This window comes from Streptomyces sp. AMJ-169 (assembly GCF_055597585.1).
The window spans coordinates 1-54,758 of the sequence record NZ_JBVLTJ010000018.1; the positions used below are offsets into that span (position 1 = coordinate 1).

56 protein-coding genes, 1 tRNA gene and 1 pseudogene (1 of these 58 running past the window's edge) are annotated in these 54,758 nt (G+C 70.6%); 22 read left to right on the forward strand and 36 right to left on the reverse strand.

Annotation, left to right across the window (positions count from 1 at the left end):
- Positions 1-468 precede the first annotated feature (468 nt).
- The 3 genes from ACYUD3_RS33345 to ACYUD3_RS33355 all read right to left on the reverse strand — a co-directional run bounded on the left by ACYUD3_RS33345 (position 469) and on the right by ACYUD3_RS33355 (position 2,367).
- Entirely contained in the window at positions 469-876 is a 408-nt protein-coding gene (locus ACYUD3_RS33345; protein WP_470978400.1) for a hypothetical protein, read from the reverse strand.
- Positions 877-1,177: 301 nt separating this feature from the next.
- The gene (gene rph / locus ACYUD3_RS33350) at positions 1,178-1,915 is read right to left on the reverse strand and encodes a ribonuclease PH (RefSeq protein ID WP_470978403.1); all 738 of its coding nucleotides are present in this window, start codon (positions 1,913-1,915) and stop codon (positions 1,178-1,180) included.
- Between the two features lie 218 nt (positions 1,916-2,133).
- Entirely contained in the window at positions 2,134-2,367 is a 234-nt protein-coding gene (locus tag ACYUD3_RS33355) for a PTS sugar transporter subunit IIB (protein WP_470978405.1), read from the reverse strand.
- Positions 2,368-2,493: 126 nt separating this feature from the next.
- On the opposite strand from ACYUD3_RS33355, the gene ACYUD3_RS33360 reads away from it, so the two are divergent.
- Positions 2,494-3,798, forward strand: a complete 1,305-nt coding sequence (locus tag ACYUD3_RS33360; protein ID WP_470978408.1) for a PTS transporter subunit EIIC — start codon at positions 2,494-2,496, stop codon at positions 3,796-3,798.
- 71 nt (positions 3,799-3,869) lie between these two features.
- On the opposite strand, the gene ACYUD3_RS33365 is transcribed toward ACYUD3_RS33360, so the two are convergent.
- Complete coding sequence (locus tag ACYUD3_RS33365) at positions 3,870-4,622, reverse strand: MBL fold metallo-hydrolase (RefSeq protein ID WP_470978411.1); 753 nt, start codon at positions 4,620-4,622, stop codon at positions 3,870-3,872.
- A gap of 344 nt (positions 4,623-4,966) precedes the next feature.
- On the opposite strand from ACYUD3_RS33365, the gene ACYUD3_RS33370 reads away from it, so the two are divergent.
- A complete protein-coding gene (locus ACYUD3_RS33370; protein ID WP_470978414.1) occupies positions 4,967-5,389 on the forward strand; it encodes a type II toxin-antitoxin system PemK/MazF family toxin in 423 nt (140 codons plus the stop codon).
- A 7-nt stretch (positions 5,390-5,396) separates the two neighbouring features.
- Here the strand turns inward: ACYUD3_RS33370 and ACYUD3_RS33375 are convergent, their stop codons facing one another.
- From ACYUD3_RS33375 to clpS, 8 genes are all read right to left on the reverse strand, one after another.
- Positions 5,397-6,347 carry a PLP-dependent cysteine synthase family protein gene (locus ACYUD3_RS33375; protein ID WP_470978417.1) on the reverse strand — a complete coding sequence of 317 codons (951 nt, stop codon included), beginning with the start codon at positions 6,345-6,347 and terminating at the stop codon, positions 5,397-5,399.
- 7 nt (positions 6,348-6,354) lie between these two features.
- Positions 6,355-6,633 (reverse strand): MoaD/ThiS family protein, encoded by a 279-nt coding sequence (locus ACYUD3_RS33380; protein WP_470978420.1) that lies wholly within the window; start codon positions 6,631-6,633, stop codon positions 6,355-6,357.
- A gap of 92 nt (positions 6,634-6,725) precedes the next feature.
- Positions 6,726-6,821, reverse strand: coding sequence for a putative leader peptide (locus ACYUD3_RS33385; RefSeq protein WP_470978423.1), 96 nt, complete (start codon positions 6,819-6,821; stop codon positions 6,726-6,728).
- An 84-nt stretch (positions 6,822-6,905) separates the two neighbouring features.
- On the reverse strand, positions 6,906-7,925 hold the full coding sequence (locus tag ACYUD3_RS33390) for a LacI family DNA-binding transcriptional regulator (protein WP_470978425.1): 1,020 nt from the start codon (positions 7,923-7,925) through the stop codon (positions 6,906-6,908).
- 39 nt (positions 7,926-7,964) lie between these two features.
- Positions 7,965-8,387 carry a M67 family metallopeptidase gene (locus ACYUD3_RS33395; protein WP_470978428.1) on the reverse strand — a complete coding sequence of 141 codons (423 nt, stop codon included), beginning with the start codon at positions 8,385-8,387 and terminating at the stop codon, positions 7,965-7,967.
- A 168-nt stretch (positions 8,388-8,555) separates the two neighbouring features.
- Positions 8,556-10,007, reverse strand: a complete 1,452-nt coding sequence (locus ACYUD3_RS33400; RefSeq protein ID WP_470978430.1) for an amino acid permease — start codon at positions 10,005-10,007, stop codon at positions 8,556-8,558.
- A 385-nt stretch (positions 10,008-10,392) separates the two neighbouring features.
- Positions 10,393-10,989, reverse strand: a complete 597-nt coding sequence (locus tag ACYUD3_RS33405; RefSeq protein ID WP_470978435.1) for a DUF2017 domain-containing protein — start codon at positions 10,987-10,989, stop codon at positions 10,393-10,395.
- 11 nt (positions 10,990-11,000) lie between these two features.
- Positions 11,001-11,375, reverse strand: coding sequence for an ATP-dependent Clp protease adapter ClpS (gene clpS / locus ACYUD3_RS33410; RefSeq protein ID WP_470978438.1), 375 nt, complete (start codon positions 11,373-11,375; stop codon positions 11,001-11,003).
- On the opposite strand from clpS, the gene ACYUD3_RS33415 reads away from it, so the two are divergent.
- Together ACYUD3_RS33415 and ACYUD3_RS33420 are read left to right on the forward strand one after the other, a co-directional pair.
- Entirely contained in the window at positions 11,374-12,720 is a 1,347-nt protein-coding gene (locus tag ACYUD3_RS33415; protein WP_470978440.1) for a nicotinate phosphoribosyltransferase, read from the forward strand. The genes clpS and ACYUD3_RS33415 overlap by 2 nt on opposite strands.
- Before the next feature lie 312 nt (positions 12,721-13,032).
- A complete protein-coding gene (locus ACYUD3_RS33420; protein WP_470978443.1) occupies positions 13,033-13,620 on the forward strand; it encodes a nicotinamidase in 588 nt (195 codons plus the stop codon).
- A 22-nt stretch (positions 13,621-13,642) separates the two neighbouring features.
- Here the strand turns inward: ACYUD3_RS33420 and ACYUD3_RS33425 are convergent, their stop codons facing one another.
- Positions 13,643-14,953, reverse strand: coding sequence for a hypothetical protein (locus ACYUD3_RS33425; RefSeq protein WP_470978727.1), 1,311 nt, complete (start codon positions 14,951-14,953; stop codon positions 13,643-13,645).
- A 169-nt stretch (positions 14,954-15,122) separates the two neighbouring features.
- Between ACYUD3_RS33425 and tgmA the strand changes: the two genes are divergently transcribed.
- The 3 genes from tgmA to tgmC are packed head-to-tail and all read left to right on the forward strand — an operon-like array spanning position 15,123 to position 17,510.
- Positions 15,123-15,389, forward strand: a complete 267-nt coding sequence (gene tgmA / locus ACYUD3_RS33430) for a putative ATP-grasp-modified RiPP (RefSeq protein WP_470978446.1) — start codon at positions 15,123-15,125, stop codon at positions 15,387-15,389.
- A gap of 1 nt (position 15,390) precedes the next feature.
- On the forward strand, positions 15,391-16,356 hold the full coding sequence (tgmB, locus tag ACYUD3_RS33435; protein WP_470978448.1) for an ATP-grasp ribosomal peptide maturase: 966 nt from the start codon (positions 15,391-15,393) through the stop codon (positions 16,354-16,356).
- On the forward strand, positions 16,353-17,510 hold the full coding sequence (tgmC, locus tag ACYUD3_RS33440; protein ID WP_470978451.1) for an ATP-grasp peptide maturase system methyltransferase: 1,158 nt from the start codon (positions 16,353-16,355) through the stop codon (positions 17,508-17,510). The genes tgmB and tgmC overlap by 4 nt, the downstream gene beginning before the upstream one ends.
- A 384-nt stretch (positions 17,511-17,894) precedes the next feature.
- On the opposite strand, the gene ACYUD3_RS33445 is transcribed toward tgmC, so the two are convergent.
- Positions 17,895-18,104, reverse strand: a complete 210-nt coding sequence (locus ACYUD3_RS33445) for a cold-shock protein (protein ID WP_470978454.1) — start codon at positions 18,102-18,104, stop codon at positions 17,895-17,897.
- Positions 18,105-18,539: 435 nt separating this feature from the next.
- Here ACYUD3_RS33445 and ACYUD3_RS33450 point away from each other — a divergent pair, with 435 nt between their 5' ends.
- The gene (locus tag ACYUD3_RS33450) at positions 18,540-19,685 is read left to right on the forward strand and encodes a methyltransferase domain-containing protein (RefSeq protein WP_470978456.1); all 1,146 of its coding nucleotides are present in this window, start codon (positions 18,540-18,542) and stop codon (positions 19,683-19,685) included.
- Between the two features lie 44 nt (positions 19,686-19,729).
- Here the strand turns inward: ACYUD3_RS33450 and ACYUD3_RS33455 are convergent, their stop codons facing one another.
- Together ACYUD3_RS33455 and ACYUD3_RS33460 are read right to left on the reverse strand one after the other, a co-directional pair.
- Positions 19,730-19,942, reverse strand: coding sequence for a DUF397 domain-containing protein (locus ACYUD3_RS33455; protein ID WP_470978458.1), 213 nt, complete (start codon positions 19,940-19,942; stop codon positions 19,730-19,732).
- A 3-nt stretch (positions 19,943-19,945) separates the two neighbouring features.
- Complete coding sequence (locus ACYUD3_RS33460; protein WP_470978460.1) at positions 19,946-20,827, reverse strand: helix-turn-helix domain-containing protein; 882 nt, start codon at positions 20,825-20,827, stop codon at positions 19,946-19,948.
- Between the two features lie 180 nt (positions 20,828-21,007).
- Between ACYUD3_RS33460 and ACYUD3_RS33465 the strand changes: the two genes are divergently transcribed.
- Positions 21,008-21,454 (forward strand): ATP-binding protein, encoded by a 447-nt coding sequence (locus ACYUD3_RS33465; protein WP_470978463.1) that lies wholly within the window; start codon positions 21,008-21,010, stop codon positions 21,452-21,454.
- A gap of 233 nt (positions 21,455-21,687) precedes the next feature.
- Complete coding sequence (locus tag ACYUD3_RS33470; RefSeq protein ID WP_470978465.1) at positions 21,688-21,948, forward strand: hypothetical protein; 261 nt, start codon at positions 21,688-21,690, stop codon at positions 21,946-21,948.
- A gap of 84 nt (positions 21,949-22,032) precedes the next feature.
- Here ACYUD3_RS33470 and ACYUD3_RS33475 read toward each other — a convergent pair whose 3' ends face one another.
- Entirely contained in the window at positions 22,033-22,407 is a 375-nt protein-coding gene (locus ACYUD3_RS33475; RefSeq protein ID WP_470978467.1) for a hypothetical protein, read from the reverse strand.
- A gap of 122 nt (positions 22,408-22,529) precedes the next feature.
- Positions 22,530-24,893 carry an immune inhibitor A domain-containing protein gene (locus ACYUD3_RS33480; RefSeq protein WP_470978470.1) on the reverse strand — a complete coding sequence of 788 codons (2,364 nt, stop codon included), beginning with the start codon at positions 24,891-24,893 and terminating at the stop codon, positions 22,530-22,532.
- A gap of 351 nt (positions 24,894-25,244) precedes the next feature.
- On the opposite strand from ACYUD3_RS33480, the gene ACYUD3_RS33485 reads away from it, so the two are divergent.
- On the forward strand, positions 25,245-25,490 hold the full coding sequence (locus ACYUD3_RS33485) for a hypothetical protein (protein WP_470978473.1): 246 nt from the start codon (positions 25,245-25,247) through the stop codon (positions 25,488-25,490).
- A gap of 123 nt (positions 25,491-25,613) precedes the next feature.
- On the opposite strand, the gene ACYUD3_RS33490 is transcribed toward ACYUD3_RS33485, so the two are convergent.
- Together ACYUD3_RS33490 and ACYUD3_RS33495 are read right to left on the reverse strand one after the other, a co-directional pair.
- On the reverse strand, positions 25,614-26,321 hold the full coding sequence (locus ACYUD3_RS33490) for an RDD family protein (RefSeq protein WP_470978475.1): 708 nt from the start codon (positions 26,319-26,321) through the stop codon (positions 25,614-25,616).
- 113 nt (positions 26,322-26,434) lie between these two features.
- Positions 26,435-28,000 carry an RDD family protein gene (locus ACYUD3_RS33495; RefSeq protein ID WP_470978477.1) on the reverse strand — a complete coding sequence of 522 codons (1,566 nt, stop codon included), beginning with the start codon at positions 27,998-28,000 and terminating at the stop codon, positions 26,435-26,437.
- A gap of 279 nt (positions 28,001-28,279) precedes the next feature.
- Here ACYUD3_RS33495 and ACYUD3_RS33500 point away from each other — a divergent pair, with 279 nt between their 5' ends.
- Positions 28,280-28,759, forward strand: a complete 480-nt coding sequence (locus ACYUD3_RS33500) for an SsgA family sporulation/cell division regulator (RefSeq protein WP_470978480.1) — start codon at positions 28,280-28,282, stop codon at positions 28,757-28,759.
- An 80-nt stretch (positions 28,760-28,839) separates the two neighbouring features.
- Here ACYUD3_RS33500 and ACYUD3_RS33505 read toward each other — a convergent pair whose 3' ends face one another.
- Complete coding sequence (locus tag ACYUD3_RS33505) at positions 28,840-30,216, reverse strand: FAD-binding oxidoreductase (RefSeq protein WP_470978482.1); 1,377 nt, start codon at positions 30,214-30,216, stop codon at positions 28,840-28,842.
- A 98-nt stretch (positions 30,217-30,314) separates the two neighbouring features.
- Between ACYUD3_RS33505 and ACYUD3_RS33510 the strand changes: the two genes are divergently transcribed.
- Positions 30,315-32,105: a tetratricopeptide repeat protein gene (locus ACYUD3_RS33510; RefSeq protein WP_470978485.1), complete on the forward strand. Its 1,791-nt coding sequence runs from the start codon at positions 30,315-30,317 to the stop codon at positions 32,103-32,105.
- A 64-nt stretch (positions 32,106-32,169) separates the two neighbouring features.
- Here the strand turns inward: ACYUD3_RS33510 and hppD are convergent, their stop codons facing one another.
- A complete protein-coding gene (gene hppD / locus ACYUD3_RS33515; protein ID WP_470978488.1) occupies positions 32,170-33,333 on the reverse strand; it encodes a 4-hydroxyphenylpyruvate dioxygenase in 1,164 nt (387 codons plus the stop codon).
- A gap of 122 nt (positions 33,334-33,455) precedes the next feature.
- Between hppD and ACYUD3_RS33520 the strand changes: the two genes are divergently transcribed.
- The 7 genes from ACYUD3_RS33520 (at position 33,456) to ACYUD3_RS33550 (ending at position 38,482) form a co-directional block, all read left to right on the forward strand.
- Complete coding sequence (locus ACYUD3_RS33520) at positions 33,456-33,926, forward strand: Lrp/AsnC family transcriptional regulator (protein WP_470978491.1); 471 nt, start codon at positions 33,456-33,458, stop codon at positions 33,924-33,926.
- 12 nt (positions 33,927-33,938) lie between these two features.
- Entirely contained in the window at positions 33,939-34,586 is a 648-nt protein-coding gene (locus ACYUD3_RS33525; protein WP_470978494.1) for an ABC transporter permease, read from the forward strand.
- Between the two features lie 16 nt (positions 34,587-34,602).
- Positions 34,603-35,808, forward strand: a complete 1,206-nt coding sequence (locus ACYUD3_RS33530; RefSeq protein ID WP_470978730.1) for a betaine/proline/choline family ABC transporter ATP-binding protein — start codon at positions 34,603-34,605, stop codon at positions 35,806-35,808.
- Entirely contained in the window at positions 35,805-36,635 is an 831-nt protein-coding gene (locus ACYUD3_RS33535) for an ABC transporter permease (protein WP_470978497.1), read from the forward strand. The genes ACYUD3_RS33530 and ACYUD3_RS33535 overlap by 4 nt, the downstream gene beginning before the upstream one ends.
- Positions 36,632-37,582, forward strand: a complete 951-nt coding sequence (locus ACYUD3_RS33540) for a glycine betaine ABC transporter substrate-binding protein (RefSeq protein WP_470978500.1) — start codon at positions 36,632-36,634, stop codon at positions 37,580-37,582. Before ACYUD3_RS33535 ends, ACYUD3_RS33540 begins: the two co-directional genes overlap by 4 nt.
- 109 nt (positions 37,583-37,691) lie before the next feature.
- Entirely contained in the window at positions 37,692-38,279 is a 588-nt protein-coding gene (locus tag ACYUD3_RS33545; protein WP_470978503.1) for an ArsR/SmtB family transcription factor, read from the forward strand.
- An 11-nt stretch (positions 38,280-38,290) separates the two neighbouring features.
- The gene (locus tag ACYUD3_RS33550; RefSeq protein ID WP_470978732.1) at positions 38,291-38,482 is read left to right on the forward strand and encodes a hypothetical protein; all 192 of its coding nucleotides are present in this window, start codon (positions 38,291-38,293) and stop codon (positions 38,480-38,482) included.
- Here the strand turns inward: ACYUD3_RS33550 and ACYUD3_RS33555 are convergent.
- The 5 genes from ACYUD3_RS33555 to ACYUD3_RS33575 form a co-directional block, all read right to left on the reverse strand.
- Positions 38,472-39,263 (reverse strand): S16 family serine protease, encoded by a 792-nt coding sequence (locus ACYUD3_RS33555; RefSeq protein ID WP_470978506.1) that lies wholly within the window; start codon positions 39,261-39,263, stop codon positions 38,472-38,474. The two genes, ACYUD3_RS33550 and ACYUD3_RS33555, sit on opposite strands and share 11 nt — an antisense overlap.
- A gap of 151 nt (positions 39,264-39,414) precedes the next feature.
- Entirely contained in the window at positions 39,415-40,059 is a 645-nt protein-coding gene (locus ACYUD3_RS33560; RefSeq protein ID WP_470978509.1) for an IclR family transcriptional regulator, read from the reverse strand.
- 221 nt (positions 40,060-40,280) lie between these two features.
- Positions 40,281-42,083, reverse strand: a complete 1,803-nt coding sequence (locus ACYUD3_RS33565) for a DEAD/DEAH box helicase (RefSeq protein WP_470978512.1) — start codon at positions 42,081-42,083, stop codon at positions 40,281-40,283.
- Positions 42,084-42,482: 399 nt separating this feature from the next.
- Positions 42,483-42,857: a type II toxin-antitoxin system death-on-curing family toxin gene (locus tag ACYUD3_RS33570; protein WP_470978515.1), complete on the reverse strand. Its 375-nt coding sequence runs from the start codon at positions 42,855-42,857 to the stop codon at positions 42,483-42,485.
- Complete coding sequence (locus ACYUD3_RS33575) at positions 42,854-43,072, reverse strand: hypothetical protein (RefSeq protein WP_470978519.1); 219 nt, start codon at positions 43,070-43,072, stop codon at positions 42,854-42,856. Before ACYUD3_RS33575 ends, ACYUD3_RS33570 begins: the two co-directional genes overlap by 4 nt.
- Before the next feature lie 389 nt (positions 43,073-43,461).
- On the opposite strand from ACYUD3_RS33575, the gene ACYUD3_RS33580 reads away from it, so the two are divergent.
- Positions 43,462-43,533, forward strand: a tRNA-Cys gene (locus ACYUD3_RS33580).
- Between the two features lie 98 nt (positions 43,534-43,631).
- On the opposite strand, the gene ACYUD3_RS33585 is transcribed toward ACYUD3_RS33580, so the two are convergent.
- From ACYUD3_RS33585 to ACYUD3_RS33615, 7 genes and pseudogenes are all read right to left on the reverse strand, one after another.
- Positions 43,632-44,432: an SUKH-4 family immunity protein gene (locus ACYUD3_RS33585; RefSeq protein WP_470978735.1), complete on the reverse strand. Its 801-nt coding sequence runs from the start codon at positions 44,430-44,432 to the stop codon at positions 43,632-43,634.
- A gap of 3 nt (positions 44,433-44,435) precedes the next feature.
- Positions 44,436-45,053 (reverse strand): annotated as a pseudogene (locus ACYUD3_RS33590) (SUKH-4 family immunity protein); the annotation flags it as partial.
- Positions 45,054-45,474: 421 nt separating this feature from the next.
- Positions 45,475-47,772, reverse strand: coding sequence for a xanthine dehydrogenase family protein molybdopterin-binding subunit (locus tag ACYUD3_RS33595; protein WP_470978522.1), 2,298 nt, complete (start codon positions 47,770-47,772; stop codon positions 45,475-45,477).
- Positions 47,769-49,388 carry a 2Fe-2S iron-sulfur cluster-binding protein gene (locus tag ACYUD3_RS33600; protein WP_470978525.1) on the reverse strand — a complete coding sequence of 540 codons (1,620 nt, stop codon included), beginning with the start codon at positions 49,386-49,388 and terminating at the stop codon, positions 47,769-47,771. The genes ACYUD3_RS33595 and ACYUD3_RS33600 overlap by 4 nt, the downstream gene beginning before the upstream one ends.
- Complete coding sequence (locus ACYUD3_RS33605; protein WP_470978528.1) at positions 49,385-50,278, reverse strand: FAD binding domain-containing protein; 894 nt, start codon at positions 50,276-50,278, stop codon at positions 49,385-49,387. The genes ACYUD3_RS33600 and ACYUD3_RS33605 overlap by 4 nt, the downstream gene beginning before the upstream one ends.
- Before the next feature lie 380 nt (positions 50,279-50,658).
- Complete coding sequence (locus ACYUD3_RS33610; protein WP_470978530.1) at positions 50,659-50,949, reverse strand: DUF3039 domain-containing protein; 291 nt, start codon at positions 50,947-50,949, stop codon at positions 50,659-50,661.
- 29 nt (positions 50,950-50,978) lie between these two features.
- A complete protein-coding gene (locus ACYUD3_RS33615; protein ID WP_470978533.1) occupies positions 50,979-51,557 on the reverse strand; it encodes a YqgE/AlgH family protein in 579 nt (192 codons plus the stop codon).
- 264 nt (positions 51,558-51,821) lie between these two features.
- Between ACYUD3_RS33615 and murA the strand changes: the two genes are divergently transcribed.
- A complete protein-coding gene (murA, locus tag ACYUD3_RS33620; protein ID WP_470978536.1) occupies positions 51,822-53,168 on the forward strand; it encodes a UDP-N-acetylglucosamine 1-carboxyvinyltransferase in 1,347 nt (448 codons plus the stop codon).
- A gap of 115 nt (positions 53,169-53,283) precedes the next feature.
- On the opposite strand, the gene ACYUD3_RS33625 is transcribed toward murA, so the two are convergent.
- Both ACYUD3_RS33625 and ACYUD3_RS33630 read right to left on the reverse strand, forming a co-directional pair.
- A complete protein-coding gene (locus ACYUD3_RS33625) occupies positions 53,284-53,565 on the reverse strand; it encodes an HU family DNA-binding protein (protein WP_005486790.1) in 282 nt (93 codons plus the stop codon).
- A gap of 344 nt (positions 53,566-53,909) precedes the next feature.
- Positions 53,910-54,758: the 3' portion of an NAD-dependent malic enzyme gene (locus tag ACYUD3_RS33630; RefSeq protein ID WP_470978540.1), read on the reverse strand. Its footprint extends 570 nt past the window's final position; the window shows 849 of its 1,419 coding nt (coding positions 571-1,419); the start codon falls outside the window, past its right edge — the gene reads right to left on this strand; the stop codon is at positions 53,910-53,912.

Genomic DNA, 54,758 nt, shown 5'->3' on the forward strand with positions numbered 1-54,758 from the left:
ACGGCACCGTCACCACCGCGGCCATCAAGCTATGGCTCCAGCCATGATCCGCCGGACAGAACCTAGGGGGCAGCCCTCACAGGGGCAACCCTGACGGGGACCAGCCCTAGGGGACGCGAGCCCTTAGGGGACGGCCCTGACAGGGACCGACCCTAGGGGGCAACCCTGACGGGGACCGGCCCTAGGGGGCGACCCTGACAGGGAGTGGCCCTCACAGGGACCGCCCCTAGGGGACGCGAACCCTTAAGGGGCAGCCCCGCTGGAACGCCGCCCTCCCCTTGCGCCGCCCCCCTCTTCAGCACCGCCCCCTTCGCCGCCCCCTCTTCAGCACCGCCCCCTTCGCCGCCCCCTCTTCAGCACCGCCCTCTTCCCAGCACCGCCCCCCTCAACACCGCCCCTCCAACACCGCCCCTCCAACACCGCCCCTCCAACACCGCCCCTCCAACACCGCCCCTCCAACACCGCCCCCTAAGGCGTACACACCTTCGTCAACTCCCCCGCCGCATCAGTGATCGGGCTCAGATCCGGCGCCGTATCCCCCTTGTCCACCGCCGCCCGCACATTCGTCACCGCCTCCCTCAGACTGTCGACCGCCTTGTTGACGTCCGCGTCGTCGGTCTTGTCGCCCAGGCTCCGGAGGTTCTTCTCGATGGTGTCGAGGGATTCGTCGATCTTCGTGGGATCGTCGGCGGCGCTGGACACCGCCTGCTGGAGGTCGGTGACACTGTCGGCCACGGTCTCGGCGGTCTGGACGCAGTCGAGCGCCTTGTTGACCGCGTCGCAGCCGGTCAGGGTGAACCCCGTGACGAGAGCCACCGCGAGAGTGGCGGCGGCGACGGCGGTACGACGGCCTCGGCGTCGACGGAACGCGGCCATGAACAGGGTCCTCCCTCAGTACCGGGCCCCCTCCCGGAAGCCCCAGTTGTCTCGAACTCCTCACCGAGAAGCCCCAGTTACCCCGGACCGCTCACCGAAAAGCCCCGGTTACCCCGGACCGCTCACCGAGAAGCCCCAGTTGTCTCGAACTCCTCACCGAAAAGCCCCAGTCACCCAGGACCCCTCGTCGAAAAGCCCTGGCGCCCCAGGACCCCTCACCGAAAAGCCCCCGTTGTACTGCCCAAGACGCGCCGAAAAGCGGCACGGTTGCTTCACCGTACCGCTTTTCTTGGGACTCTCTTTACCTTTCCAGGGTCCGCTCAAGTGCCGTGCGCTGCAAGGCCGCCAGGTCGGTGCAGCCGGAAACCGCCAGGTCCAGCAGGGAGTTGAGCTCGTCGCGGGCGAACGGCTCGGCCTCGGCGGTGCCTTGGACCTCGACGAAGCGGCCGTCCCCGGTGCAGACGACGTTCATGTCGGTCTCGGCGCGCACGTCCTCCTCGTAGCAGAGGTCGAGCAGCGGCACCCCGCCGACGATGCCGACGGAGACCGCGGAGACGGTCCCGGTCAGGGGCTGCCGGTTGGCCTTGACGATCTTCCTGCCCTGCGCCCAGGTGATCGCGTCGGCGAGGGCGACGTACGCGCCGGTGATGGCCGCCGTACGGGTGCCGCCGTCGGCCTGGAGGACGTCGCAGTCGAGGACGACCGTGTTCTCGCCGAGCGCCTTGTAGTCGATGACGGCGCGCAGCGAGCGGCCGATGAGGCGGCTGATCTCGTGCGTACGGCCGCCGATGCGGCCCCGGACGGACTCGCGGTCGCCGCGGGTGTTGGTGGCGCGGGGGAGCATGGAGTACTCGGCCGTGACCCAGCCCTCGCCGCTGCCCTTGCGCCAGCGGGGGACTCCTTCGGTGACGGAGGCGGTGCAGAAGACCTTCGTGTCGCCGAAGGAGACGAGGACGGAGCCCTCGGCGTGCTTGCTCCAGCCGCGTTCCAGGGTGACCGGGCGGAGCTGTTCGGGGGTGCGGCCGTCGATTCGAGACATGCGGACGAGCCTATCGGCACCGGAGGAAGGGGCTCCCCCCAGGCGGACACCCAGACCGGCGCCCAGACCGACACCCAGGCCGACACCCAGACCGACGCCCAGGCGAACACCCAGGCCGACACCCGGACCGGCATCCCGGCGAACGTCCCCGCCCGCACCCCCAGCCCCTGAAAGCACCGAGCCCCTCGAAAACCGGCGCCGCCCTCAGAAAACCGGCCCTACATCATGTCCTCGATCTCCGCCGCAATAGGATCCGCGTCCGTCCCGATCACCACCTGCACCGCCGTCCCCATCTTGACCACCCCATGCGCCCCCGCCGCCTTCAGCGCGGCCTCGTCGACCAGCGACGCGTCGACGACCTCCGTACGCAGCCGGGTGATGCAGCCCTCGACCTCCTCGATGTTCTCGATGCCTCCGAGCCCGGCGACGATCTTCTCTGCCTTGCTGGCCATGCGGTCTCCTCCTGCACAGTTGGCCCAACCTCGCGAGCGATCGCGCCGCGTGTCACGAAAAATGGCGACACAGCACCCCAATCGTCGAGAACTGGTCTACCTCACCTGACGGGCGGTCGCGAATCCATGAGCGAGTCCATGAGCGCCGGCGGCACGGTCGCCCCGACCCCCGGTCACACCCGCTGGGGCACCCTCTTCCAGGCCCTCCAGAAGATGGGCCGCAGTCTCCAGCTCCCCATCGCCGTGCTCCCGGCCGCCGGCATCCTCAACCGGCTGGGCCAGCCGGACGTGTTCGGGGCCGACGGGCTCGGCTGGACGAACGTGTCGAAGGTCATGGCCGGTGCGGGCGGCGCGCTGCTGGACGGTTCGCTGGGGCTGCCGCTGCTGTTCTGCGTGGGCGTCGCGATCGGCATGGCGAAGAAGTCGGACGGGTCGACGGCGCTGGCGGCGGTCGCCGGGTTCCTCGTCTACTACAACGTGCTGCACCAGTTCCCCATCGCGTGCGCGGGCGGCGCGAGGAAGGTCGCGGCCGGGTGCCAGGCGGCGGACGGGACGGTGACCGCGTTCAGCTACCAGAACCCCGGGGTGTTCGGCGGGATGGTGATGGGGCTGCTGGCGGCGTATCTGTGGATGCGGTTCCACCGGACGAGGCTCGTCGACTGGCTGGGGTTCTTCAACGGGCGGCGGCTGGTGCCGATCATCATGGCGTTCGTGGCGATCGCGTTCGCGGCGCTGTGTCTGTGGGTGTGGCCGCCGGTCGGGCGGGGTCTTGAGCACTTCTCCGACTGGCTGACCGGCGCCGGGGCCTGGGGCGCGGGGGTGTTCGGGGTCGCGAACCGGGCGCTGCTGGTGATCGGGCTGCATCAGTTCCTGAACGTGCCGATCTGGTTCCAGTTCGGGTCGTACACGAAGCCGGACGGGACGGTCGTGCACGGCGACATCAACATGTTCCTCCAAGGCGACCCGCACGCCGGGCAGTTCACCTCGGGGTTCTTCCCGATCATGATGTTCGCGCTGCCGGCTGCGGCGCTCGCCATCGCGCACACCGCAAGACCCCATCGCCGCAAGGAGGTCGGGGGTCTGATGCTGTCGGTGGCGCTGACCTCCTTCGTCACCGGCATCACCGAACCCATCGAGTACTCCTTCCTGTTCATCGCGCCGGCGCTGTACGCGGTGCACGCGGTGCTGACCGGTGTCTCGATGGCGGTGACGTGGGCGCTCGGGGTGCACGACGGGTTCAGTTTCTCGGCGGGGCTCATCGACTACGTCATCAACTGGAACCTGGCGACCCGCCCTTGGGCGATCGTCCCGATCGGCCTGTGCTTCGCCGTCGTCTACTACGTGATCTTCCGGTTCGCGATCACCCGCTTCGACCTGAAGACCCCGGGCCGCGAGCCGGAGGAACAGCACGAGGACGTCACCAAGGCCTGACCCCCCAGAAAGGCGAAGCGCCCGGGACCCTGAACCGTCCCGGGCGCCTCCGCCGAAAAGCACACACAGCCTCAGATCTCGTACGCCGCTCTCGGCGCCGCCAGATCGACCGGGCCGTCGTACACCGCGCGGGCGTCCGCCAGGTTGATCTGGGGGTCCGTCCACGGGGGGATGTGGGTGAGGACCAGGTGGCGGACGCCGGCCCTTGCCGCGGTCTCGCCGGCCTCGCGGCCGTTGAGGTGCAGGTCGGGGATGTTCTCCTTGCCGTGCGTGAAGGCGGCCTCGCACAGGAACAGGTCGGCGTCCTTGGCGAGTTCGTCGAGGACGGGGCTGACGCCCGTGTCCCCGGAGTAGGCGAGCGCGCTGCCGCCGTGCTCCACGCGGATGCCGTACGCCTCGACGGGGTGCGCGACGCGGTCGGTGTGGACCGTGAAGGGGCCGATGTCGAAGGTGGACGGCTTGACCGTGTGGAAGTCGAAGACCTCGCTCATCGAGGAGGCCGAGGGGGTGTCCGCGTACGCCGTGGTCAGGCGGTGTTCGGTGCCTTCGGGGCCGTAGACCGGGATGGGGGCGGGGCGTCCGCCGTCGTGCCGGTAGTAGCGGGCCACGAAGTACGCGCACATGTCGATGCAGTGGTCGGCGTGCAGATGGCTCAGGAAGATCGCGTCGAGGTCGTAGAGACCGCAGTGGCGCTGCAACTCGCCCAGGGCGCCGTTGCCCATGTCGAGAAGCAGCCGGAAGCCGTCGGCCTCGACGAGGTAGCTCGAACAGGCCGAATCCGCGGACGGGAACGACCCCGAGCAGCCGACGACGGTGAGCTTCATGATGCAGAAACCTCCGCTGGCTGGAACCGAGGGGACACCGGCGGGCGTCCGAGGCACCGAGGGGGACGGGTGCGCCCGGGGCCTGCCGGGTGGGACCGGCACCGCCGGGCCGCACAGGGCAGCTCGGGAGCGCCGCGTTTGCCGGGCCCGCGAGGGAGCGGGGAGCGGGCGTCGGGGGTCGTGCGGGTCCGTAGAGCGTAAGGCGCAAAACCCCCCTTCGGTCCTCCGCCAGGGGCCGTTGTGGGCGAACTCACCTGTGGTGTCACCGGTTCGGCTGGAAGTGGGGCGGGTGGGGATCACGAGAGGGCGCGCGGCGGGGGGCGCGCGCCGGTAACGTCGTCCCCATGGACACGTCCTGGTGGCTGGCGCTCGCGGCGGTGGTACTGCTCGCGCTGGTCGCCACGCTCGTCGACGGGTGGGGGCGGTCGGGGCGGCGGCGGTCCAAAGGGGTGGCGCGCAAGGCGGACGGCGGGGGCGGTCCGCGTCCTGCGGAGATCTGGTGGGCCGGCGATCACTCGGCCGGTGAACACCCTTGTCTGGTGCTGACGGTGCACGGGAGTTACATCACCGTCGCGCGGATCAGCGGGAAGTACCGGGACGAGCGGGCCGGGGTGATCCCGTTGCCGCCGGGGGCGGTGGGGGATTCGGGGGGCCGGCCGAGTTTCCTGGAGACCGACGAGTTGCGGCAGGTGCCGGTGGGTGAGTTCCGGCGGCGGGTCGGGGTGGTGGACCCGGTCCTGTGGGACCAGGTCCGTCACCTGCTCTAACGGATTCTCAGGCCCACAGCTGCCCCTGCACGGTGGCGATCGCCTCTTCGGTCGTCGCCGCCGTATAGACACCGGTGGAGAGGTACTTCCAGCCCCCGTCCGCCACGACAAAAACAATGTCCGCGGACTCGCCCGCCTGGACGGCCTTCCTGCCGACGCCGATCGCCGCGTGCAGGGCGGCGCCGGTGGAGATGCCCGCGAAGATGCCTTCCTGCTGGAGGAGTTCACGCGTGCGGGTGACGGCGTCGGCGGAACCGACGGAGTACCGGGTGGTGAGGACGGAGGCGTCGTACAGCTCGGGTACGAAGCCCTCGTCGAGGTTGCGCAGTCCGTACACGAGGTCGTCGTACCGGGGTTCGGCGGCGACGATTCGCACGTCGGGCTTGTGTTCGCGCAGGTAGCGGCCGACGCCCATCAGGGTGCCGGTGGTGCCGAGGCCGGCCACGAAGTGGGTGATCGAGGGGAGGTCGGCGAGGATCTCCGGGCCGGTCGTGGCGTAGTGGGCGCCCGCGTTGGCGGGGTTGCCGTACTGGTAGAGCATCACCCAGTCGGGGTGCTCGGCGGCGAGTTCCTTCGCGACGCGTACGGCGGTGTTGGAGCCGCCGGCCGCCGGGGAGGAGATGATCTCGGCGCCCCACATGCGGAGCAGGTCCCGGCGTTCCTGCGAGGTGTTCTCGGGCATCACGCAGACCATGCGGTAGCCCTTGAGCCTGGCCGCCATGGCGAGCGAGATGCCGGTGTTGCCGCTGGTGGGTTCGAGGATCGTGCAGCCGGGGGTGAGCCGGCCCTCCTTCTCCGCCTGCTCGACCATGTGCAGGGCGGGGCGGTCCTTCACCGAACCGGTCGGGTTGCGGTCCTCCAGCTTGGCCCAGACGCTGACCTCGGCGGACGGCGACAGCCGCGGCAGGCGCACCAGAGGGGTGTCGCCCACCGCGGCCAGCGGGGAGTCGTAGCGCATACCGGGATCAGGCCATGCCGCCGGCGACGGCCGGCAGGATCGTCACGGTGTCGCCGTCGGTCAGCTTCGTCTCGATGCCGTCCACGAAGCGGACGTCCTCGTCGTTGAGGTAGACGTTGACGAAGCGGCGCAGCTTGCCGTCGTCCACGATCCGGGCCTGGATGCCCGTGTGCCTGCTCTCCAGGTCGGTGAACAGCTCGGCGAGGGTCTCCCCGGCGCCCTCGACGGCCTTCTGGCCGTCGGTGTACTGGCGGAGGATGGTGGGGATGCGGACCTCGATGGCCATGGCTCAGGGCTCCTGTCGGAAGGTGGGCGGCGCGGGACGTGCGAGGGGGGCGCCGAGGCCCTGGGGGGCGTACGGCGCGGGCAGGGCCGGCGTCAACAGATGGCGGTGGCGCACCTGCACAGGTCGACGTGCAGCCGCGCCACGAGCAGCTCGCCCGGCGTCCTCGTGCTCACGTCGTTCACAACCATGGGCTCATCGTATCGATTCCCGTCCGCCCCCCGGGAAGACGTGACCACATGACGGACGGATCGGGACCGGCAGTTGAGACGGTCTCACGCCGACGCGCGCCGCACCAGCCGGGTCGGCACCACCACCGACTCCCCCGCCACCCCGTCGTACGCCTCCCGGCACAGCAGTTCGGCCATCAGCTTGCCCATGCCCTCGATGTCCTGGTGGACGGTGGTCAGGGGCGGGTCGGTGGTCTCGGAGAGTGGGACGAGGTCGTCGAAGCCGGCCACGGCGACGTCCTCGGGGACTCTCAGCCCCCGCTCGCGCAGGACGCCCAGGACTCCGGTCGCCATCAGGTCGGAGGCGACGAAGACGGCGTCGAGGTCGGGCCGGCGCGCCAGCAGCACCTCCATCGCGCGGGCCCCGCCCTCCCGGGTGTAGTCGGCGCGCTCGACGAGCCCCGGGTCCGCCCCGGGGAGGACCTCCCGGTACCCGGCGAGCCGGTCCTCGGCGGAGGGCTCCTGGTCGTAGGGCCCGGTGACGGTGGCGATCCGCCGCCGGCCGAGCCCGGCGAGATGGCGTACGGCGGCCCGGGCGCCGCCCCAGTTGTCGCAGTCGACGTGCGGGTACCCGGCGTCGTCGCCGCCGGTGCGCGGCCGGCCGCCGAAGACGGCGGGCAGGCCGGTGCGGCCGATGAGCGCGCCGAGCCGGTCGTCGCGGCGCAGCGAGAAGACGACCGCGCCGTCGACATGGCCGCCGCCGAGGTAGTCGGCGACGAGGGTGTGGTCGCCGGGGTCGTCGAGGAACAGCAGGACGGGCTGGGCGCCGTGGGCGGCGAGTTCACGCCGGATGCCGCGCAGCAGGAGGTCGAAGAAGGGGTCGAGGAAGAGCCGGTCGCCGGGCTGGGTGGCGACGACGGCGACGGCTCCGGTGCGCCGGGTGACGAGCTGGCGGGCGGCCTGGTTGGGCACGTACCCCAGCCGGGCGATGACCCCGCGGACCTGTTCGGCGACCTCGGCGCGGACCTTCGGCGCCCCGTTGAGCACTCTCGACACCGTGGACCGGGAGACTCCGGCCCCGCGGGCCACATCTTCGATCGTGGGGCGCCGTGTCTGCGTCAACACCGTCTCCGCAAAGGTGAGTTGGCCGTCTTTGTACGGTCCTCAGTATGCCGCGACGACGCTGACTTCCTCCTCCGTGACCGCGCCCTCGACGATGCGGAAGGAGCGGAACTGGAAGTCTCCGCCGCCGTCGGTGTCGGCGGTGGAGACGAGGACGTAGTGGGCGCCGGGCTCGTTGGCGTAGGAGATGTCGGTGCGGGAGGGGTAGGCCTCGGTCGCGGTGTGCGAGTGGTAGATGACCACCGGCTCCTCGTCGCGGTCGTCCAGCTCCCGGTACAACTTCAGCAGGTCGCCGGAGTCGAACTCGTAGAAGGTGGGCGACATCGCGGCGTTGAGCATGGGGACGAACCGCTCGGGCCGGTCCGTGCCGGCGGGTCCGGCGACGACGCCGCACGCCTCGTCCGGGTGGTCCTTGCGGGCGTGGGCGACGATCTGGTCGTGGAGGGCCTGGGTGATGGTCAGCATGGGCGCCAGGATAAGCAGAAGGCCCCCCGGTACCGAGGGGTCGGTACCAGGGGGCCCACATCGCGGACGCCCTGAGCGGCGGCCGGGGTTCAGGGATCCACGAACAGCTCCCTGAACCCGGCCGGGCGTCCCTTAGGGGATGGCTCTTGAGCCTTAAGGGATGGCTTCTCAGCCCTTAGGGGACACCCCGGACTCCCGCTTGCGGAACGCGGCGGCCTCGGGGTTGCGCCCCTTCAGCACCCAGTACGCGACCCCGAGGATCGCGGCCCACAGCGGCGCGCAGTACAGCGAGACGCGGGCGTCCTTGTCGATGCCCATGAGGACGATGACCATGAAGATGAACGCGAGCGCGAAGATGCTGGTGTACGGCGCTCCCGGCGCGCGGAACTCGCTCTGCGGGAGTTCGCCGCGGTCGGCCTTGGCGCGGTAGCGCAGCTGGCAGACCAGGATGACGATCCAGGCCCACATGCCGGAGATGGTGGCGAAGGAGACGACGTAGTCGAACGCCTTGCCGGGCCACTGGTAGTTGATCCAGACGCCGATCATCATCAGCGCGGCCGAGAACGACGTACCGGCGAGCGGGGTGCCGCTGCGGGTGAGCTTGGTGAAGAACTTCGGGCCCTGGCTGTTGAGGGCGAGGTCGCGCAGCATACGGCCGGTGGAGTACATACCGGAGTTGCAGGAGGAGAGCGCGGCCGTGAGGACGACGAAGTTGACGATGCCGGCGCCGGCGGCGAGGCCCATCTTCTCGAAGGCGGCGACGAACGGGCTGACGCCGGGCGCGAAGTTGGTCCACGGCACGACGGACAGGATCATGATGAGCGCGCCGACGTAGAAGACGGCGATGCGCCACGGCACGGTGTTGATGGCCTTCGGCAGGACCGTCTTGGGGTCCTTGGACTCACCGGCGGTGACACCGACCAGCTCGACGGCGAGGAACGCGAACATGACCATCTGGAGGGTCATGAGGGTGTTGCCGATGCCGTGCGGGAAGAAGCCGCCGTCGTCCCAGAGGTGGCTGACGGAGGCGGTGTCGCCGGCGTCGGAGAAACCGAGGGTGAGGATGCCGGCGCAGATCAGGATCATGCCGATGATGGCGGTGACCTTGACCATGGAGAACCAGAACTCCAGCTCACCGAAGAGCTTCACGGAGATCAGGTTGGCCCCGTACAGGATGACCGTGAAGATCAGGGCCGAGACCCATTGCGGGACGTCGAACCAGTACGTCATGTAGGCGGCCGCGGCGGTGACCTCGGTGATGCCGGTCACGACCCAGAACAGCCAGTACGTCCAGCCGGTGACGAAGCCCATGAACGGGCCGATGAACTCGCGCGCGTACTCGGAGAACGAGCCCGAGACGGGCCGGTACATCAGCAGTTCGCCGAGGGCGCGCATGATGAAGAAGATGACGACGCCGGCGATGGCGTACGCCAGGATGAGGCTCGGGCCCGCTTTCGAGATGCCCTTGCCGGCGCCGAGGAAGAGGCCGGTCCCGATGGCGCCGCCGATGGCGATCATCTGGATCTGCCGGGCCCCCAGCTCGCGCTGATACCCCTCGCCGCCCTCGGTCCGCCCGGCCTCGTTGCCTTCGCGGTGCTGGTCGACCTGCGCTGAGGTCATGTGTGGTGCGCCTTTCTCCATGCCGATCCGGGCCTGATGGTCGGCCTCGGATCGGGTCTCGATCCCCCCGGAACTACTGGAGCGAGCGGGCCGCGCGGGCCCGCTCATGCCTGGCCGGCGATCGGACCGGCTCGGTGGCGCACCCGGGGGACATGTGGATGGTGTTCCCCGGGCGATCGTGAAGATTTATCACGCCCGCAACAGAAAGACACCCCCTCAAAGTGACGCACGTCACAGGAAGAAGGGGGCAAAGGGGGAACTCGGCGATCAAGCAGGCTGGTCCGGTGACGTGATCGTTATCCGGATTTGAGCACGATCTGAGGGGGCCGGACGTTCCCGGAGCCCCCTCTTTCCGGACGGTCCGCGCATGAGCCCTTTCGGACGGTCAGCGCAGGAGTGTGCCGACCAGCGTCTCCTGGAGGCCGCCGAGCCAGAGGTAGGCCATGACCATCGGCTTGCGCGGGTCGTCGTCGGGGAGGCTGTAGAGCAGGTCGGTGTCGTTCTCGTCGGCGATGTCGAGGCGTGAACCGATCGCCAGGCGGAGGTCGTTGAGGGTGCTCAGCCACTGCCGGGACTCCTGCGGCGCCAGCGTGAGCACCGCGCCGCCGTCGCCGGCCGGGGTGAGGGCGTCGAGGGAGCGGATCACGGCGAGGGCGTTCCCGCGCTTGCCGGCCCGCAGGTCGTTCTCGGTGAAGCGGCGGAACTCGGCGGAGAACTCCCGCTGTTCGGCGGCCTGTTTCGGGGTCGCCTCGGGGTCGGTGTAGGCGTCGGGGAAGAGCCGGCGCAGCACGGGGTCGGACGGCGGCTCGGTGGGCCCCTCGGCGAACAGCTCGGCGAGCGGGTCCTGCGGGGCGTCCTCGGCGGGCCCTGGCCCGATCAGTTCGAGGAGCTGGACGGCCAGCGAGCGGATGATGGAGATCTCGACGTCGTCGAGGGCCACGGCGGCGCCGCCGGCGGGAAGGGGTTCGAAGTGTCCGGGCATCGGGGCTGAGGTTACTTCCGGTCCTGTTGAAGGGTGGCCCACAGGCCGTAGCCGTGCATCGCCTGGACGTCGCGCTCCATCTCCTCGCGGGTCCCGGACGAGACGACCGCGCGGCCCTTGTGATGGACGTCCATCATGAGCTTGGTGGCCTTGTCCTTGCTGTAGCCGAAGTACGTCTGGAAGACGTACGTCACATAGCTCATGAGGTTGACCGGGTCGTTGTGGACGATGGTGATCCAGGGGACGTCCGGCTCCGCCACGGCGAAGGCCTCTTCGGCCGCTTCGGTGCGTTCGATCTCTACGGGAGCGGGTGACGTCACAGCCCCATGCTGCCACGCGACCCTGAAATCGTCACACTGACGAGATGGGAGTACGATCGCGCTCATGAACCCTGCGGACCTTGGGCTGCCGGTCGACGTCCCGTCCACGGCGCTCTTCACGGACCAGTACGAGCTGACGATGCTGCGGGCCGCTCTCAAGGCGGGCACCGCCGGGCGGCGCAGCGTGTTCGAGGTCTTCACCCGCCGTCTGCCCGAGGGCCGCCGCTACGGCGTCGTCGCGGGCACCGGCCGGGTCCTGGACGCCGTCGAGAACTTCCGCTTCGACCCCGGCGTCATCGGCTTCCTGCGCGAGCGCGGCATCGTCGACGCGCGGACGCTGGACTGGCTGGCGGCGTACCGCTTCTCGGGTGACATCTGGGGCTATCCCGAGGGCGAGGTCTACTTCCCCGGCTCCCCCCTGATGCGGGTGGAGGGCACGTTCGCGGAGTGCGTGCTCCTGGAGACCGTCATCCTCTCGATCCTCAACCACGACTCCGCGATCGCGGCGGCGGCCTCCCGCATGTCCTCGGCGGCCGGGGAGCGCCCCCTGATCGAGATGGGCGCGCGCCGCACCCACGAGCTGGCGGCGGTGGCGGCGGCCCGCGCCGCGTACGTCGGCGGCTTCACGACCACCTCGGACCTAGCCGCCGGCTTCCGCTACGGCATCCCGACCGTCGGCACGAGCGCCCACGCCTTCACCTTGCTGCACGACAGCGAACGGGACGCGTTCCGGGCGCAGATCGACGCGCTGGGGGCGGGGACGTCGCTGCTGGTGGACACCTACGACGTGGCGGAGGCCGTGCGTACGGCGGTTGAGGTCGCGGGACCTGAACTCGGCGCGGTGCGCATCGACTCGGGGGACCTGCTGCTGGTGGCGCACCGGGTGCGGCAGCAGTTGGACGCGCTGGGCGCCCATGCGACGCGGATCATCGTGACGTCGGACCTCGACGAGTACGCGATCGCGTCGCTGGCGGCGGCGCCGGTGGACGCGTACGGGGTGGGGACGCAGCTCGTCACCGGCTCCGGGCACCCGACCTGCTCGATGGTGTACAAGCTGGTCGCGCGGGCGGAGTCGGGGGATCCGAAGGCGCCGCTGGTGCCGGTGGCGAAGCGGTCGTCCGGGGGGAAGACGTCGCTGGGGGGCCGGAAGTGGGCCGCGCGGCGGGTGGACGCGGAGGGGGTGGCCGAGGCGGAGGTGGTCGGGACGGGCCCGGTACCGGCCGAACTCGCCGATCGGCAGCTGTTGGTGGAGCTGGTCAAGGGGGGTGAGGTGGTGGCGCGGGAGCCGTTGGACGTGGTGCGGGACCGGCATATCGCGGTGCGGGAGGGGCTGCCGCTGTCGGCAACGCAGCTGTCCCGGGGGGAGCCGGTGCTGCCGACGGAGTATGTGTTGGGGAGGTCGGGTAGTTAGGCGGTTGTGCGGGCGGCGGGTCGGCGTTGGTAGGTCGGCGGGTTGGCGTCAGCAGGCTGGCGGGTCGGCGTCGGCAGGTCGGCGTCGGCGGTCCGGCGGGCTGGCGTCGGCGGGTCGGCGGGTCGGCGGGCTAGCGTCGGCAGTCGACGTCGGCGGGCTGGCGTCAGCAGATCGGCGTCAGCGGGCTGGCGTCGGCAGGTCGGCGTCGGCGGGTCGGCAAAATCGTCCGCTCGCTGACCGGTCCCCCTCCCCCACCGGCTCCGAAGTCTCTAGGCTCGTTCACTTCAACCCCACCGTCGAAGGACACCGCTCATGCGCCGCGCCTTGATCGTCGTAGATGTGCAGAACGACTTCTGCGAAGGGGGCAGCCTCGCGGTCGCCGGGGGCTCCGACGTCGCCGCCGCCATCACCGAGCTGATCGGCCAGACCGCCGGCTCCGGCTACCGCCACATCGTCGCCACCCGCGACCACCACATCGCCCCCGGCGGCCACTTCGCCGACAACCCCGACTACGTCCACTCCTGGCCGGCGCACTGCGTGGCGGGCACGGAGGGCGTCGGCTTCCACCCCAACTTCGCCCCGGCGGTGGCCTCCGGCGCGATCGACGCCGTCTTCGACAAGGGGTCGTACTCGGCGGCGTACAGCGGTTTCGAGGGGGCCGACGAGAACGGGGTCCCGCTGGCGCGGTGGCTGCGGGAGCGGGAGATCACCGAGGTGGACGTGGTGGGGATCGCCACGGATCACTGCGTGCGGGCGACCGCGCTGGACGCGGCGCGGGAGGGGTTCCGTACGCAGGTGCTGCTGGATCTGACGGCGGGGGTGGGGAAGGAGTCGACCGAGCGGGCGGTGGAGGAGATGCGGGGGGCGGGGGTGGAGCTGTCGGGGAAGCCGGTGGTCTAGCCTGCGGACGCTTGACGCGTGGTCAGGCGACGGCCTTCCGCCGGGCCAGTTGGCCTGCCCGCTCGTTCAGATCCCGGGCCTTCGGGTTGCCCAGATGCGGGCGCAGGCGACGGCGCATGATCGTGAAGTGCTCGTCGGCGCGGGCCGAGGACAAGGCCTCGTAATCGTCGAGGAAGGCGTTCCAGGTCTCGCACGCCGCCTCCAAGTGACCGGCTTCCAGCTGACGTTGGGCCAGCAGCCCGTTCGCGTGGGCACTGCCCTGTTTCTCGGTCGGGGGCCTGACCTTGTTGGACGCCTGCATGGCCGCGATCGAGCCGGGGACGTCGCCGAGGGCGTACAGGACGCTCGACACATGGAATTCGTACGCGGCCCGGTCGTAACCGCCGACCGCGTCCTTCCGGTTGTCGGCCTTCGAGAGGGAGTCCTCGGTCTCGCGCAGCCGGGTGAACGCGAGCCTCCGGTCCCCCACCAGGGCCGCCCCGTGGGCTTGTTGCCCACGCAGGAACGCCTGGAGCCGGGGGCCGGCCGACGGGGCGGCCTCGGCGGCGGAGTCGGCGAGTTCGAGAGCGTTGTTCGCGTGCTTCAGGTTGGCGGCCTGCAAGGCCATTCCCCGCAGGGTCCGGCAGTAAGTGACGTGGTCGTCCGCCGCTTTGGCCAGCCCGAGGGCCTGCCGGTAGTACCGCTGACCGAGCCCGTGCGCCTTCTCGTACATGGCCATCCACCCTGTGAGGTAGACCAGGTCCGAGGCGGCGGCCCGCATGTCCTTCCTAACCGCTTCCGAGCCGTCGGCCCGGAGGTAGGAGGCGACGGAGTTGACGATGAAGGCGGCGGCCATCGGACGGGCGTGCGCTCCGCCCAACTCGTCGAGTATGTCGGCGATACGGTCGGTCATACCGCGTACGACCGCCACCTCGCCGGGGCCGATCCGGACGGTCCGGCCCGCTGCCTGATGCTCCAGGCGGTCGAGGGTTTCATCGGCTTCGTCGAAGCGGGGTACCGCGAGGGTTGCCGAGTAGAGCGCGGTGGTGAGGACCGCGCGGCGCGATGGGTCCATGTCTGCCCTTCCGGTGTCGACGAGACCCTCAATGGTGTTGAGCGCGTACGCCGACACCACCTCGGTTCCGGCCAGGTTCGGCGCGGCGTCGAAACCGGCTTCCTCGAAGGTGACCGGTCGGCCGAGCCGACGGGCGAGCGCCTCAAGCACCGCCGGTCGCACGGCCTTCCTGGGGACGGCTCCGTTGAGCCAGTGGGCGACCGACGACTCGTCGTAGCGGAGGGTCAGGCCCTGCTCCGCTCCGATCCGGTTGACCGCCGCCGCGAACTGGCGGTGCATGAAGTCGCCTTCGTCCAGCAGTCTCGCCAGGTTCTCGTTCGGTCGGCCTTTGGGCACTGTCCAACACTCCCCGCACTAGCAATGTTCAGGTTTCCAGGTCCCAGAATGTCACCAACAGTACTGTTACGGCTACGAGTTGCTAGCCAGGCATCGATCTCGAAGGAGCAGTGTGCCCACTACCTCGATGGCGCCGTGGGGCGTACGCCGACTCTCGCTCTATCCGGACATCGTCCAAGTGCCCTACGTCCGGACAGAGTTGGACCCGGAGACCCAGACGACCCGCTACTTCGACGCGGACGGCAACCGTGTCGAGATGAACAAGCACGGCAGCGGAACGGCGACCGCCAACCAGACCTCGACATCGTCCGACAGCGGCGGCAACACCCCGCCCCCGCCCTCGGACCAGGACCTCACCGACGACAGCGACTCGGACTGACATGACCGACGCACCGGTTCTCGTCGTCACCGCGCTCGGTGACGTCACGGCAGATCTGGTGCTGGAAGAGCTCTACGGCCGGGGCATCCCGGCCGTACGGCTCGATCCCGCCACCGACTTCCCCCACACAGTCCGGATGAGCGCCCGGATCGGACAAGGTGCTCTCACCGGAGAGATCACCACCGCGACCCGGAATCTCGGCCTGTCGAACGTCCGCTCCGTCTACTGGCGCCGCCCGACTCCCTTCGACAAGCCGCAGCAAGCGGAGACTCCCGAGGGACGGTTCGCGATCGAGCAGTCGCGGCGCGGCTACGCGGGAGTCCTGCACGCACTCCCGGGGGCTCTGTACGTCAACCACCCCGCACGCAACCGCGACGCCGAGAACAAGGCGCTCCAGCTCGCCACCGCAGCCCGCTCGGGCTTCGCGCTCCCCGACACACTGATCACAGACGTCCCGGCGGACGCGGCGAAGTTCGCGGCCTTGCACGGGACGGTGATCTACAAACCCGTCCACCGAGTCCACCTCGCCTGCGAGGACGGCCGGAACAGAACCATCTGGGTGCGCGCTGTCCAGGCGGACGAGATCGACGACTCGATCGCCCTGTGCCCTCACCTCTTCCAGGCCTGCGTGCCCAAGGTCGCCGACATCCGCCTCGCCATGGTGGGAGACGAGGCGTTCGCGAGCCGTATCGACATCGCGGGCGACCACCTCGACTGGCGCCAGGACCAGACCCTGATCACCTGCTCCCCCATCCGCACACCTGGCCCCGTTCTCGACGCCGCGCGAGCCTTCCTCCACACGTTCGGGCTCTACTTCGGCGCTTTCGACTTCGCGCTCGACGCGGAGGGCCGATGGTGGTTCCTCGAATGCAACCCGAACGGGCAATGGGCGTTCGTGGACGAAGCAACGACCCGCGCCATCGCGAGCGCACTCGCCGGCATCCTCCGGAAGGGCAACACCGTATGACCCAGGAAACCTCGGCCGAGCTGCGCCGCCAACTCGTCGAACAGCTCGTCTCCGACGGCGAATTGCAAGACCCCGAGGTACGCCGAGCGGCCGGGACCGTCCCTCGCGAGGTGTTCCTCGGCAGCGCCGTCTACCAGCCGGGCAACTCCCCGAACGGCACGGTCTGGACGCCCGTCCGCCGCGCCGACGTCCCCGACGACGAATGGCTGCGCCTCACCTACCAGAACCAGACATGTATCACCCAGATTGACGGCGTACTCGCCGAGGACGCCTCCGGCCCCGTCCTGGGAAGCCCGACCTCCTCCTCGACCCTGCCTGGCCTCATTCTGTGGATGATCGAGCAGGCAGGTATCGCCCCCGGCAAACGCGTACTGATCATCGGCACCGGCACCGGCCTCTCCACCGCCTACATCAGCGAGATCACCGGCGAGAAGAACGTGACCTCGGTCGAGACCGACCCCGAGGTGGCGGAGCGCGCTCGCAAGGCACTCGAAAAAACCGGTCACGCCCCGACCCTCATCACAGCCGACGGCCTGCGCGGCCACCCCGAGGCGGCTCCGTACGACGTCATCATCGCGTTCTGTTCGATGAGGTACGTCCCGTACACGCTCCTGCGCCAACTCACCCCCGGCGGCACACTCCTCGTCACCCTCACCGGCTGGAGCTACGCGCACGGCCTCATCCGTCTCACGACCGACGAAACCGGCGGCGCGGAGGGCCGCTTCCTCCCCGGCTACACCTCGTTCATGATCGCCCGCACGCACGACCGCCCGCCGCATGGCGTGTTCGACGCACTGCCTGGCGACGAACGCCCGAGCCACATCGACCCCGCTCTCATCGACGACTGGACCGGCCGGTTCGTCGCCCAGCTCGCCGTACCTTCGGCGGAACGCCTGGGCGCGGGAGCCGGACAGACGCTCCTCGACATCGCCACCGGCTCACAGGCGAGGACCCGGGCCGCCGACAACGGCGAAGGCTGGACGGTGACCCAGCGCGGCCCGCTCAGCCTCTGGGACAGCGTCGAGGACGCGATCATCACCTGGCAGAACCACGGCTCCCCGCACCTCTCCGCATTCGGCCTGACCATCACCGGGAACGGCCAAAGGGTCTGGCTCGGCGAACCGGACGGGGCGAGTTGGGCGCTGCCGGTCTAGGGGCGGGGGCGCAGACCTGCCGGAAAGGGAGCGGCGACCGGAGGCTTCCCTTTCGGGGCGGTTGTCAAGCCTTGCGGGCGATGGGCATCCTCGGCGGGAGGTCGGGTGGGCTGGGCGGCTTCTGCCAACTGAGGTGCGTTTTCAGTGCCGTTGCAGCCCTGTAACGAGATTTCGGCCAAGGGACGGCGTTCTGTGCGGGCCCGGGTGCAGCAGGCGGCGCCCCCGGATCGGGGGGGCCGAGAAGGGCTGTGCGTGGAGGGCGCGTTGAGCTCGGGCGTCGTAGATCGGATGAGTCCGCAGACCCGAGGGCACGCAGAAGGGGGAGCCGCCGATTGTCGCGGGGCTCCCCCTTTTGTTCTGGGTGACGCAAGTTTTCCAGGTGGCTCAGGCGAGGGTGACGACGTTCTCGGCCTGGGGGCCCTTCTGGCCCTGGGTGACGTCGAACTCGACGCGCTGGTTCTCGTCGAGGCTGCGGAAGCCGTTGCTCTGGATCGCGGAGTAGTGGACGAAGACGTCGGCGCCACCGCCGTCCACGGCGATGAAGCCGAAGCCCTTCTCCGCGTTGAACCACTTGACGGTGCCCTGCTGCGCCATGGTCGGCCCTTCTGCCTGCTGATCGCTGTCACTGTGTGCCTGCCGATCATGCCCCTGCGTTCCGGTGCAGAAACCTGTCTGCGGGGGGTGGGGTTCGCCTTGTCCCGGCGCGGGAGGCGTCGGCGGCGGCGGCGCGGCCGTGCGGAATCGCGCAATCGGCATGTCCGGTGCCGTGCGCGGACCGTTGAGGTGGGCGGTGTGGTGAGCGGCGCGACGGACGGTGCGGTGAGCGGTCGTGCGGCGGGGGCCAACACCCCGTACGTATGCGGGTGTTCGGGTTCTCCGCATGTCGACTTGTCACCAACAGTACTGTCGCGGCTACGAGTTACGTCCGGATGCCGGGAATCGAGGTGTCCGGGCGGCTCGTCGGTATCGATCCCGGAGGAGCAACGTGCCCATCGCTGCGACGACGCCCCGGCGGAAGAGCGACACCGTATGACCCGGGAGACCGCCGCCGACCTGCGCCGCCGGCTCGTCGAACAGCTCGCCGCCAAGGGGGAGTTGAGGGATCCCGAGGTGCTGCGGGCCGCCGGGGCCGTACCGAGGGAGGTGTTTCTCGGCGGCGCGGTCTACCTCCCGGACGGGCCCCTCTGGACGCCCGCCCACCGCACCGAGGTCCCCGAGAGGGAGTGGCTGCGGCTCGCGTACCGGGACCGGACGTGGGTGACGCAGGTGGACGGCGTGCCGGCGGAGGATGCCGGCGGTCCCGTACCGGGGCGCCCGGCCTTCGCTCCGACTCCGCCGGGCACGGTCCTGCGGATGCTGGAGCAGGCCGGTGTCGCGGCCGGGAAGCGGGTGCTGGTGATCGGCACGGGGACCGGGCTTTCCACCGCGTACGTCTGTGAGGTGGCGGGCGAGAAGTACGTGACGTCGGTGGAGGCCGATCCCGGCGCGGCGGGGCGGGCGCGGGGGGCGCTCGACGAGGCGGGGTACGCGCCGGCGCTCATCGTCGGCGACGGTCTGTGCGGGTGTCCCGAGGGGGGTCCGTACGACGTCATCCTCGCGTTCTGCGCGGTGCGGTATGTGCCGTACGGGTTGCTGCGGCAGCTTGCGCGGGGTGGGGTGCTGTTGGTCGCGCTGTCGGGGTGGGGTGGGGCGTGCGGGCTGATTCGGCTGGGGGTCGATCGGAACGGGGTCGCGGAGGGGTACTTCCTGCCGGACAACTCCTCGTTCCCACTGGCCCGTTCACATGCCTGTCCGCCGCGGGGAGAGCCGCGTACGCTGCCCGCCGAGGAGCGCCCGAGCGAGATCGACCCCGCCCTCCTGGACGACCGAACCGGCCGCTTCGTCGCCCAGTTGGCGGCCCCTTCGGCGGAGCGGTCCGGCTCGGGCAGCGGTCAAGTCCTCCTGGACGCCGGCACCGGATCATCCGCGCGGACTCGGATAGTGGGCAACAGGGAGGGATGGTTGGTGAGCCAGCGGGGCCCGCTGCACCTGTGGGACACCGTGGAGGAGTCGGTCCTGACGTGGCAGGAGCATGGGTCGCCGGATCTGCATGAGTTCGGCTTGACGGTGACGGAGGACGGGCAGCGGGTTTGGCTGTGCGAACCGGATTGTGTGGGGTGGGAGTTGCCGGGTTAGGGGGAGCCTCTGGTTGGGGGCTCCCCCTTGGGGGCGGCAGGGTGTCAGAGGGCGGCTGACTTGAGGGCCGTGATCAGGGCGGTCACCTGACGCCGGGAGTGGAGGATGGCCGGGCCGTCGGGAGCTTTGCTGTCCCTGATCGCGATGACGCCGTTGTACTGGGCGAGTTCGACACAGTCGCCGTTGTGTCCGCTGGCTGAGGCCTTCCGCCACGTGACGTCTATCGTGGAAGCGTTCGCAATGCTGTGCTGCGACATCTCCTACCCATCCTTGCGGTAATCGTTGAAGTAACGCTCGATCACGTTCATCGACTCCGGGCCCCGGAGCGAGTCCGTCATCATCAGGCGCTTGAAAAGCCTGCTGTACTGCTGCACTTGTTCGGTCTCCTCCAGGAACCTGGTGCCGGTGAAGCCTTCCAGGTAGACGATGTCCGGCTCCCAGCGCTGCGGGAACGAGAGGATGACGAACGCGCCGAACAGGGCCGCATGAGAAGCCGACTCTTCCGGCAGCACATGGATATTGATCGTGCTGGGATAATCCTTGGCCATGTCCAGCAAGTGTTCAAGCTGCGCGGCCATCACCCCCGGTCCGCCGACCACATGCCGGAACACCGACTCCGAGATGACGCCCCAGAAGACCAAAGGGCGTGGCCGGTCGAACACCTCTCGCCGCCTGTCCCGGACTTCAAGCTGATCGTCCCGGTCGGTCGCTTCCGGTCGCTGCTGATCGAAGACGGCCGCCGCGTAATCGTGTGTCTGCAACAGGCCGGGGAACAGCATCGCCTGAGCGTTGTGCATCTCCGCAGCATCCGACTCGTAGCCGATGAAGTCGGCGTACATAGGGCTCACGACCGAGCGGATGTCGGTCTCCCACCCCCGCACATTCCCCCGCCGCCGCAAGTCGACGACATACCCGCGCAAGCTCCGATCCCCGGTCTCGTACAAGTCGAGCAGCAGCTCCAAGTCCGCCTCGCTGATGCCCAGGCGGCCCGACTCGATGCGGCTCAGCTTCGACTCCGGCCAGCCGAGTTCGGCGCAGATCGCCGCTTGGCTCCCCCTCAGCCCCTCTTCGCGCATCCCCCGCAGGATCGATCCCAGCCGGACCTGTCGCGCGGTCGGCTGCAACACCCGGCGCGTCGCCATGACTTTGCCCCCCTCTCCGTGGTCTGACCAGCGATAGCAGACGCCGGAGCGCTCCCACACCATACAACTCAGCACTCACTCAAACGAGGGAAATCATCACGCTAGGTTGCGCTCGGCCATGTTGAGGATACAACCTTGTAGCTATCCGCCAGTGCTTCGCACTACGAAGGGACATCACCTGTGTCCGAAACCTTCGCCACCTACCTCTACCCCACCACCAAACTCACCGTCAGCCGCGCCCGCATCGACTGCCGGGACTTCCTCTCCCACTGCGGCTACCCCAGCAACGACACGTTCGCCAATGAACTCACGCTGATCGTGGATGAGTTGGTCACCAACGCCGTCACGCACGGCCGGGTGCCCGGCACCACCGGCCGGCAGATCCGGCTGACCCTCACCCGGATCGACGACCACTTCCGCGTCGAGGTCCGGGACGGCCAGAGCGACAAGATGCCCGAGCTGCGCAAGCCCGAGCCGGACTGCATCGGCGGACGCGGGCTCACCCTCGTGGACACCCTCGCCAGCACCTGGGGCGTCAACGACGAGATCATCGGCAAGACCGTATGGGCGGAGAAGAGCCAGCCATGCCCCAGCACCCCCACCCCCAGCATCCAGTCCGCCGGCTGATCCGGACGCTCACGGAAGCGTTACGGCGCCGCTTCCGCAGCCGTGCACGACGCCCCCCGAAGCCGTACGTCCACGACCCGTACGTCTCCCCCTTCCCCCATCCGGCCGACGAAGACCGCTGGAGCGGTGAACTCATTCCGTGTCCGCCCCGTGACATTGGGCAACCGCACCACCCAGGCGCCGCCCCGGCCGTACACCGAGGGCCGGCGCCCCGAGAGTCAGGGGAACCAACGGTGACCGGACCGAAGCCCACGGAGCCCCCTCAGGCGCGGCAGGACCGCCTCTACCGGGCCTGGCTGCTGCACGCGGAGGCCTGCAAGGGGTCGTGCAGACGGAAGGGCGTGGACTGCGCGAAGGCGAGCCGGCTGCGCGAGGAGTACAGGGCGGCCCAGGCGGCAACCCAGGCCCTGGCCAAAACCCAGGCCCTAGCCAAGGCCCGCGCTCAAGCCGGCACCCAAGCCACAGCCCAAACCCGCCCCCAAGCCCCCGGCTGAGCCGCAGCCCAGCCCCGCACGAGCCGCAGCCCAGACCTCCACCCGAGCCGCACCCCAGCCGCAGCCCAACCCCCGCTCACCCCCTCACCGCACCGCCCCCCGCATCAACGCCCTGATCGGATGCCACAACTCCATCGACACACCCCCGCCACTCCCAGCAGCCCCAGCGGAACCGGCAGCCCCGGCCCCGGCACCCCCCACCACCCCCGCCGCACTCCGCCATATCAGCCCATCCGGATGATGCAGCACCGCCGTGATCTCATCCGGCGTAGGCGGCGCCGAGTTCCCCCGCAGGTACACCGCCCGCAGCCCCAGATTCCGCAGCCGCGTCAGCGCCCGGGCCCGGTTCTGGGAGTGCACGAGGACCCGTACGCAGGTGTCCGCGCGGGCCGGACTCGGCAGGTTCAGGGCCACGACCACAGTGCCGGACGGCAGCTTGGAGAAGCCTCCAGTAGCCATGCGGTCAGCCTCCTGCGAACGTCGGTGTCAATAAGCCATCCATAGGAGGCACCTAAACACGATCGGCGGCAACCCGCCAGGGGGTTACCGCCGATACGCTTCTGACCTGCGACGTTACAAGATCACTTACCCGAGGGGCCAACCTTGACGGTGATCGTCCTACCGCTCAGCGGCTCCTGGACGATCTTGATCGAGGTGTTGGTGTCAGTGATCTTGACGCCCGCGCGGGGGTTGCTCGCGTCGTAGTACGTCGACTTGCCGTCGTCGAAGACGGGGACGCCGGGCCGGGCGGGGATCTTCTTCGCGACGCCCGCGCTGTGCAGCGTGACCGCGTCGGTCGGGTACCAGCTGAAGGTCGAGTCGAAGGCCTGGACGCGGTTGCGCATCAGGGTGCCGTCGGACCACTTCAGCGGGGTGGGGTGCGCGTCGACGGGGAGGACGAGACCGGTGCCGGGGTGGGCGCTGGTGTTGTTGTCCGCCTGCGAGGTGTCCCACTTCCAGATCAGCAGACCGTTCTGGTACGCGTAGTGCTCGACCCACTTGGGACGCGTGGTGGAGAAGCCGAAGTTGTACGGGCCGACCTTGAGGGTCTTGTCGTACGACACGTACTGCCGGTTCTCGGCGATGTAGTACTGCGCGTAGCTGTCGGTCACCGAGGCGCCGATGCGGCTGAAGCCGTTCGCGGTCCAGGCGGCGTCCGCGCTCTCCGCGTCGTCGGCGAAGAGGGCGCTGCCGTCGGCCGTGAGGCTGATGCTGTCCGCCGTGAAGCCCTTGAGGGCGACGCCGCCGTCCGTCTGGTAGCGGAAGCGCAGGCTGATCTGCTTGCCCGCGTACGCGTCGAGGGAGTACGTCAGCTTCTGGTGGGCGTCGACCGAGCCGGTGAGCGCGGGGTTGCCGCTGCCGTCGCGGGGGATCGCGGTGCCGTCGGCGAGCTTGCCGTCGACGGGGACGTAGGTCTTGCCGCCGTCCGTGGAGACCTCGGTGTAGAGGAAGTCGTACTCCTGCTCGATGTCCCACCAGGCGTCGAAGGTGAGGGACGCCGACGACTTGCCGGTCAGGTCGACCGAGCGGGTGAGCGTGTTGCGCAGGTTGTCACCGCTGCCGCTCCACCACTGCTTCGTGCCCTGCGCGGGGGCCACGATCTCCGTCGTGACCTCCTTCTCGGGCAGCTGGACGACGACGGCCTGCGGGTTCGCCGTGTTGTACTCGGCGACTCCCAGCTTGTGCGTCGACTTGGCGCCGGCCTTCGCCACCTCGTAGTCCAGCCAGCCCAGTTGGAGCTTGTCCCAGGCGTTCATGTCGCCGGGGAGGTCGCCGATCGACTCGCGGCCGGTGCCGAGCCAGGAGCCGGACGACATCAGCGTCCAGAAGCCGGTGGAGTTCTCGCCGCCCGCGGTGTCGTACAGGTCGGGCAGGCCGAGGTCGTGGCCGTACTCGTGGGCGTAGACGCCGAGTCCGCCGTTCTCGGGCTGGATCGTGTAGTCGCCGACCCAGATGCCGGTGTCGCCGATCTGGGCGCCGCCGAGCTTGTTGTTCTCGGGGCCGGTCGCGCCCGCGTTGCTGCCGTACGCGTACCAGCGGTGCGCCCAGATCGCGTCGGTGCCCTGCGCGCCGCCGCCCGCGGACTCGTCCTCGCCGGCGTGCACGATCTGGAAGTGGTCGATGTAGCCGTCGGGCTCGTTGAAGTCGCCGTCGCCGTCGTAGTCGTAGCGGTCCCACTGGTCGTACTGGGCCAGGGTCGCCTTGATCTCGGCGTCGGTCTTCCCGGCCGCCTTCTGCTGGGCGACCCAGGCGTTCACGCCGTCGCTGACCACGTTCCAGACGCTGGAGCAGTTGGTCTGGCCGCACGCGTTGTTGCCGTAACGGGCCTCGTTGTAGGGGACCTTGACCCAGTCCTGGACCTGGCCGTCGACCGAGTAGCGGCCCGAGGACTGCTTCTCGTAGTACGACTTGACCGAGGCCTCGCCGGTGCCGAAGTACAGGTCCTGGTAGTGCTCGCGGTTGTAGTCCGCTTTCCAGTCCGTGGAGTTGTCCGTCGCCCGGTCGGGCTGGGCTATCTCGTTGTGCTTCGGGCCGGCCGTGCCGCCGTAGCGCGAGTCGACCTGGTCACCGAACTCGACCAGGATGGTGAAGATCTTGTCCGTCTTCTCCCGGCCCAGCTCTACGTACTTGCCCTCTTTCTTGCCCTTCTTGCCCTTCAGCTCGACGACCTTCGAGCCGTCGCGGCTCTTGACCGCCGACTCGCCGGAGATGACCTGTTCGAGGGCCTCCTTGCGCTGCGCCTCCTGGGTCTTGGTGAGCGGTCCTTCGAGGTCGTGCTCCTGGTGCTGCTCCGCCTGCGCCGGGTCGTTGCCCGTGGTCGCCGAGGCAGCCGCAGCGCCGGACTCGGCGGCCTGCGCCACGGCGAACGTCGAGAACGTCGCCGAGGCCGCCGCGAGGGCGACCGTGACCGCGGCCGCCCTGAACGCCCTTGATCTGTTGATCACTTGAGGTCCTCCCATGGCGCGCCGGCCACACGGAAGGGGGTTCCAGATCATGGATGTCCGGTGGCGCTGATGCGCGCGTTTCGTCAAGTGCCGTCATTTGACTACTGCTTGACGAGAAAAGACAGACCTTGACTTGAGCACTTCAAATGCGTTACTGGAGCACAGGGTTCGCATTGCGGACACATGGCTGTCATATGACTGGCGCATTCCGCGAGCTTGGGGGAGCGGGTGCATGAATCTGTGCGCCCCCCGTGCTCCCCGTCGGAGGGTTAGGTCACGCTTACCGGGCGGTCTCCTCGGGCATGCACGCGGATAGAGTCGAGTTCCCCCGCATCCGAGGACACGATTGCCATGCCTCGTCCGACCGTCGCACAGCTCACGTACGGTACTTGCACCGTCATCCTCTCCACCCTGGCCATGCTGCTGCTGTCGGAGACCAGTTCGGGCCCGGGTGTCGCGGTGATCGCCGTCGCCTCCCTCGCGCTCGGGCTGCTCGTCTCCCTGACGGTGCCGGCGTCCAAGAGCGCCAGGGCCGCCTCCCCCGTGGTGGCCCGCTCCCGCGCCGAGCAGCCCGCGAAGGAGCCGGTGTCTCCCTGAGACCAGTCCCACCGGCACCGGAGCGAACGGCATGACAGAGGGCCCGAGTCGAGAGACTCGGGCCCTCTGTCGTGTGCGGGGAGGGTGCCGGGGGCGGTGCCGGGGGCGGTCGGCTCCGGTGCGCTACACCGTCACGACGACCGTCTTCGCCGCCTTGTCGTGCAGCCCCTGCTTGTACGGCTTGTCGAAGTAGCTCCAGCCGCCGCAGATCGCCGTCCAGATGCAGAAGCAGCAGAACGCGAACGGGATCCACAGCACCGCGGCCCGGGTGAGGGACGACTGCGTCGTCGGCGTCGCGCCGTTCTCCAGGTTCGCCACCCGCAGCCCGAGCCACTTCTTGCCCAGGGTCTGACCCGTACGGGACGTGAAATACGTGTCGTACGCCATGTAGAGGATCGCCGCGATCAGCGACTGCCCGAGCGAGCGGCCCATGTCCACGTTGTCCCCGGTCACCGAGTACTCGTTGACCCGGAACGCCCAGGACAGCAGGGAGACGACGATGCCGACCAGGATCATGTCGACGATCCGCGCGAGGGTGCGTTTGCCGCTCGGCGCCAGCGGGGGCATCCCGGCCAGCGGATCGTTCCCGTGCGGGCCACCCCCGTAAGGGTCGTTCCCGTAAGGGGTGTTCCCGTAAGGGGTGTTCCCGTAGGGGCCGTTCCCGTAAGGGCTGTTCCCGTAAGGGTCGCCGGAGGGTGGCGGCGGCGTCCCGTACGGGGGCTGCTGAGGGTTGCCGTACGGAGGCTGGTTCCCGTAAGGCGGCTGCTGCTTCCTGAACGGGTCGTCTTCCGGTGGCTGTCCGCCGGTGCCGGGGGGCGGTTCGGAGGTCATGGCCCGAGTGGACCGCGATCCCCCGCACTCCGCATCCGGCGGAAGTCCGTCCGGGGGACCGGTTCCCCTACGCCCCTTGTACTAAGGGACCCACCCGCACCCGCACCAAGGGCTCAGCCCGCGACGAACGTGTGCGCGGCCTTGTCGTGCCAGCACTGCCGCCACGGCTTGTCGAACAGCCCCCATACGACGCCCACGACCCCGATGCCGAGCAGCCCCGGCACGCTGTACACCAGCCAGCGGCGCAGCGCCGCCCCGAACGCCGGCGGCTCACCGCCCTCGATGTCCCGCACCTCCAAGCCGAGCAGTTTCTTGCCCAGCGTGCGGCCCCACTTCGCGGTGGGCAGCGCCTCGTACAGCACGCCGAAGACGAGCAGGACACCAAGGACGATGCCCAGGTAGACGGAGGTCGTGCCGTCCAGGAGCCACACCGTGACCTCGCGGCCCGACAGCTTCGCCGCGTCGATCTTCCCGTTGATGTGGTCGGCCGCCTTCAGGCCCAGCGGGACCGCCGCCGCGCCCGTGACGGCCGCCAGCACCACCGAGTCGATCAGCCGCGCGGCGAACCGCTTCCCGATCCCGGCCGGCCGCGCGGACGCCTGGCGGCGGGCGGCGGCCTGGAAGACGTCCTCGACCGGCGGCTTCCAGGGGGCGAGGCGCGCCTGGTCCTCACCGGCGAGGCTGTGCACCTGCTGCGCCCAGGAGTGCTGACCGCCGCCGGGGCCCGGGGCGAGGGGGACCTGACGGTCCTGCGGGGGCTGACGGTCCTGTGGGGGCTGGGGGGACAGCGGGGATTGCGGGGACTGGAGGGGTTGCTGGGACTGCTGCGACTGCTGGGGGAAGGCCGGCTGCGCGGTGCCCGGGGGCTGCGGGAACGGGGGCTGCGCGGGCTGGGGGGACGGGGACTGCCGTGCCGGAGCCTGCCCGGGCTGCGCCGAGGACGACGGCTGCGGGGACGGGGACTGCCCCCGGCCCGCCGGTTCCTGCGCGGCCGCCGCCCGGGCCGCCGCCGCCTTCCCCGCGCCGAACCCCGGCTTGCTCGCGGGCCCCGACTCCGCGCCCGTACGCGGGAGCGGCGCCCGGAACGTCACCGTGCCCCGGTCGGCGGAACCGGAATCCTGATCGGCGGGTGACTCGGCGGGACCGGAGGTGCCGCGCGGATCGGACTGGGAGGGGACCCGGGGGTCGGGGCCCGTAGGGGAACTCCCTGACAGGGAACCGCCCCTAGGGGAACCGCCACTGGGGGAACCCCCTGACAGGGGCCCACCCGTAGGGGAACTCCCTGACGGGGAACCCCCCGTAGGGGACCCCCAGGACACCTTGCGGTCCTGCTCCCCCCCGAACCCCGACTGACGGGACCGGTCGGCCGCCCAGGCCGACGCCGGTTCGGCGGAGGCACCGGCCCCGCCCCCCGCGTACGGCCCCGGCACCGGATCCTCGTCGAAGAAGTGCGGCCCCGTCTCCTCGACCGCGGCCGGCGGGGGCGGGAACGCGGAGGGGACCGCCGCCGCGGCCTCCGCCGGGGGCGTGAGCGGGCGGCCGTCCGAGGGGGCCGGACGGCTGGTGCCGGGTACCCAGGCGGCGCCGTTCCAGTACCGGACGTAGCCGGGGATGGACGGGTCCGGGTAGTAGCCCTCGCGGGGCCGGTCGTCGCCGGGGGCCGGGGTTGGGGCGCTCATGTCCGTCGTCCCGTATCTGCTCGGTGGTGGGAAGGGGTTGCCCGCTGCGCGTGGGGGCCCGGGTGTTCAGGGGCCCTTGTCCCAGTGGGGTCTCCACATCTACCAGACCGGGGCGGCCCCGAGCGCCAGTCCGGTCGTACCCGGCCCTTTCCGGGCGGGCTCGCACACCGCCTTCACCCGTTCGGAAAAAAAATCCCCGAACCCGCGTAATGCTCCGCCGCCCGGCCGCTCTCTCCTCGCGCGGGGCCGCTCCAGGCCCCCGAGAGAGGAGCAGTACCCATGCCGCACAGCACCGTGGTCGAGCGTGAGCTGGAGCTGAAGCTCATCCTGTCGCCGGAGCGCAGCATCCCCGTCCCGGCCCGGCTCAGCTACCGCTCGGGCGACCCCTTCGCCGTCCACGTCAGCTTCCACATCAACTCCCAGCAGCCCGTGAACTGGACGTTCGCCCGTGAACTCCTCGTCGAGGGGATCTTCCGGCCGTGCGGGCACGGGGACGTGCGGGTCTGGCCGACCAAGGTCGACGGCCGCAGCGTCGTCCTCATGGCCCTCAGCTCCCCCGACGGCGACGCCCTCCTCGAAGCGCCCGCCGCGCAGGTCTCGGCCTGGCTGGAGCGGACCCTGCGGCTCGTGCCGCCGGGCACGGAGGCGGACCAGCTCGGCATCGACGACGGCCTCGCGGAACTCCTCGCCCCGACCCCGGCGGACGACCTGTGGCTGCTGGACCCCTGGCCTTCGGACGAGTCGAAGGAGGGCGAGTGAAACGCCCCTCGAAAGGGTCCCCGAAAGGGCGCGTCCCGACGAACCCCGGCGCGACGAACTCCGGTTCAGAGCACCCCGGTTCAGAACACCTTCCCCGGATTCAGGATCCCCAGCGGATCGAACACCTCCTTGATCCGGCGCTGCATCTCCAGCCCCACCGGGCCGAGTTCGCGGGCGAGCCACTCCTTCTTCAGGACGCCCACCCCGTGCTCCCCGGTGATCGTGCCGCCCAGCTCCAGGCCCAGCGCCATGATCTCGTCGAACGACTCCCGCGCGCGCCGCGACTCCTCGGGGTCCTGCGCGTCGAAGCAGACGGTCGGATGCGTGTTGCCGTCGCCGGCGTGCGCGCACACCCCGATCGTCAACTGGTGTTTCTCCGCGATCCGTTCGATGCCCTCCAGCATGTCGGCGAGCCGGGAGCGGGGCACGCACACGTCGTCGATCATCGTCGTGCCCTTCACCGCCTCCAGTGCGTTCAGCGACAACCGCCGTGCCTGGAGCAGGAGTTCGGACTCGGCGGCGTCCTCGGCGGGGACGACCTGACTGGCGCCGGCCGCCGTGCACAGCGCGCCGACCGCCGCGAGGTCGGCCGCCGGGTCGGGGGTGTCGAAGGCGCACAGCAGCAGCGCCTCCGTGGACTCCGGAAGACCCATGCGGGCAAGGGAGTTGACGGCTCTGATCGTGGTGCGGTCCATCAACTCCAGGAGGGACGGGGCGTGTCCGCCCGCCATGATGGCGCACACCGCGTCGCAGGCGGCCCGCGCGGAGCCGAACTCGGCGGCGAGGACGAGCTGTTGGAGCGGCTCGGGCTTCAGCATCAGCGTCGCCTTGACGACCACCCCGAGCGAGCCCTCCGAGCCGACGAACAGCCGCGTCAGGTCGTACCCGGCGACCCCCTTCGCGGTACGGCGGCCCGTCGACAGGAGGCGGCCGTCGGCGAGGACGACGTCGAGGCCGAGGACGTACTCGGCGGTGACGCCGTACTTCACGCAGCACAGGCCGCCCGACGCGGTGCCGATGTTGCCGCCGATCGTGCACATCTCCCAGCTGGAGGGGTCCGGCGGGTAGTACAGGCCCTGTTCGTTCACGGCCCGCGAGAGCGTCGCGTTGATCACGCCGGGCTCGACGACCGCGATGCGGTCCACGGGGTCGATCTCCAGGATGCGGTCCATCTTGACGAGGGACAGCGCGACGCAGCCCTCGGTGGTGTTGGCGGCGCCGGACAGGCCGGTGCGGGCGCCCTGCGGGACGACGGGGACGCGGAGTTCGGTCGCGGTGCGCAGGACGTGCTGGACCTGTTCGACGGTGCGCGGCAGGACGACGGCCGCCGGGGTCCCCGCCGGGCAGAAGCTCGCCATGTCGTTCGCGTAGGAGGCGGTCACGTCCGGATCGGTGAGGACGGCGTCGGCCGGGAGGCCGTCGAGGAGGCGGTCGACTAGACCTTCGTAGCGGCTCATGATCACAGCGTCGCACCCGGGGCCATCGGTGTGAACCCCGCCTGCGCGGGCCTTCGGGTGACGTGGTGCGCTCGTCGTATTGACGCACAGTAATCGATATGGAGAAACCGACGGCCGGCGGGCGTGACGGGCAAGAGATGGAAGCGTTCTCGGCGCTGGAGGAGCGCGAGGCGGCGGCGCGGGCGGCCAGAAAAGCGGCGGCCAGGCGGGCGGCGGAGGCCGCCGCGCGGGTGGCGGCCCAGAAGGAGGCGGCCGAGCGGGCGGCCCGGAAGGCGGCAGCCGAAGCGGCGGCTGCCGCGGCGGCGAAGGCGGCAGCCGAAGCGGCGGCCCGGGCGGCGGCCGCGGCGGCGGCGCTCCCGGGGGGCGGCCAGAACGCCGGAGCCGGGCCGAACGCCGGGGCCGGAGCCGGTACGGGCGCCGGACAGGGCGCGGCTGCCGGAGCCGGTGCCGGTGCGGGCGTCAACCCCGGCACTCCCCGACCCCCCAGACTCCCCCGCCCCACCCCCCGCACCCTCCTCCTCACCACCCTCACCTGCTCCCTCCTCACCGGCGCCGTCCTCTTCTGCCTCCCCGGCGAATCCGCCCCGCCCCCGCCGGCGCCCGCCCCCGCCCCGGCCCCCGGCGCCCAGGCCCACGCCGCCCTCACCTCCGGCCTCCCCGCCCCCCTCGCCGACCTGGCAGCCCTGATCAGAGACCGCGAGTCCTTCGTACGACAGCACCCGGCCGACGCCGCCGCCTGGGCCGAACTGGGCACCGCGTACGTCGAGTCGGGCCGCAGGAGCGGGGACGTGACCGTCAGCTTCCCCAAGGCCGAACACGCGCTGCGCACTTCGCTGAAGCTGAAGGCGCGCCATAAGGCTCCGGCGCTGACCGGGCTCGCCGAACTCTCCGTCGCCCGCCGGGACTTCAAGGCCGCGCGGGACTGGGCGGAGGCGGCGCGGAAGGCGGCGCCGAAGACCTGGGGACCGTACCCGGCGCTGATCGACGCGTACACCGGGCTCGGCGACTACAAGAAGGCCCGCGCCGGCCTGGAGAAGCTGAGCGAGCTGCACTCGGGGGCGGTGGTGGCGTCACGGTCGTCGGCGGTGTACCGGGACCGGGGCTGGCGGGAGGACGCGGCGGCGGTGCTCGTCGACACCGCCGCCCGCGCCAAGTCCCCTGTGGAACAAGCGGCTTGGCTGGAGCAGGCGGGACAGCTCTCCTGGGAGCGCGGTGATCTGCCGGACGCGCTGCGGCACTTCCAGGCGGCGGCCCGGCTCGACCCCGACCGCCGCACGGCCCGCGCCGGAGAGGCCCGCGTCCTGGCCGCGCTGGGCCGCGGCACCGAGGCCGTCAACGCCTACCGGGTCACCCTCGCCCATCACCCCCAGCCCGAACACGCCCTAGAACTCGGCGAGTTGTACGACTCCCTGGGGCTGCACGAACCCGCCCGCATCCAGTACGACGTCCTGCGCGAGCAGGTCCGGCTGAACGCGTCCGCCGGGGTCGACGGCGATCTGGTCCTCGGCCGGTTCGAGGCCGACCACGGCCAACCCGAGTCGGCTGTACGGAGGTTGCGCGCGGAGTGGAAGCGGCAGCCGGGGATCGCCGTCGCCGACGCGCTGGGGTGGGCGCTGTACCGGGCCGGGGACGCGGAGGAGGCGCTGAGGTTCGCGGTGATCGCGACCGACAGCAGCAAGGGCGGCGGGGTGCGCAGCGCGTCGTACGCGTTCCACCGGGGCATGATCGAGCGGGAGTCGGAGCGGTACGCCGCCGCCCGGCGCCATCTCAAGGACGCGCTGCGGATCAACCCGCATTTCTCGCCGCTGGGCGCGGAACAGGCGAGGGAGGCGCTGCACTCGCTGGGGGAACCGGCGGATGTCCCGGCGCCGGTGCACAGGTCCAGGTGAGCCGAGCCGACCAACTCCCGGCACCGGCAGCCGAGTTGGCCAACTCCCTTGAGAATCAGTTCCCTTACAGATTCCCCCGCTTCTCCTGCTCCCTCTCGATCGCCTCGAACAGCGCCTTGAAGTTCCCCTTCCCGAACCCCATCGACCCGTGCCGTTCGATGATCTCGAAGAACACCGTCGGCCGGTCCTGCACCGGCTTGGTGAAGATCTGGAGCAGGTACCCGTCCTCGTCCCGGTCGGCGAGGATCTTCAGCTCGCGCAGGCGATCGACGGGGACACGGGTGTCGCCGACCCACTCGCCGAGGGTGTCGTAGTACGAGTCCGGGGTGTCCAGGAACTCAACTCCGGCCGCACGCATGGCCGTTACGGTCGCCACGATGTCCCCGGTGTTGAGCGCGATGTGCTGCACGCCGGCCCCGCCGTAGAACTCCAGATACTCGTCGATCTGCGACTTCTTCTTCGCGACCGCCGGTTCGTTGATGGGGAACTTGACCTTCAGCGTGCCGTCGGCGACGACCTTGGACATCAGCGCGCTGTACTCGGTGGCGATGTCGTCGCCGACGAACTCCTTCATGTTCGTGAACCCCATGACCCGGTGGTAGAAGTCCACCCACTCGTCCATGCGCCCGAGTTCGACGTTCCCGACACAGTGGTCGACCGCCTGGAAGGTGCGCTGCGCGGGCGGCGCGACGAGCGGGGCGGCGGACCGGTAGCCGGGGAGGTAGGGGCCCGAGTAGCGGGAGCGGTCGACGAGGGTGTGCCGGGTCTCGCCGTAGGTGGCGATCGCGGCGAGGACGACGGTGCCGTGCTCGTCGGTCAGCTCGTACGGCTCGGCCAGCGGGCGGGCGCCGTGCTCGACGGCGTACGCGTAGGCGCGGCGGGCGTCGGGGACCTCGATGGCGAGGTCGACCACGCCGTCGCCGTGGGCCGCGACGTGGGCGGCGAGGAAGCGGCCCCAGTCCGTCGTGGGGCGGACGACGGAGGTGAGGACGAAGCGGGCGGAGCCGTTCTCCATGACGTAGCTCGCGGTCTCGCGGCTGCCGTTCTCGGGGCCCGCGTAGGCGGTCAGCCTCATGCCGAACGCCGTGGAGTAGTAGTGGGCGGCCTGTTTGGCGTTGCCGACGGCGAAGACGACCGCGTCCATTCCCTTGACCGGGAAGGGGTCGGCCGGCCGGGCGGTCGCCTCGGGCAGCGCGGTCAGGGGGGCGTGGTCTGTGGTCCGCGTCATACGGTCAGGGTCACTCCGGCCGGGCAAGGTGTGCAATAGATGTCTTCTTGATTGGGCATTGTGTGGGGTGGTGAACCGCTTCAGGCGGGCTTTCTGTACAAGATGACCATCGAGGAGACAGAGTGGCGGGCATCGACCGGCTGGACGGGCGGATCATCGTGCTGCTGGCGCGCGAGCCGCGGCTCGGGGTGCTGGAGATGTCGCGCCGGCTGGGGGTGGCGCGGGGCACGGTGCAGGCGCGTCTGGACCGGCTTACGTCGAATGGAGTCATCCGGGGATTCGGCCCCGAGGTCGATCCGGCGGCCCTCGGCTATCCGGTGACGGCGTTCGCGACGCTCCAGATCCGGCAGGGCCAAGGGCCCGCGATCCGGGCGCACTTGAGGTCGGTGCCGGAGGTCCTGGAGCTGCACACCACGACGGGCGGCGGGGACATGCTGTGCCGGCTGGTGGCGCGCTCCAACGCCGATCTCCAGCGGGTGATCGACCTGGTCGTCGGTTTTGATGGGATCGTCCGGGCCTCCACCGCGATCGTGATGGAGAACCCGGTGCCGCTGCGGATCATCCCGCTGGTGGAGGAGGCGTCGCGCGAGTGAGGTGAGGGCGAGTTGGGGTTCTGGGACTATCTCGGCAACCGGCGTCAGCAGCTGTTCACCGACGCCCTCCAGCACGCGAGCGCCGTCTTCCAGTGCATGGTCCTCGCGACCGTGATCGGCGTCCTGATCGGGGTGCTCACCTACCGCAGCGACTGGGCGGGCAACCTGGCGACGACCGCGACGTCGACGATCCTGACGATCCCCTCGCTCGCCATGATCGGCCTGCTGGTGCCGGTGGTGGGGCTCGGGGTGGCGCCGACGGTGATCGCGCTGACCCTGTACGGGCTGCTGCCGGTCGTGCGCAACGCGATCGTCGGGCTGCGCGGCGTCGATCCGGCGCTGGTGGACGCGGCCAAGGGGATCGGGATGTCGCGGGCGGCGCGGCTGTTCAGGGTGGAGCTGCCGCTGGCGTGGCCGCCGATCCTGACCGGTATCCGGGTCGCGACGCAGATGCTGATGGGTATCGCGGCGATCGCCGCCTACGCCTCCGGGCCGGGTCTCGGCAACGAGATCTTCCGCGGCATCGCCTCGCTGGGCAGCAAGAACGCACTCAACCAGGTCCTCTCCGGCACGCTCGGGATCATCGTCCTGGCGCTGCTGTTCGACGCCGCGTACATCGTGATCGGGCGGCTGACGATTCCTAGGGGGATTCGTGTCTGACGCTCACGAGGGGTCCATGGGCGCCTCCATCGAGCTGGAGAATCTGACCAAGCGGTATCCGGGCAACCCCCATCCGTCGGTCGACAACGTCTCCATGGAGATCAAGGCGGGCGAGACGGTCATCTTCGTCGGCCCCTCCGGGTGCGGTAAGTCGACGACGCTCAAGATGATCAACCGGCTGATCGAGCCGACCGGTGGCCGGATCCGCATCGGCGGCGAGGACGTCACCGACATCGACCCGGTGAAGCTGCGCCGCAAGGTCGGGTACGCCATCCAGTCGTCCGGTCTCTTCCCGCATCTGACGGTCGCTCAGAACATCGCGCTGGTACCGAAGATGGTCGGCTGGCCGAAGGCGCGGATCAGGGACCGGGTGGAGGAGATGCTGGATCTCGTCGGGCTCGACCCGGGCGAGTTCCACGGCCGTTACCCCCGCCAGCTCTCCGGCGGCCAGCAGCAACGCGTGGGCGTGGCAAGGGCGTTGGCGGCGGATCCGCCGGTGCTGCTGATGGACGAGCCGTTCGGCGCCGTCGACCCGATCACCCGGGACCACCTCCAGGACGAACTCATCCGGCTCCAGCACGAGTTGCACAAGACGATCGTCTTCGTGACGCATGACTTCGACGAGGCGATCAAGCTCGGTGACCGGATCGCGGTGCTGCGCGAGCGGTCCCACATCGCCCAGTTCGACACCCCGGAGGCGATCCTCACCAACCCCGCCGACGACTTCGTCTCCGGTTTCGTCGGCGCCGGCGCGGCCCTGAAGCGGCTCAACCTGACCCGGGTCCGGGACGTCGAGGTCACCGACTATCCGACGGTCACCGTCGACGATCCGCTCCAGGACATCTTCGACAAGCTGCGCGCGAGCGGCACCAACGAGATCCTGCTGCTCGACAAGCGCGGCCGGCCCTACAAGTGGCTGCGGCGCGGCGACCTGATGCGGGCGAAGGGGTCGCTGGCCCGCGCGGGCACGCTGGTCCACGACACGGTGACCCGGGACGCGACCCTGCGCGACGCCCTGGAGGCCGTCCTCACCGACAGCTCCGGGCGGGCCGCGGTGACCGGGCGGCGCGGGGAGTACACGGGCGTCGTCGACATGGAGACGCTGATGAACTCCGTGCACGAACTGCTGGAGGCCGACCGGCTCGACGCGATGGAGGCGCAGGCCGAACTGGAGGCGACGCGGGCGGCGCAGGAGGGCGACGGCGGGGAGATCGAGGGGTGAGCGGGAAGCCGCCGGGCACGGTCCCGGTCACGCTGCCGCCGGCCGACGACGAGGAGGAGAGCGCCGCCCCGGCTGTACGGCCGCCCCAACGGCGGCTCGGCTGGCCCAAGTTGACGATCCTCCCCGGTTTCCTGACCGCCCTCCTGCTGGGCACCTGGCTCTGGTTCCACCAGGCCGACCTCGACACGATCTCCCAGAACGCCCTCTCCGACGGGCAGGTGCCCGAGGCGCTGTGGCAGCACGTCGAACTCACCGCGATCTCCACGTTCTTCGTGCTGGTCATCGCGATCCCGCTCGGCGTCCTGCTGACCCGGGGCGCGCTGCGCAAGGCCGCGCCGGTGGTGACGGCGCTGGCGAACATCGGCCAAGCCACCCCGGCCATCGGCCTGTTGGCGCTGCTGGTGATCTGGCTCGGCATCGGCCGCACGGCCGCGCTGATCGGCATCATCGCGTACGCCATCCTGCCGGTCCTGTCCAACACGATGGCCGGCCTGCGCGCCAACGACCCCACCCTCCTGGAGGCCGCGCGCGGCATCGGCATGTCCCCGCTGGGGGTGCTGGCCAAGGTCGAACTCCCCCTGGCCGTACCGCTGATCCTCGCGGGCGTCCGCACGGCGCTGGTCCTCAACGTCGGTACGGCGACCCTGGCGACGTTCGGCGGGGGCGGCGGACTCGGCGTCCTGATCACCACCGGGATCACCAACCAGCGTATGCCCGTACTGGTGTTGGGCTCGATCCTCACCGTCGCGCTCGCCCTGCTCGTGGACTGGCTGGCCTCGCTCGCCGAACTCCTGCTGAGACCAAGGGGATTGGAGGCGGGCCGATGAGACGCCGAGTCTGTGTGCTGGCCGCCTTCCTGCTGACGTCCTGCGGTCTGACGTCCGGCTCGCCCATGGCCGACGACGTCCACCCCGGCTCGATCGGGCAGGGCGAACCCCTCAAGGGCGCGCATCTGACGGTGACTTCGAAGTCGTTCACCGAGAACCTCATCCTCGGCGCCATGATGGGCATCGCCTTCCAGGCGGCCGGCGCGGACGTCCTGGACCGCACCGGCATCCAGGGCTCCATCGGCGCCCGCGAGGCGGTGAAGAAGGGCGACGCGGACGGCATGTACGAGTACACCGGCACCGCCTGGATCACCTACCTCGGCAACAGCAAACCCATCGCCGATCCGCAGGCGCAGTGGGCGGCGCTGAAGAAGCAGGACGTCCGCAACGGCATCAGCTGGCTCCCCCCGTCCCGCGTCAACAACACCTACGCGCTCGCCATGAACCGCGCGAACTACGAGAAGTACGGCACCAAGACCCTCTCCCAGGTCGCCGCGCTCGCCAAGTCCGACCCCGGCGCGGTGACCCTCTGCGTGGAGCCCGAGTTCGCCAACCGCGCGGACGGACTGCCCGGCATGGAGAAGGCGTACGGCATGTCCGTCGCCTCGTCCCGCATCACGCAGATGGACTCCGGGATCATCTACACCCAGGTGGAGAAGGGGAGTTGCACGTTCGGCGAGGTGTACACCACCGACGGGCGGATCAGGTCCATGGGGCTCGTGGTGATGGAGGACGACCGGAAGTTCTTCCCCAACTACAACGCGGCGCCGGAGATCAACTCCAAGGCGCTGAAGAAGTGGCCCGCTATCGCCGAGGTGCTGGATCCGGTGTCGGCGCGGCTGGACAACGCGGTGGCTCAGGAGCTGAACGCGAAGGTGGATGTCGACGGGGAGGATCCGCATCAGGTGGCGCTGGAGTGGATGAAGGCGGAGGGGTTCGTGAAGTAGGGGCGGGGGGCGGTAGTCGGGGTGGGCTCCGGGGCCGGGCTCCGGGGCCGGGCTCCGGGTTACAAAGAAAGGGTTGCAAGGGTTTCTTTGCAACGCTACCTTTGCATATATGGACGACGCCGCCGAGCCCTTCAACATCCGCAATCTGGACGCCCGTTCACTGCGCGGTCTCGCGCACCCGCTCCGTATGCGGCTGCTGGCCGCCCTGCGTCGGGGCGGTCCCGCGACGGCTTCCCAACTCGCCGCGAAACTGGGCGAGTCGAGCGGGGCGACCAGCTATCACCTGCGACAACTGGCCGACTACGGCTTCGTCGAGGATGCGCCGGAACAAGGCAAGGGACGCGAGCGCTGGTGGCGCGCCATCCACCAGGGCATCATGCTCGAACACGCGCTGAGCAGCGATCCCGACCCGGAGATCCGGGGCGCGACCGCCGTCCTGCTGCACGAGATGGCGTCGTCCAACGCGCAGGAGCACGCGACCTTCATCGCCACACGGCAGGACTGGCCGAAGGAGTGGCAGGCCGCCTCGGACTCCAGCGACTGGCGGCTGCACCTCACCCCGGAGCTGGCGGCCCAGCTCATCGAGGACGTCCACCAGTTGATCGAGAGCTACCGGGTCCGCAACGTCCCCGAGGGCACCCCGAACGCCGAGCACGTCCGCATCCACAACAACGTCTTCCCCATCCACCTCCAGTGAACGGGACCCCGATGCTCCACCCCGACGTCCACCTGACCCTGCACCACGCCCGCACGGCCGAACTCCAGGCCCGGGCACAGGAGTTCCGCACACCGAAGCCGGACGCCGAGCCCCTGCGCACCCGCGTCGGCTGGACCCTCGTAGAGATAGGTCTCCGGCTGGCGACGGACCCCCGCCGGACGCTCACCGCCGCTAGCAGCTAGGTACCGAACCCCCGCCGCTCTCAAGGGACTTGAGCGAACCGATCGCCCCCTTGAGATCCGCCACCGGGATCAGCCGCAGCCCCTTCGGCAGCTCGGCCTTGGCCTCGCCGCACTCGTCCTTGGGGACGAGGAACACCGTCGCCCCGTCCCGGCGCGCGGCCTGCGTCTTCAGGGCGACGCCGCCGACCGCGCCCACCGTCCCGTCCGCGTCGATCGTCCCGGTCCCGGCGATGGTCCGGCCCCCCGTGAGGTCGCCGCCCGCGCCGTCGCCGGCCAGCTTGTCGATGATCCCGAGGGTGAAGAGGAGTCCGGCGCTGGGGCCGCCGACGTCGGAGAGCTTCAGGGTGACGTGCACATCACTCGCCGAGCGGCCCAGGTACTTCAGCGCCGCCGTCGTGGCCGCGTCCTGGGACTGTTCCATCTGCTCGGTGTTGTGCCGCTGGATCTCCTTGACGTTGCCGCCGCCCGGGTAGACCGAGTCGCGCGGCATGACCGCCCGGTCGGTGCTGAACCAGCTGTCGATCACCTGCCGCAGCGAGATCCGCGTGTCGGGGTTGGTCGCCTCGATCGTCGTCATCCGCAGCTGCCCCGCCGTCTTGCGGACGGCCGCCCCGGACACGGTGATCACCTGCGCCCCCTTGTACGCCCCCAGCACGTCCGCCGTCATCCCCGGCTGGGCGATGGCGAACGGCAACGGCGCGAAAGCGGTCACCCCGAACAACGCCAGCACCGGAACAGCACAGACGGCGACGGCCTGGAGACGCGTGAGACGAGAGAGCACGGGATCAATCTAACGTGAGGGGGGAGGCGGGCCGGGGGCGGTCGCACCTGGGGGCGTGCGGTGCTTCCGGTGCGCGGGTCGCTCACGAGGGGGCGCGCGGCGTTTCCGGTGCGCCGGCGTCGGCACGACCGCTCGCGCCGGCGTCGTACCGCTACCGCAGCGCCTCCGCCACTTCCCGGGCCGCGTCCACCACGCGCGGACCCACCCGTTCCGGTACCGCGTCCGCCAGCATCACCACGCCCACGCTGCCCTCGACGCCCGTGACGCCGAGGAGGGGGGCCGCCGCGCCGCTCGCGCCGGCCTCCAGTTCGCCGTGCATCAGGGTGAAACCCGGGTCGTCCCCTACGGGTCGGCGGCGGCCCGCGAGGATCGCCAGGCCGGCCGCGCCGCGGTCCAGGGGGTGACGGAAACCGGCGCGGTAGGCGACGTGGTAGTCCGTCCAGGTCGGCTCGACCACGGCCACCGCGAGCGCCTCCGCGCCGTCGACGAGGGTGAGATGGGCCGTCGCGCCTATGTCCTCCGCGAGCGAGCGCAGCGCCGGCAGCGCCGCCTCCCGGACCAGGGGGTGGACCTGGCGGCCGAGCCGCAGCACGCCGAGGCCGACCCTGGCCCGGCCGCCCAAGTCCCGGCGGACCAGGGCATGTTGTTCGAGGGTGGCGAGGAGGCGGTAGACGACCGTGCGGTTGACGCCGAGCCGGTTGGACAGCTCGGTGACGGTCAGCCCGTGGTCGGTGTCGGCCAGCAGCTTGAGGACCCTGAGGCCCCGGTCGAGCGTCTGGGAGGTCTCCGCGGTCACGACGCCCACTCCTTCGGGAACCAGAGGGGCCCGACGGGTGACGGACCTCGCGCACGGCTGCGCTCTGCGGCGGGCTCGCCACGATGCGTGTGCGTAGCGGGACAGTAACGGGGCAGGTTCGCTGAGCGGAAGACTCCGTCCAGAATCCGGTCAGTGACCGGTACGGACTGCTCGAATCTGCCCCGATACGCACGATGTGTCCCACGGCGGGCACACCGTTCTCACCGCATCCGGGTGGCCCACTCCTGGACCTTGGCGATCCGCTGCCGCAGCTGTCCGGCCGTCGCCTCCGCGCTCGGCGGTCCGCCGCAGACGCGGCGCAGCTCGGTGTGGATGACGCCGTGCGGCTTGCCGCTCTGGTGGGCGTACGCGCCGACCATCGTGTTGAGCTGCTTGCGCAGTTCCATCATCTCCTTGTGGGAGACGACCGGGCGCCGCTCGGCGGGCAGTTCCAGCAGGTCGGCCTCGGTGTCGGGGCGCTTCTTGCTGTGCGCGATCTGCTTCGCCTGGCGTTTTTGCAGCAGCAGCTGCACCTGGTCGGGTTCGAGGAGGCCGGGGATGCCGAGGTAGTCCTGCTCCTCCTCGCTGCCGGGGTGGGCCTGCATGCCGAACTCGGCGCCGTTGTACATGACCCGGTCGAAGACGGCCTCCGACTCCAGCGCCTCGAAGGCGAACTGCTCCTGCTCGCCGGTGTCCTCGTCCTGCTGCCGCTCCGCCTCCGCGAGGAGCTTGTCCTCCTCGGCGTAGGGGTCCTCCTCGCCGCCCTTCTTGGGCTTGTCGAGGACGTGGTCGCGCTCGACCTCCATCTCGTTGGCGAAGCCGAGGAGATCGGGGACGGTCGGCAGGAACACGGACGCGGTCTCGCCGCGCCGCCGCGACCGCACGAAACGGCCGACGGCCTGCGCGAAGAAGAGGGGCGTGGAGATGGTCGTCGCGTACACGCCGACGGCGAGGCGGGGGACGTCGACGCCCTCGGACACCATGCGGACGGCGACCATCCAGCGGTCGGCGTTGGCGCTGAACTCGTCGATGCGGTCGGAGGCGCCGGAGTCGTCGGACAGGACGACGGTCGCCTTGCTGCCGGTGATCTCCCGGATCAGCTTGGCGTACGCCCGCGCGGAGTCCTGGTCGGAGGCGATGACCAGGGCGCCGGCGTCCGGGATGCCCTTCCTGACCTCCGTGAGCCGCTGGTCGGCGGCGCGCAGCACGCTCGGCATCCACTCGCCGCGCGGATCCAGCGCCGTACGCCACGCCTGGCTGATCGCGTCCTTCGTCATCGGCTCGCCCAGGCGCGCGGCGATCTCGTCGCCGGCCTTCGTGCGCCAGCGCATGTTGCCGCTGTAGGAGAGGAAGATCACCGGGCGCACGACGTTGTCGGCGAGCGCCGAGCCGTAGCCGTACGTGTAGTCGGCGGAGGAGCGGCGGATGCCGTCATTGCCCTCCTCGTACGTGACGAAGGGGATGGGGTTGGTGTCGGAGCGGAAGGGGGTGCCGGTGAGGGCGAGGCGGCGGGTGGCCGGCTCGAACGCCTCCAGGCAGGCCTCGCCCCACGACTTGGAGTCGCCGGCGTGGTGGATCTCGTCCAGGATGACCAGCGTCTTGCGCTGCTCGCTGCGGTTGCGGTGCAGCATCGGGCGGACGCCGACACCCGCGTACGTCACGGCGACGCCGTCGTACTCGCGGCTCAGCGGGCCCGCGCTGTACTCCGGGTCCAGCTTGATGCCGATGCGGGCGGCGGCCTCGGCCCACTGCTTCTTCAGATGCTCGGTGGGGGCGACGACGGTGATCTGCTGCACGACATGGTGGTGCAGCAGCCATGACGCCAGCGTCAGCGCGAAGGTCGTCTTGCCCGCGCCGGGTGTGGCGACGGCCAGAAAGTCACGCGGCTGCTCCTGGATGTACTTCTCCATGGCCCCCTCCTGCCAGGCCCGCAGCTTGCTGGCGGTACCCCAAGGGGCCCGGCCGGGGAAGGCGGGCGACAGATGATGGGAGGCGGCGGGAGAGGAAGAGGCGGTGGTAGTCACGGTCTCCGGTTCGGGGCTGCTCGGCTACGTATGACAACCGGGCCACCTTACCGGCGGGGGGTGGGTGGAGGGGGGTTGCGGGGCGGGGGTGGGGGTGGGTGGGATTCACATCACAGGGGGCTTCGGTGGGGGTGCTGTTCAGAGGGGGCCGTTCAAAGGGGGGCACTCCTGCGGGGGTCCCGGTTTGCAGGGGGCGTTCCTGCAAGGGGTGCCGGCTCATGGGAGGGGGCCGGTTCCGCAGGGGGTGCCGCTCGCAGGGGGCTCGCCGGGGAGAGGTGCCGGTTCAAAGGGGCCGGTTTACAGGGGGGGCGTTCCCGCAAGGGGCGCCGGCTCATGGGAGAGGCCGGTTCCGCGGGGGGTGCCGGTTCACAGGAGGGTGTTCCCCCGCAGGGGGCCGGGTCACAGGAGTTTCAGGCGGTGGGCGATGGCGGGTACGTCGGCCAGGGTGCCGTCGGCTACCTCGATGACCAGGGTGTACGCGGAGTCCTGGTCGGTGTGGGTGAGGTCTGGTCCGTTGAGCTTGAGGAAGGTGGCCGCCGCGAGCCAGGCCGTGCGTTTGTTGCCGTCCACGAAGGGGTGGTCGGCGGCGAGGGCGTGCAGGAGGGCGGCGGCCTGTTCGTACAGCTCGGGGTAGGCGACGGTGCCGAGCATTCTGGCGCGGGGGCGGTGCACGGCGGAGACGAGCAGCCCGGGGTCACGGACTTCCGGCGCACTCCCGCCGAACGCGATCCGCGCGATCTCGGTGACCTCCCCGACGGCCAGGAACCTGCTCACTCCCCCAACCTCCGCAACAACTCCCCATGCGCCTCGGCCAACTCCCCCGCGACCGCCAGCACGGCTCCTTCTTCCTTGGCGATCCAGTGCCGCACGGCGTCGAGGATCACGTCTTCAACCTGCCGGTCGGTCGCGTCTGCCAGGTCTTCGAGGGGGCGGCGTAGGTCTGGGGGGAGGGGGAGGTCTGGGGGGAGGGGGAGGTGGAGGTGGTTCATGGGGTGAGGGTAGGGGGAGGGGTGGTGGGGGGCGAGGGGGTTTCGGCTGCTTGGGGGTGGGGGTGAGGGGATCTGGGCTGTTCAGGGGTGGCGGGGAGCGAGGGGCGGAGGCGAGGGGATCCGGGCTGCTCAGGAGGCGGCGGGGCGCGAGGGGCGGGGGTTTTGCTGGGTGGGTGGCTGGGGGTGCGTTGTAGTTGCTCGTGTTCATGCGGTGGAGCCGTACGTGGGTCTCGTCCCGCGTCCCTCCCCTCGCGGCGCCCTCCCCCGTTCATGAACGCCGTATGGCAGTCCCATTGCAGCCCCGGCCCGCCTCTTGAGTGCCCTCCCGACCCCGGCTTACGGTCAGTGCACCAAGTCCGGCCGGGAGCGAATCTCCGGCCGAACGACCTGGCCGTGTGCCCGAGTGGCTTAGGGGCTCGCCTGCAAAGCGAGTTACGTGGGTTCAATTCCCGCCACGGCCTCTGGCACCTCAGCTTTACGAGGTGTACGGGGCTTACGAAGGCCGATCATCTTCCGGTGATCGGCCTTCTCCGTTCCCGCCCTCGGCTGTCCTCTCCCCCTACGCGTACAGCGCCCCGCCCGACCCGGCCCCGAACGCCCCCTGCCAGTACGGGAGTTCATCGGTCCCCGACGATACCGCTATCCGGTCCACCGAGGCCAGCGTGTGGGACATGGCCGCCGCCAGCTGGTCGTAGACCTCCGTCAGGGCGTGGGCCGCGTCCAGTGTGCGTTCTCTGTGGATCAGCCACAGCGTGAACGCCAGCGTGGAGATGTCGGCGTTCAGCGGGCGCGGGCTGCGCTCGCCCTGGGTCCAGGAGAGGACCGCGCCGGTGCGGGCGTTCAGGAGGAGGCTGGTGTTCTCCAGGAGGTCGCCCAGGCGGATCAGGTCGGCGGGGGTGTCGGGGGCGGCGCTTTCGAAGAGGGGCCGCTCGTAGGGGGCGTCCTCGAAGGGCTCGTCCTCGAAGAGGGAGTTCTCAGAGCGCCGCACCTCAAAGCGCCGCACCTCAAAGCGCCGCGCCTCAAAGCGCCGCGCCTCGGCGAGCGGGGCCACAGAAAGCGGGGCCTCAGAAAGTCGCACCTCCGCAAGCGGGACCTCAACAAGCGGCGCCTCGGCGAGCGGGCTCCCAGAGAACAGGCCCTCGCTGACCGGCCCCTCATAGCCCAGCCCCTCGCTGACCAACCCCCCATAAGCCAGGCCCTCGTAGGCCAACTCCCCGTGGGTCAGCTCTTCGTAGGCCAACTCCTCTCGGGCCAACTCCCCGTGGGCCAGCCCTTCATGGCCAAGTCCCTCGTCAACCAACCCCGCACAGCCCAGCCCCTCGTCAACCAACCCCTCATAGGTCAGCCCCGCACAAGCCACCCCCTCGTCCTCGCAGTACTCCCCCAACGTCCTCAACGGCGCGTCCAGATCCAGCCTGAACCACCTCGCCCGCTCCGGCAGCCCCACCGCCGTCAGGAAGCGGCGGGTCGGAACGTGGGTGAGGGTCGCCGGGAGGTCCGTCTCCTCGAAGCGGACGATCGCGCCGCGCCCGTACTCCTCGTCCAGGAGGCGGACCGGGAGGTCGAGGGCGAGGCCCGACGCCGTGCCGGGGCCGGCGATCAGGGAGAGCGGGCGGATCACCGCCGCCGTACGCCAGTGGCGCGGAACCTCGCCGTCCGCCCCCGCCTCGTACAGCGCCAGCAGGCGCCGCGCCGCCTCCGCCGCCGTCTCCGGACCGAAGCGGCTCGCGTAGCAGGCGAACTGTCCGCGCAGAGCCGCCAGTTCGTCCGCCGCCGTCGCGAAGCGGACCAGCTTCTCCAGGGCCGGGGCCGAGGGGCGGAGGTCCGCCGGGTCCTGGCGGAGGGCCTCGAAAGTCACCAGGGCGCCCACCCCGGGCAGACCCGGGCCCGTCAGCCAGCGGCGCGCCGGCGCGTGGGTCAGGTACGGGTCGAGGGCGCCCTCGGTGAGCGTGATCGTCTTCTCCTGCGCCGCTGTCCTCATCCGTCCGTCCCCCATAACCGTCTCGTCAACTGCCTCGCCGTCCACCGCCCGTCGGGCCGCGCATCCCCCGCCGCCCCACTGCCCAAAACACTACGCGCCACCACTGACAACGCCCCGCCACCAGCGAAAACGCCCACCGAGCCGCCGAGCCGACACGAGCCCCGGCGCCAGACCGAGACCGCGACAAGCCCGTACAGAGCCCGTCGGCTGACAAGCCCCGCTACCGACAGAACGTCACAACACCGCCGCCAGTTCCCGATTCACCGAAATCACCTCAACCGTCTCCGCGCCGGCACCACATACGGCGGGCGCGCACGGATCATCGCAATGCACGGCTCCAACTCCTCGCCGCACACGTACTCCTGGCGCCCGGAACACTCCGGGCCCGAACAACACGGCTACCCGGTCACCAAGAACACGCCTACTGCGTCACCACAGCCGCCTGCGGACGAATAGGCAGCCGGTTCACCGGCCGCCCCGTCGCCGCCCGCACAGCCGACGCCACCGCCGCAGGCGACGTCACGACCGGCACCGCGCTGGCCGCCTTCGCCCCGAAGGGCGCGACGACGTCCCGCTCCTCCACCAGACGCACGATCTGGATGTCGGGAGCGTCCAGGGCCGTCGGAAGGGCGTACCCCGTCAGGTCGGGATGGCGCAGCAACCCGCGCGGGGTGCGCAGATTCTCCGTCAGCGCTATGCCGACCCCCTGGGTGACGCCCGCCTCGATCCGCGCGGCGAGCTGCGCGGGGTTGAGGACGCGGCCGACGTCCTGGGCGACGGCCAGTTCGACCACGCGCACGGACCCCAGCTCGATGTCGACGTCGACGACCGCGCGGATCGCGCAGAACGCGAGCCCCACGAAGGCGTCGCCCTGGCCGGCGGCGTCCAGGGGCTCGGTGGGGTGCGGGCGGCACTGGGCGGTCGCCCACAGCTCCTTGCCGTGCAGTTCCTCCGCGACGGTCGTCGACAGGACACCGTCGTACGAGGTGATCTTGCCGTCGGTGATCTGGAGCAGTTCCGTGGACATGCCGAACTTGTGCGCCAGGGGCTGTAGCAGCTGCGTGCGGACCATCTTGGCGGCCCGTTCGACGGCGCCGCCTGATACCCAGGTATGACGGCCACGGCAGCCCGCGCCCGCGGGAGGCTGATCGGTGTCCACAGGGGCGACGTGGACCTCGTCGACGCCCAGGGTCTCCTGGACGATCTGGCGGGCCAGGGTCGTGAAGCCCTGGCCGGTCTCGACCGCCGCGCACAGGACGGTCGCGACGCCGCCCTGGACCTTCACGGTGGCCGTAGAGACCTCGTCGGCGCCCTCGGCGCCCAGCATGTGCACCATGCCGAGGCCGTAGCCGACGCCCCGGCGGATCGCTCCGGGCTCGCCCGCGCCCTCGGGGCCGCCGGGGAGCAGCCATTCGTCCTCGGGGGTGTCTTTGGGCAGCGGCGGCAGGGGGTGTTCCTGGACGGCCTGGAGGAGCTCCGCGACGGGCGCGGGGCAGGTGACCGTCTGGCCGGTGGGCAGGACGTCCCCGGTGGCCATGGCGTTGCGCAGGCGCAGTTCCGCGGGGTCGGCGCCGAGCTTCTTGGCGAGCTTGTCCATCTGCGCCTCGTAGGCCGCGCAGACCTGCATGGCGCCCTCGCCGCGGACATGGCCGGAGGGCGGGTTGTTGGTGCGTACCGCCCAGCCCTCGATGAAGGCGTTAGGAACGACGTAGGGGCCGCAGGCGAAGGACACGGCGGCGGCCAGGGCCTCGGCGGACGTGTCGGCGTACGCGCCCGCGTCGAGGAGGATCTGGGCCTCGACCTTCACCAGGCGGCCCTCGGCGTCCGCGTGGTGGCGGTAGCGCAGCAGGGTGGGGTGGCGGTGGACGTGGCCGAGGAAGGACTCCTCGCGCGTGGCGGTGAGTTTCACCGGGCAGCCGGTCTTCAGCGCGAGCAGCCCGAGCGGGAGCTGGAAGCTCTGGTCCTCGCGGTCGGCGGTGGCCCCGGGGACGCCGGTGACGACGACCTTCACCAGTTCGGGGGGCAGCCCGTAGACGGCGGCGGCGATGTCCCGGTCGGTGTGCGGGTCGGTGGAGGCCAGGTACAGCTCCACGCCGCCGTCGGGGCGCGGTACGGCGAGGCCGGCCTCGGCGCCGATGGGGGCGGGGTCCGCGCGGCCGATGCGGTACTGGCCCTCGACGACGATCTCGCCGACCGCGTCGGGGTCGCCGTGGCTGAGCGGAATGTGCCGGATCAGGTTGCCGTCGGGGTGCAACGGCTCGGCCTCGAAGGCGAGTTCGGGGTCGATGACGGGGTCGAGGACCTCGTACTCGACGATGACGGCGGCGGCGGCCATCCGCGCGGTGTCCGGGTGGTCGGCGGCGACGGCGGCGAGCGGCTCCCCGTGGTGGCGCACGACCTCGGAGGCGAACACCGGGCGGTCGAGGGGGCCCCGGCCGTGGCGCGGGCTCCCGGGGACGTCCTCATGGGTGACGACGGCCCGTACGCCGGGCATCTCGCGCGCGTGGGAGGTGTCGATGGAGACGATCCGCGCGCGCGGGTGCGGCGAGCGCAGGACGGCCGCCCACAGCAGGCCCTCGGCCCACAGGTCGGCGGCGTAGGGGAAGGTGCCCTCGGTCTTCGCGCGCGAGTCGGCGGCCGGCATCGACCAGCCCAGCCCGTGCGGGGTCGGCTCGGGGCCGGGTACGGGCTCGTCGGCGGCCAAGGTCTCGCTGCTCATCCCTGGCTCCCGTCCTGCCCGTACCGCTGGTCCGGTCCGCCGTGCGGGCCCGGGTCGAAGACCGACTGCTCGCCGCTCGCCTGGTGCGGGATGCGCGCCTCGTCGCCGTCCTCGGCGGCCTGCGCCTCGCGTTCGGCGACGACCTCCTTGACGGCCTCGACGACGCCCCGGTAGCCGGAGCAGCGGCACAGGTTGCCGCACAGCGCCTGGCGGGTCTCCCGTTCGGTGGGCGCCGGGTTGCCCTCCAGGAGGTCGTGCACGGTCATCGCCATGCCGGGCACGCAGAACCCGCACTGCACGGCGCCGCACCGCGCGAGCGCGCGCTGGACGTCGGAGGGCTGTCCGTCGACGGCGAGCCCTTCGACCGTGCGGATCTCGCTGCCGGCGGTCGTCACGGCGGGCACCAGGCAGGACGCGACGAGCCGTCCGTCGACCTGCACGTTGCACGCGCCGCACTCGCCCTGCGAGCAGCCGTCCTTGGCGCCCGCGAGGCCGAGCCGCTCGCGCAGGACGTACAGCAGCGACTCGCCGATCCAGGCGTCGGTGACGGGCCGTTCGGTGCCGTTGACGCTCAACGCGTAGGAGGCGAGGGGGTGTTCGTCGTGCGGCGGGGGGAACTCCTGCGGCGCGCCGGGTTCCGCGGCGTCCGCCGCGCCGGTGCCGTCGTCCGGCTCACCGGACCCCGGAGCCTCCTGCGCCTCTCCAGCGGCCTCGACGGCCTCCGGAGCACCTTCGACCCCTTCGGCGGCTTCCGGGGCGCCTGAGGCGGCTTCCAGGGCCTGCGGCGGGGTCTCGTACGGAGGTTCGGCCGGCGCTTCCGTCCCGGCGGGCTCGTGCGGGGCGGTGACGGCGGTGAGGCGGCCGATGGCGGCGGACGCGGCGTCGGGGCCGGCCTCCGCGGGCTCCTCGGCGGCGCCGGGCGTGTCGTCCGGGTGGCCCGGCGCACCGGCGGGCTCGGGCAGTTCCGCCCCGGCCAGGTCGGCGCCGTGGCCGGTGACTTCGGGGTGAGCGATCTCGGGGAGTTCGACGGCGTACCCCGCGTGCTCCCCGGCGTGTCCGTACGTCTCCTGCGCCGCGCCGTGGTGCAGTCCGCGGCCGTCGGTGTCCTCGGCGAACTGGTTCTGGCCGCCCCAGCTGTCCTGGGTCGCCCAGGGCGCGGACGCGCCGCCGGGGAGGGTGGCCGGAGGGTTGGTGCCCCACTGCTCGACCAGCGCGGACGCGGTGAACTCGCCGGATTCGTCCGGGAGTTCACCGCCGGCGACAGGGATCGACCACTGGCCGGTGACGTCGTGCCCGGGAGTCTGCGCGGGCTCTTCGTAGGTCCACTGCCCGGTGCCGTCGGCGTACGTGAAGCGGTCGTCGGCGGCGGGCCATTGGGTGCCGTGCGCCGGGGTGGACCAGGTGTCCGCGTGGGGGGCCTGCTCGATGGGCGGGGGGACGTAGCCGTGGCCGGGGGCGGCGAGGGGGTCACCGGCGAGGAGTGCGTCGATGCCGCCCTCGGGGAGCGTGACGAAGGCGGTGGCGCCGTCGTCGTACTCGCCCTGGGGCAGCGGGTTCCAGCGGCTGCCGCCCGGGGGTGTGCCGTGGTCCTGCCGCCCGTGCTGCTCGTCGGTCATGACAGCGCCCTCCCCAGTGCTCGTCGGGCCAGTGCGGCGACCGTGCGCCGCAGATGCAGTACGGCGGGCGGCAAGGGGGCGACGGTGCCGTCCGCCTCGGGGACCGGGTCGGGGATGCAGGCCGCCGCGACGTACTCGCCGAAGGCGGTCAGCGCCTCGGGGACGAGCCTGCGGCTGTTGTCCCAGTCGATGAGCCGGGCGACCCACTGCTCGGCGTCCAGGGGACGCAGCGGCATGGGCGCTATGGCGCCGACGGCGCACCGTACTCCGCGCCGGGCGGGGTCGAGGACCAGGGCGACGGAGGCGACCGCACGGCCGGGTCCGGTGCGCCCAGTCGCCTTGAGGAAGACCTGGGGGGCGTGCAGCAGGGGTACGCGCACGTAGCCGATGAGTTCGCCGCCGCGCAGCATCTCCATGCCGGCCAGCAGGTGGGAGACGGGGACCTCGCGGCGGGCGCCGTCGGGGCCCGCGACGACCAGGGTCGCCTCCAGGGCGGCGAGCACGGGGAGCGCGTCCCCGGTGGGGGCGGCGGTGGCGATGTTGCCGCCCAGGGTGCCCGCGTTGCGGATCTGCGGGGGGCCCGCCGCGCGCGCGGAGGCGGCGAGGGCGGGGATGAGGGCGGCGAAGTCGGGGCGGCCCATGCGCGCGTGCGTGAGGCCCGCGCCGAGGAGGGCGTGTCCGTCCTGGTACTGCCAGCCGCGGATCTCGCTGATGCGGCCGAGGCCGACCAGGGCCGCGGGCCTGAGCTGGCCGGAGTTGACGGCCGCCATGAGGTCGGTGCCGCCGGCCACGGGGACGGCGGCCGGCAGGGCCGCGAGGGCCGCCACCGCCTCGTCCAGCGTCGTGGGCAGCACGACGGACTGCGCCGCGTGCGGTGCGTGCGTGGTCAAACCGGCTGCCCCTTCCCGCTGCCCCACCTAGTCCCACCTGCCTGCGCCGTACGGTACGTGCCGACAGGGCGGACGTGGCAACTCTGGCACATGTTCCGGGCACCCGAAGACAGGGGTCCACTAGGAGGCATTCGCCCACCTCATCGGGGAGATGAGGCGCTTACGAGCGGCATGACCGGAGTGCTCGAATTGCCACTCTTCGGTGACACTTGGGATGTTTTCCGCTTACCAGTTCAGCGCAAGCCGGTTACCACTTCGGCGCAACTCCCGCGCGGACGACGCCACACGACACGAAAACCCCCGGTACGCCGGTGGGACCGGCGCCCGGAGGTGTCGCGAGAACAAGCTCTATGGGCAGCGGAGAAGCCTTGGAGGGAGGCCTACTTGCCGCCCTTGTCCCCGTCTTTGTCGTCCCCGGACCCCATGGACTCGTAGATCTCCTTGCACATGGGACACACCGGGTACTTCTTGGGATCGCGGCCCGGCACCCACACCTTGCCGCAGAGCGCGACGACGGGCGTCCCGTCGAGGGCGCTCGCCATGATCTTGTCCTTCTGGACGTAGTGCGCGAACCGCTCGTGGTCGCCGTCGCCGTGCGACACCTGCGGCGTCGGCTCCACAAGGGTTCCCGTACCGGTGCCGCGCTCGGGTTCGGGTTCGAGAGTGCTCATGAACTCCAGGGTACTGAAGCTCACACGCCTCAGTTGAGCGAAGGGTCGTCCGGGTACGTGGCCACCATCGCCAGCTCGCTGCGCTGGCGCCGCAGCACCTCCCGCCACAGCCGCTCGGGCGCCGGCGAGGACACGTCCCCGGGTTCGGACTCGACGACGTACCAGGCGCCGTCCCCCAGCTCGTCCTCCAGCTGTCCGGGGCCCCAGCCCGCGTACCCCGCGAAGATGCGCAGGGAGCCCAGGGAGCGCGCCAGGAGCTCGGGCGGGGTCTCCAGGTCGACGAGGCCGATCGCGCCGTGCACGCGCCGCCAGCCGAGCGGGGCGCGTTCCCCCGAGGCGGAGGCGCCGCCCGGGATGACGGCGACGCCGAGCGCGGAGTCCAGGGAGACCGGGCCGCCCTGGAAGACGACCCCGGGTTCACCGGCGAGTTCGGCCCAGCCCTCCAGGATGTCGCCGACGCCCACCGGGGTCGGTCTGTTGAGGACGACCCCTAGGGAGCCCTCCTCGTCGTGGTCGAGGAGAAGCACCACCGCGCGGTCGAAGTTCGGGTCCGCCAGGGCGGGTGTTGCCACGAGCAGCCGCCCTGTGAGCGAGGACACCTCGGTCATGCCTGACATGATCCCGCATCTTCGCGGCGGGCGGGGAGCCAATGGACGTGAACCGGAAGCGGACCGAAAAAGGCAGCTCCGGGCGCGATCGGGGCACCATACGCGCGCATAGCTGTTCATGACCGCTCGTGTCCGGTGAGGCACCGTTCGTGTTGTGACACATCTATGACCGTCCTGAGCGCTTCCCGTGCTGACAGGCAGGGGGTGAACGGCGATTACCCTTTCCCTTCTGGCCCCTGACCCACCCCACGGAACGCGAGATACATGACCGTCAACGGCTCTGACGACGTACTGGTTGTCCACGGCGGAACCCCGCTGGAGGGCGAGATCCGGGTCCGCGGTGCGAAGAACCTCGTACCCAAGGCCATGGTCGCCGCCCTGCTGGGCAGCGAGCCGAGCCGGCTGCGCAATGTGCCGGACATCCGCGACGTGCGGGTCGTACGCGGGCTGCTCCAGCTGCACGGGGTGACGGTCCGTCCGGGTGAGGAGCCCGGCGAGCTGGTCATGGACCCGACCTACGTGGAGAGCGCCAACGTCGCCGACATCGACGCGCACGCGGGCTCCAGCCGTATCCCGATCCTGTTCTGCGGGCCGCTGCTGCACCGCCTGGGGCACGCGTTCATCCCGGGGCTCGGCGGCTGCGACATCGGCGGCCGGCCGATCGACTTCCACTTCGACGTGCTGCGCCAGTTCGGCGCGACGATCGAGAAGCGCGCGGACGGCCAGTACCTGGAGGCCCCCAAGGGGCTGCGCGGTACGAAGATACGGCTGCCCTACCCGTCGGTCGGCGCGACCGAGCAGGTGCTGCTGACGGCCGTCCTCGCCGAGGGCGTCACCGAGCTGTCCAACGCGGCCGTGGAGCCCGAGATCGAGGATCTCATCTGCGTGCTCCAGAAGATGGGCGCGATCATCGCCCTGGACACCGACCGCACGATCCGCATCACCGGCGTCGACAAGCTCGGCGGCTACACCCACGCGGCCCTCTCGGACCGCCTGGAGGCCGCCTCGTGGGCTTCCGCGGCGCTGGCGACCAACGGGAACATCTACGTCCGCGGCGCCCAGCAGCGCTCGATGATGACGTTCCTGAACACCTACCGCAAGGTCGGCGGCGCCTTCGCGATCGACGACGAGGGCATCCGCTTCTGGCACCCCGGCGGCCTGCTCAAGTCGATCGCCCTGGAGACGGACGTCCACCCGGGCTTCCAGACCGACTGGCAGCAGCCCCTGGTCGTCGCGCTCACCCAGGCGACCGGCCTGTCGATCATCCATGAGACGGTCTACGAGTCCCGCCTGGGCTTCACCTCCGCGCTCAACCAGATGGGCGCCCACATCCAGCTCTACCGCGAGTGCCTGGGCGGCTCCGACTGCCGCTTCGGCCAGCGCAACTTCCTGCACTCCGCGGTCGTCTCGGGCCCCACGAAGCTCCAGGGCGCCGACCTGGTCATCCCCGACCTGCGCGGCGGCTTCTCCTACCTGATCGCGGCCCTGGCCGCCGAGGGCACCTCCCGCGTCCACGGCATCGACCTGATCAACCGCGGCTACGAGAACTTCATGGAGAAGCTGGTCGAGCTCGGAGCGAAGGTGGAACTCCCGGGGAAGGCGCTCGGCTAAAGAAGAAAAGCTTTTCTCTTACGACGATGGGGCGGCCCCCCGTGAAAAGGGGGCCGCCCCATCGTCGTAAGAAAAGCGCCCCTTATGCAGGGGCGCGATGCTCTCGTCAGAGCGACTACTTACCCTTGGCCGCTTCCTTGAGCTTGCTGCCCGCGGAGACCTTCACGCTGTACCCGGCCGGGATCTGGATGGGGTCGCCGGTCTGCGGGTTGCGCGCGGTGCGAGCGGCACGGTGGGTGCGCTCGAAGGTCAGGAAGCCGGGGATGGTGACCTTCTCATCGCCCTTGGCGACGATGTCACCGACGACCTCGGCGAACGCGGCCAGCACGGCGTCGGCGTCCTTGCGGGTCACTTCGGCGCGGTCGGCCAGCGCGGCCACCAGCTCACTGCGGTTCATGTTGTTACTCCCGTGTTCTTCTTGCTGTTGGGGCGTGTCCTGCGGCGAAGCCGCCGAGCACAGCGAAGCCGAAACGCTCGCGCCCGAGTCGCATCCTGCCCCTACCGGCGGCGGGAAAGCCAATCCGGCACCCCTCCAAGGCGCCGTAGCACCCTAGGGAGTCACACGAATAGCGCTGCGCGGCCGCAACCTTAGGGCGGGCCCGGCGCACGCCGCTTTCACGACGCGCCGGTCACTGGGCGTGGCAAGTCTCACAGCAGAGGCACCGGCAAGGCGCCGACAAGGCCCGAAAACCCTGTCGGCGTACCGTTCCTCCACCCCCCGTTCAAGCGTTTTAAAGCGCTTTAGGACGCCGAGGCGCCGGCCGCCTTCGCGGCATCCCGCACCGCACCCGCGACCGCGCCCGCGACCTTGTCGTTGAAGACGCTGGGAATGATGTAGTTCGGGTTCAGCTCACCCTCGGAGACCACGTCGGCCAGCGCCTTCGCGGCGGCCAGCATCATCTCCGTGTTGACCGTGCGCGACTGCGCGTCCAGCAGACCGCGGAAGACACCCGGGAAGACCAGCACGTTGTTGATCTGGTTGGGGAAGTCCGAGCGGCCCGTGGCGACGACGGCCGCCGTCTGGCGGGCCACCGCCGGGTCGACCTCCGGGTCGGGGTTCGCGAGCGCGAAGACGATCGCGCCGTCCGCCATGGCGGCCACGTCGTCGCCGTCCAGGACGTTCGGGGCCGAGACACCGATGAAGACGTCCGCGCCGCGCACAGCCTCCTTCAGGGTGCCCGTGAGGCCCTCGTGGTTGGTGTTGTCGGCGATCCAGCGCAGCGGCGAGTCGGCGGAGGCGTCCACCAGGTCCTCGCGGGCGGCGTGCACCACACCGTGGATGTCGGCCACGACGGCGTCCTTGACGCCCGCGGCCAGCAGCAGCTTCAGGATCGCCGTACCGGCCGCGCCCGCGCCCGACATGACGACCTTCACCTGTGCGATGTCCTTGCCGACGACGCGCAGGGCGTTCGTCAGGGCGGCCAGGACGACGATGGCGGTGCCGTGCTGGTCGTCGTGGAACACCGGGATGTCCAGGGCCTCGCGCAGCCGGGCCTCGATCTCGAAGCAGCGCGGCGCGGAGATGTCCTCCAGGTTGATGCCGGCGAAGCCCGGGGCGATCGCCTTGACGATCTCCACGATCGCGTCCGT

Coding starts and splice junctions, on each gene's coding strand:
- ACYUD3_RS33345 (WP_470978400.1), bottom strand. CDS start 876: ATGGCCGCGTTCCGTCGACGCCGAGGCCGTCGTACCGCCGTCGCCGCC.
- rph (WP_470978403.1), bottom strand. CDS start 1,915: ATGTCTCGAATCGACGGCCGCACCCCCGAACAGCTCCGCCCGGTCACC.
- ACYUD3_RS33355 (WP_470978405.1), bottom strand. CDS start 2,367: ATGGCCAGCAAGGCAGAGAAGATCGTCGCCGGGCTCGGAGGCATCGAG.
- ACYUD3_RS33360 (WP_470978408.1), top strand. CDS start 2,494: ATGAGCGAGTCCATGAGCGCCGGCGGCACGGTCGCCCCGACCCCCGGT.
- ACYUD3_RS33365 (WP_470978411.1), bottom strand. CDS start 4,622: ATGAAGCTCACCGTCGTCGGCTGCTCGGGGTCGTTCCCGTCCGCGGAT.
- ACYUD3_RS33370 (WP_470978414.1), top strand. CDS start 4,967: ATGGACACGTCCTGGTGGCTGGCGCTCGCGGCGGTGGTACTGCTCGCG.
- ACYUD3_RS33375 (WP_470978417.1), bottom strand. CDS start 6,347: ATGCGCTACGACTCCCCGCTGGCCGCGGTGGGCGACACCCCTCTGGTG.
- ACYUD3_RS33380 (WP_470978420.1), bottom strand. CDS start 6,633: ATGGCCATCGAGGTCCGCATCCCCACCATCCTCCGCCAGTACACCGAC.
- ACYUD3_RS33385 (WP_470978423.1), bottom strand. CDS start 6,821: ATGGTTGTGAACGACGTGAGCACGAGGACGCCGGGCGAGCTGCTCGTG.
- ACYUD3_RS33395 (WP_470978428.1), bottom strand. CDS start 8,387: ATGCTGACCATCACCCAGGCCCTCCACGACCAGATCGTCGCCCACGCC.
- ACYUD3_RS33400 (WP_470978430.1), bottom strand. CDS start 10,007: ATGACCTCAGCGCAGGTCGACCAGCACCGCGAAGGCAACGAGGCCGGG.
- ACYUD3_RS33405 (WP_470978435.1), bottom strand. CDS start 10,989: ATGCCCGGACACTTCGAACCCCTTCCCGCCGGCGGCGCCGCCGTGGCC.
- ACYUD3_RS33415 (WP_470978440.1), top strand. CDS start 11,374: ATGAACCCTGCGGACCTTGGGCTGCCGGTCGACGTCCCGTCCACGGCG.
- clpS (WP_470978438.1), bottom strand. CDS start 11,375: ATGAGCGCGATCGTACTCCCATCTCGTCAGTGTGACGATTTCAGGGTC.
- ACYUD3_RS33420 (WP_470978443.1), top strand. CDS start 13,033: ATGCGCCGCGCCTTGATCGTCGTAGATGTGCAGAACGACTTCTGCGAA.
- ACYUD3_RS33425 (WP_470978727.1), bottom strand. CDS start 14,953: ATGCACCGCCAGTTCGCGGCGGCGGTCAACCGGATCGGAGCGGAGCAG.
- tgmB (WP_470978448.1), top strand. CDS start 15,391: ATGACCGACGCACCGGTTCTCGTCGTCACCGCGCTCGGTGACGTCACG.
- tgmC (WP_470978451.1), top strand. CDS start 16,353: ATGACCCAGGAAACCTCGGCCGAGCTGCGCCGCCAACTCGTCGAACAG.
- ACYUD3_RS33445 (WP_470978454.1), bottom strand. CDS start 18,104: ATGGCGCAGCAGGGCACCGTCAAGTGGTTCAACGCGGAGAAGGGCTTC.
- ACYUD3_RS33450 (WP_470978456.1), top strand. CDS start 18,540: ATGACCCGGGAGACCGCCGCCGACCTGCGCCGCCGGCTCGTCGAACAG.
- ACYUD3_RS33455 (WP_470978458.1), bottom strand. CDS start 19,942: ATGTCGCAGCACAGCATTGCGAACGCTTCCACGATAGACGTCACGTGG.
- ACYUD3_RS33460 (WP_470978460.1), bottom strand. CDS start 20,827: ATGGCGACGCGCCGGGTGTTGCAGCCGACCGCGCGACAGGTCCGGCTG.
- ACYUD3_RS33475 (WP_470978467.1), bottom strand. CDS start 22,407: ATGGCTACTGGAGGCTTCTCCAAGCTGCCGTCCGGCACTGTGGTCGTG.
- ACYUD3_RS33485 (WP_470978473.1), top strand. CDS start 25,245: ATGCCTCGTCCGACCGTCGCACAGCTCACGTACGGTACTTGCACCGTC.
- ACYUD3_RS33490 (WP_470978475.1), bottom strand. CDS start 26,321: ATGACCTCCGAACCGCCCCCCGGCACCGGCGGACAGCCACCGGAAGAC.
- ACYUD3_RS33495 (WP_470978477.1), bottom strand. CDS start 28,000: ATGAGCGCCCCAACCCCGGCCCCCGGCGACGACCGGCCCCGCGAGGGC.
- ACYUD3_RS33500 (WP_470978480.1), top strand. CDS start 28,280: ATGCCGCACAGCACCGTGGTCGAGCGTGAGCTGGAGCTGAAGCTCATC.
- ACYUD3_RS33505 (WP_470978482.1), bottom strand. CDS start 30,216: ATGAGCCGCTACGAAGGTCTAGTCGACCGCCTCCTCGACGGCCTCCCG.
- ACYUD3_RS33510 (WP_470978485.1), top strand. CDS start 30,315: ATGGAGAAACCGACGGCCGGCGGGCGTGACGGGCAAGAGATGGAAGCG.
- hppD (WP_470978488.1), bottom strand. CDS start 33,333: ATGACGCGGACCACAGACCACGCCCCCCTGACCGCGCTGCCCGAGGCG.
- ACYUD3_RS33530 (WP_470978730.1), top strand. CDS start 34,603: ATGGGCGCCTCCATCGAGCTGGAGAATCTGACCAAGCGGTATCCGGGC.
- ACYUD3_RS33540 (WP_470978500.1), top strand. CDS start 36,632: ATGAGACGCCGAGTCTGTGTGCTGGCCGCCTTCCTGCTGACGTCCTGC.
- ACYUD3_RS33545 (WP_470978503.1), top strand. CDS start 37,692: ATGGACGACGCCGCCGAGCCCTTCAACATCCGCAATCTGGACGCCCGT.
- ACYUD3_RS33550 (WP_470978732.1), top strand. CDS start 38,291: ATGCTCCACCCCGACGTCCACCTGACCCTGCACCACGCCCGCACGGCC.
- ACYUD3_RS33575 (WP_470978519.1), bottom strand. CDS start 43,072: ATGAACCACCTCCACCTCCCCCTCCCCCCAGACCTCCCCCTCCCCCCA.
- ACYUD3_RS33595 (WP_470978522.1), bottom strand. CDS start 47,772: ATGAGCAGCGAGACCTTGGCCGCCGACGAGCCCGTACCCGGCCCCGAG.
- ACYUD3_RS33600 (WP_470978525.1), bottom strand. CDS start 49,388: ATGACCGACGAGCAGCACGGGCGGCAGGACCACGGCACACCCCCGGGC.
- ACYUD3_RS33610 (WP_470978530.1), bottom strand. CDS start 50,949: ATGAGCACTCTCGAACCCGAACCCGAGCGCGGCACCGGTACGGGAACC.
- ACYUD3_RS33615 (WP_470978533.1), bottom strand. CDS start 51,557: ATGACCGAGGTGTCCTCGCTCACAGGGCGGCTGCTCGTGGCAACACCC.
- murA (WP_470978536.1), top strand. CDS start 51,822: ATGACCGTCAACGGCTCTGACGACGTACTGGTTGTCCACGGCGGAACC.
- ACYUD3_RS33625 (WP_005486790.1), bottom strand. CDS start 53,565: ATGAACCGCAGTGAGCTGGTGGCCGCGCTGGCCGACCGCGCCGAAGTG.